Genomic DNA, 57,671 nt, shown 5'->3' with positions numbered 1-57,671 from the left:
GGGCGAATTCCTTCACGCCGCGCACGGTACGTTCGAACTTCAGTCCGCCGTCGGCCGCAACCGCACCGGTCCAGCCGCGCTCGGTCTCCTCGGCGATCAGGTCGAGCCGGCGCGCGACCTCCTCGGCCATCTCGGCATAGGCCTCGCGGTTGTGGCTGAGCTCGAGGTTGAGCGCACCGCAGATCGCTGCCTGCTCGACGATGGCACGGCTGTAGCGCGAATGCAGGCCATCCAGCAGCGAGCGCAGGCGCAGTGCGTCCTGGATCACCTCGCGCATGTCCTGTCCGGCGCGGACCTCGCCGGAGCCGAGCTCCAGCGTCGCCTCGTCGAGGCCGGCGTTGATCAGGTAGTCGTCAAGCGCCTTCTCATCCTTGAGATACTGTCCCGACTTGCCGCGTGCGACCTTATAGAGCGGCGGTTGGGCGATGTAGAGGTGGCCACGCTCGATCAGTTCCGGCATCTGGCGGAAGAAGAAGGTCAGAAGCAGCGTGCGAATGTGGGCGCCGTCGACGTCGGCGTCCGTCATGATGATGATCTTGTGGTAGCGCAGCTTCTCGGGATTGAACTCGTCCTTGCCGATCGAGGTGCCGAGTGCGGTGATCAACGTGCCGATCTCCTGGCTCGACAGCATCTTGTCGAAACGGGCCCGTTCGACGTTGAGGATCTTGCCGCGCAACGGCAGGATCGCCTGGTTCTCGCGCGAACGGCCCTGCTTGGCCGATCCGCCGGCCGAGTCGCCCTCGACCAGGAACAACTCGGACTTGGCCGGATCGCGCTCGGAGCAGTCGGCCAGCTTGCCGGGCAGCGACGAGATATCGAGCGCGCCCTTGCGACGAGTGAGCTCGCGCGCCTTGCGGGCCGCTTCGCGCGCCGCTGCCGCTTCGACCACCTTGCCGACCAGCACCTTGGCATCGGAGGGATGCTCCTCGAGCCAGTGGCTCAGCGCCTCGTTGACGAGGCTTTCGACCACAGGCCGAACCTCGGACGATACGAGCTTGTCCTTGGTCTGCGAGGAGAATTTCGGATCGGGCACCTTCACCGAGAGAACGGCGGTCAGGCCCTCACGGCAGTCGTCGCCGGTGAGCGACACTTTTTCCTTTTTCAGGATACCGGAACTCTCCGCATAGGAGACGACCTGGCGGGTCAGCGCGCCGCGGAAGCCGGCGAGGTGCGTGCCGCCGTCGCGCTGGGGGATGTTGTTGGTGAAGCAGAGGACGTTCTCGTGGTAGCTGTCGTTCCACCACATCGCCACCTCGACCGTGATGCCGTCGCGTTCGCCCCGAATGGACACCGGCTTGGCGACGAGCGGCTTCTTGGCGCGGTCGAGATAGGTGACGAAGGCCTCGAGGCCGCCGTCATACATCATCTCGTCCTGCTTGACGTCGGAATGGCGGCGGTCGGTCAAGAGGATGCGGACGCCCGAATTCAGGAAGGCGAGCTCGCGCAGGCGATGTTCGAGCGTCGCGTAGACGAACTCGATATTGGTGAAGGTCTCCGGGCTCGGCAGGAACGTCACTTCGGTGCCGGTCTCGCTGCCGCATTCGCCGGTAACGGTCAACGGACCGTCAGCAACGCCATGGGTGAAGGTCATCTCGTGGATGTGCCCGCCCCGGCGGATCTTCAGCTTGAGCATCACCGACAGCGCGTTGACGACCGAAACGCCGACACCGTGGAGGCCGCCGGAAACCTTGTAGGAATTCTGGTCGAACTTACCGCCGGCGTGCAACTGGGTCATGATGACCTCAGCGGCGGAAACGCCTTCCTCCTTGTGGATGTCGGTCGGAATGCCGCGGCCGTTGTCGGTCACGGTCACCGAGCCGTCGGCATTGAGCGTGACGGTGACGATATCCGCGTGCCCGGCCAGCGCCTCGTCGATGGCGTTGTCCACGACCTCGTAGATCATGTGGTGCAGACCCGAGCCGTCATCGGTGTCACCGATATACATGCCCGGGCGCTTGCGCACCGCATCAAGGCCCTTGAGCACCTTGATGGAATCTGCGCCATACTCGGCCGGGCCGTTTTCGGTCTCGGGTGTATCAGTCATGGGGGATGTCTTTCCAGCGTACCTGAGGACATGGGAAACGGCGAATCACCGACCTTCCAGACCCATGAATATAGGGATTCAGGCCCGGTTTTCCAAACGATGTGGCCGCCAATAGCGGCAGAAATCGGGGGATCACGTCGATTTAGCCCGCGAATTGCAAGCCTTTTCCAGAATGCCCGCCAGGCGCCTGATCGTTGCCGGCGGCAGATTGCGAATCTCGACGGAAAGCCGGTTGGCGAAAGCGGTATATTCGGGCGGCAGGCCGGCGGTATCGACGGTGATGCGGGGGTCGGAAATCCGCGCGATCCGGAACAGCTCCTCCGCCTCGTCCCAGATGATGTTGAAGTAGCCCGCAACCCTCTGCAGGAAGTCGAAACTCGGCGTGCCGCGCCGGCCGTGCTCCAAAGCCGAGAGATAAGCTGGCGAGACGCCCAAGGCCGCCGCCATCTCCTTTTGCGAAACGCCCTTCCTCGACCGAAGGTGGCGTACCGCCATGCCGAAGGGTGTGGTCATTCGCGCTCTCCCTTCACCCGCGCCAGCCGCACATAGAGCGCGCCTTCGCCACCGTGGTTGCGGGCAGCCGTCTCGTAGGACGAGATCAGCGGACGAAATTCCGGCAGCGAGAACCACAGCGGCACCGCCCGCTTCAGAGCGCCGTCGCTGCCGATGGAGGCACCCTTTCCGGTAATCACCAGCACATGGCGCAGGCCGCGCATGTGCGCCTGCATCAGGAAACTCAACAGGAACCCGTGCGCCTCGCTCTGGATCATACCGTGCAGGTCAACGCGTGCCTCGAGCGCCAGGTGCCCCTTTGCCAGCTTGCGCTTGACCGGCCGTTCGAGGGGATAGTGCCTCTTCTCGCTCTCACGGGCGTTCGTTATCCGGATTCCCGCCTCCTCGGCCAGAGCCTTCCTCGAGGCCGGCCGTTCGCCAGCCGGCGAAGCCGTGTCCAGAGCGGGCAGGAAGGTCGCCTCCAGCATTTCGAGATCCCGCATGCGGCCGGGAAGCGGTTTCGCGCTCCTGGCGACCTTGCCCCAGAGGATCCGGTCCTCGCTGCTGAGAGGCTTATCCTTCGCCATGGCCAAATCTCGCGGCGATCGACCTGGGAACGAAAATGTAGAAATCCGCCGCGTTGCGGACATTGCCGGCAAGCGAGCCGGCGACATCGCCCGAACCGGTGAAGATGTCGCCGCGCGCGGGGCCGACGATCGCCGACCCGGTGTCGAGCGCCAGCATGGTCCGGGCGAGCGGCCTGCCGCCGTCCAGATGCGTCAGGCTTTCGCTGCGGATGAAGAACGGCGTGGCGAAGGTGTGGATTAGACGGTCGACCGCCAGCGAACGCCCGGCGACGATCGGCACCTTGGCGGCGGCAACCGGGCCGAAATGCAGGTCCTCGACCGGCGCATCGCGGAAGAAGATGAAGGAGCGGTTGTGCCAGAGCACATCGTCCACCTGCTCCGGGTGCCGGGCGAGCCAGTCCCTGATCGAGGCCATGGACACGGTCGCCGCATCGATTTCGCCACGCTCGATCAGAAGCTTGCCGATCGGCGAGAAGCGGTGCCCGGTCTTGGCCGCATAGGTGATGCGCCGGCTCGTTCCGTCCGGATAGAGCAGGCGGGCTGCGCCTTGCACGTGAATGAAAAAGACATCCACCCTGGAGCGCGCATAGGCGATCTCGAGCCCGCGACCTTCGAGCAGGCCCTGCTCGATCGCCTTGCGATCCGGATATTCCTCGACCCTCCCCTCCCGCAGGCGCGCAAAGGCGAAATAGGGATCGAGCCCGGGCGGGCGATTGCCGTCGTCGACCTCGACGAGGTCATCCGGGCGCAGATAGAAGGGAAACCGGAACGCCTCGTCCGGCTCGGCCTGCACCTCGACCTCCGGCTCGTAGTAGGCGGTGACGAAGCCCTGCTGGCCGTCCGTCCTCTCGATCAGGAACGGCTGGAACCACTGCTCGAAATAGGCACGCGCCTGCCCGGCGTCCGCCGGGGCCGCCTCGGCCGCTGCCGCGAGCGCCGGCAACAGCTCCGCCGCAGCGATACCCAGCGAACCGGTGCGATAGGGCTTTTTTCCCGCGATATGGTCGCGACAGCTCGCCATTGCCCCGAGAATCGCCGTCGGGTCGTCTTCCGTCCATCCGGGCAGGGCAGAGAAGGCGACCGGTTTCAGACGGAATTCCATGGCTCAGCCGATCAGCCTTCGGATTCGGTGGCGATCAGCTTCCAGTTCGGATCGCGCGAGCGGATGTCTCGGGCGAAGGTCCAGAGGTCGTTGACCTCGGCGACCGTGTCCGCATCGCCATCGGTCAGCTTGCCCGCCTTGTCGTAGGTCGCCGAGATCAGCTGGCTGATGATGCGCACCGTGACATTGACCTCGTTGTCCTTGACTTCGGCTGATACGATGTCCGCCTTCTCGATGCCGACGAAATTGGATTTGACGACCTCGCCCTTGGCCTCGCGATCGGCGATGGCAGCGTCGAAGCCTTCATAGACCTCGCGGGAGAGGAGGTTCTTCAGTGTCTTGCGGTCGCCATCGGCAAAGGCCACGACGATCATCTCGTAAGCGAGCTTGGCGCCGTTGATGAATTCCTTCGGGTTGAAGGACGGATCTCCGTCCACCACGCGGCGAAGCGATTCGTTGAGAGGCGTTCCGGCGGCGGCGAAGGCATCGACGCTGGCATAGGTTCCCTCTTCGCCTTCGGTTCCATCCCGGCGCGGCAGCGTGACCACCTTGCCGCGCTCGGGAGCGGCGGCGGGGTCGGCAGAATCGCGGCGTGAGTAGGGATCGAACGGCGGTTTTTCATTCCCCGTACGCCGGCCGAGTACATTGCGCAGTTGCAGGAATATCACCACCGCCGCCACGAGGAAGAAAATTGTCACAAAGTCGAATGAGCCCATATCGATCCGGAACCGCCGTTCATCTTTTCTGAGTTGACCCCCATATAATCCGCAAAAGCTCATTCTTCAAATCGAAGCGAACGGCGATTGTACGAATAAGCATCACTTAACCTTGACCGCGACCTGCCGTACGGGGACAAAGGCTGCCGAATATCCCCGACGCAGGAGACCAGGCCAGAGAAGATGACCCGATCGATCATAGCCATCCTGCTGCTTTTGCTTCCACTTCTCGAGATTGCGGGCTTCGTCTTCGTCGGGCGGCATATCGGCATCGGCTATACGCTGCTGCTGGTCGTCGCTTCCATGGTCGTCGGCATGATCGTGCTGCGCCGGCAGGGGTTCAAGGCACTCAGCAGGCTCAGACGGCGCGATCTGCCACGCGACATGCCCGCCGAACGCTTCTTCGGGACCGCCCTGGTCCTGCTCGCAGGGTTGCTTCTCATCATTCCCGGGTTCGTTACCGACGTGATCGGCCTCTTCCTGCTGGTACCGTTCTGCCGCCGCCTCATCGCCGGGCACCTCGCCTCCCGCGTCGTCGTCGTCAACGTGGATGGCGCCGCGCAGCCGCACGACCCTGGACCAGAACCACGGCCCGCAAAACCGAGAACGATCGACCTCGATTCGGATGACTACAGGCGCGACGAGCCGCATTGAGCCCTTCGGCGGCGCTCGGGCCGCAGGGTTGTGCGCCCCCCGGCGAAATGCTAGATGGCTGCCACGATTTTATGTCCCCGAGGAAAGACCCATGGCAACCGACAATGCATCCGCCAACAGCGCGGCCAGCCCGTCCATCAATATCCTGGCGCAGTATGTGAAGGACCTTTCCTTTGAAAACCCGGGCGCTCCGCGCTCGCTGCAGGCGCGCGACAAGGCTCCCTCGATCAACATCAACGTCAATGTGAACGCGAACCCCCTGTCGGAGACCGAGTTCGACGTGGTGCTGTCGCTCACCGCCGAAGCCAAGGACGACAGCAAGGTCCTGTTCAACGCCGAACTCGCCTATGGCGGCGTGTTCCGGATCGTGGGCTTCCCGCAGGAGCACATGCTGCCGGTCCTCTTCATCGAGTGCCCGCGCCTGCTGTTCCCCTTCGCCCGCCAGATCATTGCCGATGCCACCCGCAATGGCGGTTTCCCGCCGCTGATGATCGACCCGATCGATTTTGCGCAGATGTTCCAGCAGCGCATGGCCGAAGAACAGCTCAAGGCCAAGGTCGCAAGCAACACGAACTGATCGATCCGTTCGATCCAGTCGAGAACGCCCGGCATCGCCGGGCGTTTTGCGTTCGGGGTTATTCCTCGTCGCCCGAAGGCTTCGGGTATTTCAGCCAGATCGCCTTGTCGCCCATCTTTTCCACCATCGCCGCATGCGCCGCCAGATCGACGTCGCTCAGGCGGCTAGGCAGAGGACGCGGACGTTCGGCGATCGGCAGGACGATCTCTTCGCCGTCCGCCTGGTCCAGCCGCTCCCGCCGTTCGGCCACCGCAAGGCCGAGCGCGGCCTGGCGGCCGCCGATCATCTCGATATAGACCTCGGCGAGAAGCTCGGAGTCGAGAAGCGCGCCGTGCTTGGAGCGATGGGAATTGTCGATGCCGTAGCGCCGGCAGAGCGCGTCCAGCGAGTTCGGCCCCATCGGATGCTTGCGACGCGCCAAAGCCAGCGTGTCGGTCACGCGATCGCCCGGCACCGGCGGAATGCCGAGGCGCTCGAACTCGGCATTGATGAAGCCCATGTCGAAGGTCGCATTGTGCGCGACCCAGCGGGCATCGCCGAAGAAGTCCTGCAATTCCGCGACGATGCCGGAGAAGAGCGGCTTGTCCTTCAGGAAATCGTCGGTGATACCGTGGATCGCGAGCGCGTCCGGGTGGACCTTTCTGTCGCCCGGATTGACATAGACATGGAAGGTCCGGCCGGTGGGAAAGTGATTGTCGAGTTCGACGCCGCCGATTTCGATGATCCGATCGGCGCGGTTGTCCAGGCCGGTCGTTTCCGTATCGAAGATGATTTCACGCATGGGCGCCGCTTTCCCCCTTCAGGATGTCGACGATGAGTTTCACCTGTTTGCGTGCGTCTTCAAGACCGTTGTCGGTCTTGACCACAAAATCCGCACGCTGCCGCTTCTGCACGTCCGGCATCTGCCTTGCCATCAGCATCGCGAACTTCTCCTCCGTCATCCCTGGCCGGGCGAGTACGCGCCGGCGCTGCGTTTCCGGTTCGCAGGTCACGACCAGCACCTTGTCGACACGCTCGTCGGCGCCGGTTTCGAACAGCAACGGGATATCGAGTACGACAAGGAGCGCCCCGGCCGTCCTCTGCTTTAGGAGGAATTCCGCTTCCTTGAGGCGAACCAGTGGGTGAATGATGGCCTCCAGCCGGGAAAAGCCGTCCGGCCGGGCCGCAAGCTCTGCCGCGAGGGCCTTTCGGTCTACGACGCCGTCGCTGACGACGGCCGGGAACGCCTCGCCGACGGGGCCGACGGCCTCGCCCCCATAGAGCGCATGGACCGTCGCATCGGAATCATGCACCGGCACGCCGAGTTCGCGGAACATGCCGGCGGTCGTCGACTTTCCGGTTCCGATCGAGCCGGTAAGGCCGAGGATGATCATTCATGCGCCTCCATATCGGCGATGATGCGATTGCGAAGGTCTTCATCGACCTTGGGCCACGCGCCGAACCATTTTTCGAAACCGGGTGCGGCCTGATGCAGAAGCATGCCGAGCCCGTCGACCGTCTTCAGGCCATGGCGTTCCGCCTGCGCCAGGAAGGGCGTCTTCAGCGGGACATAGACGATGTCGGTCACAATCGCGCCGTTCGCCAGGCGATCGAAGGCGAGCTCCGGTGCCGGCATTCCGTCCATTCCGAGCGAGGTCGTGTTGACGAAGAGCGCGGCTCCGCTCATCACTTCGTCGAGGGCCTCGCCGGGATGGGCATGCACCCTGTCGCCGAACCGATCGGCCAGTTCGCGGGCACGGCCGACGGTGCGATTGACGACATGGATCTCCTCGATGCCGCGCTCGCGCAACGCCTGGAGCACGGCCCGGCTCGCACCGCCCGCGCCCAGCACCACGGCACGATCGATGCGATCCCAACCGGGTGCGCGTTCGTCGAGATTGGCGACGAAGCCATAGCCGTCGGTGTTAGTGGCATGGACCAGGCCGTCTTCCAGCCATACGGTGTTGCAGGCGCCGAGTTCCCGGCTGCGCTCGTCCGGCCGATCCGCCAGGCGAAAGGCCGTCTCCTTGTGCGGGATCGTCACGTTGCCGCCGACGAAGCGGCCATTCTTCAGGTCCGAGAAGAATGCGGCGAATGCCTCCGGAGCGACGTCGAGCCGCGTGTAGCTCCCGGCAATGCCGAGCTTGTCCAGCCAGTATCCGTGGATCAGCGGCGAGCGCGAATGGTTGATCGGATGGCCGACGACGAAGGCGCTGTTAACCAATGTTTCACGTGAATCACGCATCGACCGCTCCCATCGCTCTCAGTTGCGCGAGGAGCGGCAGCATCGGCAGGCCGATGATCGTGAAATAGTCGCCGTCGATCGCTTCGAACAACTGGATCCCCTCGCCTTCCAGCTGATAGGCGCCGACGCTTCCCAGCACCCTGTCACCGACACGCGCCAGATGCCGGTCCATGAAGGCTTCGCTGAGGGGTCGCATGGTCAGTCGCGCCGTGGACACATGCCGCCATTTGACCTCGCCGTCCGCGACGATCACCACGCCGCTGTTCAGCGCATGCGTCTTGCCCGAAAGGGCTGTGAGATGTTCCTTTGCGCCCGCGAGGTCGGCGGGCTTGTGAAATACCCGGTCTCCCAGAGACAGGGTCTGGTCGGATCCGATGACGAGGCAGTCTGGATTGGTCGCACCGACCGCCATGGCCTTCGCCTCGGCAAGATGAAGCGCGACATCGGATGGGGACGGCGACAGCCGTTCCAGTTCGGCCTCGATCGCGCGCTCGTCGATCTCTGCGGCAATGGCCTTGAAGGCGAGGCCGGCGTTCTCCATCAACGCGCGACGGAACGGGCTTTGGGATGCGAGAATCAGAGGCTGGGTCATGGGCTCATTGTCGGCTCGATCACGGGCGGTCCCGGCTTTCACTCTGCGGAACTAGCGAAGTCTGGGCCTGAGAGCAACAATTGCCGCAGCCGTCTCCTCGATCGACCGACGCGTGACATCGATCAGCGGCCAGTTGTTGCGGGCACAGAGCGAGCGGGCATACTTCAACTCTTCGGCAATCTGGGCCCGGTCGGTATAGTCCTCTCCCTTGAAATCCCTGGCTGATCCGAGCACCCGGTTCTGTCTGACCTGGGCGACGCGATCGGTCGTGGCGATCAGCCCCACCACGAGCGGCCTGTCGACCTGCGACAATCGCTCCGGCAGCGGCACGCCGAGCACGATCGGAATGTTGGCCGTCTTGATGCCGCGATTGGCGAGATAGATGCTCGTCGGCGTCTTCGACGTGCGGCTGATGCCGACGAGGATGACGTCCGCCTCCTCGAGGTCGGCGGGCAGCTGTCCGTCATCATGGTCCATGGTGAAGTTGAGTGCCTCGATGCGGGCGAAATATTCCGCATCCATCACATGCTGGGCACCGACGCGCCGACGCGAAGTCGCGCCGAGGTAGGACTGGAACACATCGATGATGGGTTCCAGCACGGAGACGCAAGGCAGGCCCATTTCGCGACAGCGCTGGTCGATGATGGCCGAGAGCTCGCTGTCGACAATCGTATAGAGGACGATGCCGGGGGCGGCATCGATCGCGTCGAGCACCGGCGTCAGCTGCTTCCGGTTGCGAACGAGCGGATAGACATGCTCCAGCGCCTGTGAAGCCTGAAACTGAGCCGCAGCGGCACGCCCGGCCGCAATCAGCGTTTCGCCGGTCGAATCGGAGATCAGGTGAAGGTGAAAGTAGTTTTTCGGGTTCTCCACATGATCCTCCGTGGGCTGTTGACAGACCGGGACACGAGCGCCGGTTCGGCGGCCTCGGGCGGCGCCTCGTGGAAAACTGCCGACTTTTCCACAAAACGGATTTCGCCGGAAACCGGATCGGACCCGGTGTGGACAAATCGCGGCGAGTGACATTGTGTCACGCGACTGCCGATCCTGTCCACAGGATGTTCCGGCAACGCATCTCATTAAGGCACTGAATCCTTGACCTTTTCTTGGCTGTCCCTTTTGGCCATGATTTGGCGCAAGATCTTTCCGGATCCAAAGTTGACCGGGGAAATTCCATGGTTTCGTGTGGAGGGGATTTAATCCTTGATAGTCACCGACTCTAAGAAATAGAAACCTCTTCAATATAGATTTCTTTGTTTAGAGGGAGCGCGCAAAGGCCATGACCGGAACGCGAAAAATCGTCGAAGTCCTGAACGGGAAAACGATCTTTCCTCCTCCCGTGTGGCTGATGAGGCAGGCAGGACGCTATCTGCCGGAATACAGACAAACGCGGGCGAAGGCCGGAAGTTTCCTCGATCTCTGTTATTCGCCGGATCATGCTGTGGAGGTCACACTGCAACCGATCCGGCGCTACGCTTTCGATGCGGCAATCCTGTTTTCCGACATCCTGGTCATTCCCGATGCGCTGAAGCGCGAGGTCCGCTTCGAAGAAGGCTCCGGACCGCGCCTGAGGCCGCTGGAGATCGACGAGATTCGTCCGCTGGCGTCGATGCCGGTGATGGAGCACCTTTCTCCGGTGATTGAGATCGTCGGCCGTCTGCGCAGCGAGCTTCCGCACGAGACGGCGCTGCTCGGCTTCTGCGGCGCGCCGTGGACTGTGGCGACCTACATGATCGCCGGGCACGGGACGCCGGACCAGGCGCCGACGCGGCTTTTCGCCTACAGGGAACCGAAGGCCTTTGCCGCCCTGCTCGACATCCTGGCCGAGAAATCCGCGGAATATCTGGTCGCCCAGCTCGACGCCGGCGCGGATGCCGTGCAGATCTTCGATTCCTGGGCGGGCGTTCTCGGCGAGGCCGAGTTTGCCGCCTATGCGGTGAAGCCGGTCCGGCGCATCGTCGATCTCGTGCGGGCGCAGCGACCGCAGGCGAAGATCATCGCCTTTGCCAAGGGAGCGGGGCTGTTTCAGAAGGACTATCGCCAGGGCACCGGGGCAGATGCGATCGGGCTCGACTGGACGATCCCGCTGTCACTGGCAGCCGAACTCCAGAAGGACGGTCCGGTGCAGGGTAACCTCGATCCGCAGCGGGTGGTTGCCGGCGGCGCTGCGCTGACCGAAGGCATTGACGCCATCCTGGAGGTCCTCGGCAACGGCCCGCTGATCTTCAATCTCGGCCATGGCATAACGCCGCAGGCGGACCCAGAACATGTGACGGAACTGGTCCGGCGGGTGCGGGGTCAGGTCTGATGGGCGAGCGGCAGACGGGCCCGTTGGTCGGCCGACATGCCCGGATCCGCGCGGCGGTCGTTATGGTCCTGTTCGTGCTCGGGATTGCGGCGCTTGTTCTGCATCCGCCCGAAAATCTCTATCTCTGGCTGAAGGCGCTGCACATCGTTGCGGTGATCTCCTGGATGGCGGGGCTGCTCTACCTGCCACGCCTGTTCATCTATCACAGCGATGTCGCCCGCGGTTCTGAGGCCTCCGAGACGTTCAAGGTGATGGAACGACGGCTCTACCGGGTCATCATGAACCCGGCGATGATGCTGACCTGGCTGCTGGGCCTCTTTCTCGCCTGGTCGATCTACGGCTTCCACGGCGGCTGGCTGCACGCAAAGCTGACGCTTGTGCTGCTCCTGACCGGTGTGCACGTCTTTTTCGGCCGGTCGGTGAAGGCTTTTGCGCGGGACGAAAACCGGATCACCGCGCGGCAATGGCGGTTCCTCAACGAAATGCCGGCGCTTCTGATGATTGCGATCGTGATCCTCGCTGTGGTAAAGCCGTTCTAACGGCACGGGACGATCGGCTCGGGTGCATCCTCGGGAAAATTTACGAGGCCCTTGCAGGCTATGCCCTGAATCGCTATTTTCGCTTCATCTCATCTTTCGTGGCATGTGTTTCCCGCATCGTGAACTGCCTCCCTGCAGCTCAGTCTTGACCCGCACGCCAATCCCCAATCCTGAAATCACGCATGGTCCCCCTGCATGGCTGAAATGAAGCTACAAGAACTGAAAAACAAGACGCCGACCGATCTCCTGGCGTTTGCGGAGTCGCTCGAGGTCGAGAACGCCAGCACGATGCGCAAGCAGGAGCTGATGTTTGCGATCCTCAAGATGCTGGCGGCGCAGGACACGGAGATCATCGGCGAAGGCGTGGTCGAAGTTCTCCAGGACGGGTTCGGCTTTCTGCGTTCGGCGAATGCGAACTATCTCCCCGGTCCCGACGACATTTACATATCCCCCTCGCAGATCCGTCGCTTTTCGCTGAAGACCGGCGATACGGTCGAAGGGCCGATCCGCGGGCCGAAGGAAGGCGAGCGTTACTTCGCGCTCCTGAAGGTCAACACGATCAACTTCGACGACCCCGAGAAGATCCGCCACAAGGTCCATTTCGACAACCTGACGCCGCTCTATCCCAATGAGCGCTTCAAGATGGAGCTGGACGTCCCGACGTCCAAGGATCTTTCCCCGCGCGTGATCGATCTCGTCGCCCCGCTCGGCAAAGGCCAGCGCGGGCTGATCGTCGCGCCGCCGCGCACCGGTAAGACCGTTCTCCTCCAGAACATCGCGCATTCGATCACCGCCAATCATCCCGAGTGCTATCTGATCGTTCTTCTGATCGACGAACGGCCGGAAGAAGTGACCGACATGCAGCGCTCGGTGAAGGGCGAAGTCGTCTCGTCGACATTCGATGAGCCGGCGACGCGCCACGTGCAGGTTGCCGAGATGGTAATCGAAAAGGCCAAGCGCCTGGTCGAGCATGGCCGCGACGTGGTCATCCTGCTTGATTCGATCACCCGCCTCGGACGCGCCTACAACACGGTCGTTCCGTCTTCCGGAAAGGTCCTGACCGGTGGTGTCGACGCCAACGCACTGCAGCGGCCGAAGCGGTTCTTCGGTGCGGCCCGCAATATCGAGGAAGGTGGCTCGCTGACGATCATCGCAACGGCGCTGATCGATACCGGAAGCCGCATGGACGAGGTGATCTTCGAAGAGTTCAAGGGTACGGGCAATTCCGAAATCGTGCTCGACCGCAAGGTCGCGGACAAGCGCATCTTCCCGGCCATGGATATCCTCAAGTCCGGCACCCGCAAGGAGGATCTGCTGGTACCGCGTCAGGACCTGCAGAAGATCTTCGTGCTTCGCCGCATCCTGGCCCCGATGGGAACGACCGATGCCATCGAGTTCCTGATCGACAAGCTCAAGCAGACGAAGAACAACGGCGACTTCTTCGATTCCATGAACACTTAAATAGTAAGCCGGATTCTTCTCCGGATTCTGCAATTGAGAGGCGGGACCTTCCAAGGTTCCGCCTCTTTGACGTGTCAGGTCGCTACACACGACCACGCTTCCATGCTGGACGCCGCGACTGCATTCGTGTATTGCGTGCGCGAACTGGTCGATCGCCTAGTGAGAGCGTGATCGAGACCAAAATTCTCCGTATCCCCGGGTGACACATGGTCGGCAACGACACCATCTTCGCGCTTTCGAGCGGCGGACTCCCTTCGGGCGTTGCCGTCATCCGCGTCAGCGGCCCGGAGAGTGCAGCCGTCGTCTGCGTGATGACCGGATCGTTGCCAGCCCCCAGACAGGCGGCACTGCGGTCGATTCGATCCCGGAACAATATCTTTCTGGACAAGGGCCTTGTCATTTACTTCCCAGGCCCGGCTTCCTTCACCGGAGAGGATTCGGCCGAACTGCATGTTCACGGCGGTCGTGCCACCGTCCGAGCCGTCCTCGACGCCCTCCGGGAGTTTCCGGGACTCAGGGCTGCGGATGCCGGGGAGTTCAGTCGTCGTGCCTTCCACAATGGCAAGCTCGATCTTGTCGAGATCGAGGGACTTGCGGATATCGTCGCGGCACAAACCGAGATGCAACGCCGGCTGGCACTGGAGCACGCATCCGGAGGCGTTTCCCGTCTCTATGACGACTGGGCCCGGCGGCTCACCCACGCACGCGCGATGATCGAGGCGGAGCTCGACTTCGCCGATGAGGAGGACGTCCCTGGCGCGGTCGGACAAACGGTTCGTGACGATCTTGTCGCGCTCGGTGCCGAGGTCCGCACCCACCTGGCGGGCAGCCGTACCGGTGAGATCATTCGCGATGGATTGACGGTAGTGATAGCCGGCCCCCCCAATGTCGGCAAATCGAGCCTCATCAACTATCTGGCGAAGCGCGACGTGGCCATCGTCACCGACATTCCGGGGACAACACGCGATATCGTTTCGGTCGATCTCGACCTCGACGGTTTCGCGGTCCGCCTGCTGGACACGGCGGGAATACGGGAAACCGACGAAGTGGTCGAACGGGAGGGTATTCGCCGCGCCAGGTCCGCGATGGCGCAGGCTGACCTGATCCTCCGGCTCCTCGACGAGGATGAGGTGCCCAGCGATCAGGACGCGGTGGAGACCGTCGCCACGATCTATGTCGCGTCTAAGGCCGACATTCATCCGCGAGCCGATGTCGCTCCATCCGTCATTGCAGTGTCGACTCGGACCGGTGGCGGCATCGATGTCTTGTTGGAGCGGATCCGCGGACACCTGCCGCAACTGGGGCAGGCAGGCGCCTTCGCCGTTCCCTCGCGTGATCGCCACAACGAGGCATTGAGGCTGACGCTTCAGGCGCTGGAGGAAGCACTGGCGGCACCGTCGAACGAGCTCGAACTTCAGGCGGAGTATCTCCGCCTGGCCGCAAACGAGATCGGGCGGATCACCGGTCGCGTGGATGTCGAGAATTTGCTAGATGTGATCTTTGCGGAATTCTGCATTGGCAAATGATTCACGTGAAACACGGCTACACCCTATACGAGTCCGATCTCGTGTTTCACGTGAAACGGGACCGGTAAACCTGAGGATATCATTGTGAATTATGATGTCATTGTCATTGGCGGCGGACACGCCGGCTGCGAAGCTGCCTCGGCGGCCGCGCGCGCCGGGGCCCGCACGGCCCTACTGACCCATTCCCGGGACACGATCGGCATCATGTCCTGCAATCCTGCCATCGGTGGATTGGGCAAGGGGCACCTGGTTCGTGAGGTCGACGCTCTCGATGGCCTGATGGGCCGTGTGGCAGATAGGGCCGGCATTCAGTTCCGCTTGCTCAATCGCCGCAAGGGCCCCGCCGTCCGTGGTCCGCGCACGCAGGCAGATCGTCGGCTCTATCGCGAGGCAATGCAGGCGGAAATCGTGGAGATCGAAAATCTCGACGTGATAGAAGGCGACGCCTTCGACATCGAATTGTCCGGCAATCAGCAGATCGCTGCAGTCTTCACGGGCGACGGGCGTCGCCTGGGCTGCGGTGCCGCGGTGCTCACGACAGGAACGTTTCTTCGCGGCCTGATTCATCTTGGCTCCGAAACGACTCCGGCCGGTCGCATGGGCGAGCGGCCCTCGCTTGGCCTCTCCGCAACGTTGGCGCGCTTCGGCCTGCGCCTTGGTCGCCTGAAGACGGGGACGCCAGCCCGGTTGTCGGGGAAGACCATCGCCTGGGACCAGGTCGGCCGGCAGGCGGCCGATAGCGATCCGGTCCCCTTCTCGTTCATGACGGATGCCATCACCAATCCGCAAGTGGAGTGCGGCGTGACGCGGACGACAGCGGCCACGCACCGGATCATCGAGGACAATATCGGCCAGTCGGCCATGTATTCGGGTCAGATCAAAGGCGTGGGGCCGCGCTACTGCCCGTCGATCGAGGACAAGATCGTTCGTTTCGGTGAACGTGACGGGCATCAGATATTCCTGGAGCCCGAGGGTCTGGACGACGACACGGTCTATCCGAATGGCATCTCTACGTCGCTGCCGGCTGCCGTGCAGGCTGCGTTCATCCGGACCATTCCAGGTCTGGAGCGTGTCGACATCCTGCAGCCCGGTTACGCAATCGAGTATGATCATGTCGATCCGCGTGAACTCACGCCGGGACTGGAAGTGGTGAAGCTTCCCGGATTGTTTCTGGCGGGGCAGATCAACGGCACGACCGGCTATGAGGAGGCGGCAGCCCAGGGGCTGGTCGCCGGGCTCAATGCGGCTCGCAAAGTCGGTGGGCTGCCGCCGCACCATTTCAGCCGTACGGACAGCTATATCGGGGTGATGATCGACGACCTGACTTCGCGCGGCGTCGCCGAGCCTTATCGGATGTTTACCTCGCGCGCTGAGTATCGTTTGTCGCTCCGTGCCGACAATGCCGATCTCAGGCTGACGCCTGTGGCAATCGAGCTGGGCATTGCGGGTCACGCACGTCGTCAGCGTTTCCTGACATGGCGGGCAGAGCTCGATCGGTGTCGCGACTATGTAAAGTCGATACAACTGACGCCCAATCAGGCGTTGAATTGTGGCATACGGATCAATCAGGACGGTCAGAGACGAAGCGCCTACGAGCTACTGTCCTATAGCGAGCACTCGATCCAGTCACTGGCGCGGGTGTGGCCGGAGTTGCAAGGGATGGACCCGCGGACAAGGGAGGCGCTCGAGATAGAGGCGGCCTACGCGGTATACATGGACCGGCAGGCAGCGGATATTGCCGATGTGCGCCGAGAGGAAGAACGTACGATCCCCTCTGATTTCAGCTTTGACGATCTACCCGGTCTATCGAACGAATTGCGGCTGAAACTGACGCGCGACCGACCGGCGAATGTCGCGCAGGCGGCCCGTATCGACGGGATGACACCGGCCGCGATTTCATTGTTGCTGACCGCTCTCCGCCGCAGCGGCGGCGAGGCCGATTCCCGGAGCCTTGCGGGATGAAAGCTGAGGATATCTCCCTTTCGGACTTGAATGTTTCACGTGAAACGGAACAGCGCCTTCGCAAGTTCATTGCGCTTTTCGACAAGTGGGCCAGGACCATCAACCTGGTCGCGCCTTCCACTCTGGACGACTTTGGTGCTCGGCATATTCGAGACAGCGCCCAGATCTATTCGCTCTGCCCCACCCCGCTGACCTGGATCGATCTCGGGAGTGGTGGGGGGTTCCCCGGGATCATCACCGCGATCCTGCTCCACGAGGCAGCCGGTGGATGGGTTCACCTGGTCGAAAGCAACAACAAGAAGGCGGCCTTTCTCCGGCAGGCGATCGCGGAAACCGGTGCACGGGCGAGCGTCCACCCGGTCCGGATCGAGGTAGCATCGGGAATCATCCCGGATTGCGACGCCATATCGGCGCGTGCGCTGGCTGAGCTGCCTCTGCTGATGAACTTCATCGAGCCGTGGATGAGCAGAAATGCAGATTGCCGGGCGTTCTTTCACAAAGGGCGGGATTATCGAGCCGAAGTCGACAAAGCGCGTGGTCGTTGGCATTTCGATCTGATAAAACACGAAAGCGTCGTTGAGCATGATTCTGTCGTGCTGGAGATAACGGGGCTCTCGCGCATCAGTCAGTGACGGCGGATCCAACATGGCAAGCCTATCGAACCGCATTATCACCATAGCGAACCAGAAGGGCGGCGTGGGCAAGACCACGACGGCGATCAATCTGGCGACAGCGCTGGCTGCGATCGGCGAGCGCGTGCTGATTGTTGACCTGGACCCCCAGGGCAATGCCAGTACGGGCCTGGGAATCGATCGACGTGATCGCAAGCTCTCCTCCTACGACCTCTTGATGGGAACCCACGGGATCGCTGAGATTGCCCAGCAGACGGCCGTGCCGAACCTGTCAATCTTGCCTTCGACGATGGATCTTCTCGGGATCGAAATGGAGATTGCGGGCGCGAGCGATCGGGTATTCCGGCTGCGGCGCGCGCTGTTCGCAGACGATGCGGCGGAGTATTCCTATATCCTCGTCGATTGCCCGCCGTCCTTCAACTTGCTGACGATGAATGCGATGACGGCCGCCCATTCGGTGCTGGTTCCGTTGCAATGCGAGTTCTTCGCGCTGGAGGGGCTCAGCCAGTTGCTGGAGACGGTCGATCAGATCCGGCGGACGGTGAACCCCTCCCTCGATATTCAGGGCATCGTGCTTACCATGTATGATGCGCGCAACAATCTTGCGCTGCAGGTGGTGAACGATGTTCGCACCCATCTCGGCGAGAAGGTGTATCATACGCTCATTCCCCGAAATGTTCGGGTATCTGAGGCTCCATCCTATGGTAAGCCGGCGATCCTTTATGACCTGAAATGTGCCGGCAGCCAGGCCTATCTTCAGCTTGCCTCGGAAGTTATCCAGCGGGAACGGCAGCGGAAGGCCGCCTAAACTCTATCGGAAGTAGTGCATATGAGCGACGACAACTCAAAGCGGAGACTGGGCCGCGGCCTTGCCGCCCTGATCGGGGAAATGGACCAGCCGGTGGCGATGGGAACGACGCAGTCGGCGCCCGTCAACCCGGACCGTCTGGTGCCGATCGAGTTTGTTGGGCGCAACCCCCGTAACCCGCGCCGTTACTTCGATGAGGCCGAGTTGCAGGATCTCGCGGCGTCGATCCGGCAGCACGGCATCGTCCAGCCCGTGGTGGCCCGTACGATCGCCCCGGAGCGCTACGAAATCATCGCCGGTGAACGGCGTTGGCGGGCGGCCCAGCTTGCCGGTTTCGTGGAGATCCCGGTCATCGTCCGTGACGTCGATGATCGGACTGCGCTCGAGATCGCCATTGTCGAAAACGTCCAGCGTTCCGACCTGAACCCGCTGGAAGAGGCGCTGGGCTATGACCAGCTGATCGCCGAGCATGGCTATACGCAGAACGATCTCGGTGAGATCATCGGCAAGAGCCGGAGCCATGTCGCCAACAGCCTGCGTCTCCTGAAGCTGCCCGATCCGGTTCGCGACATGCTGGCGTCCGGTGCCCTCTCTGCGGGCCATGCGCGCGCGCTGGTGCCGACGTCCGATCCTGTTGCCCTGGCCAAGACGATCGTTGCCAAGGGGATGTCGGTACGCGATGCCGAGAGGCTCGCCCAGAACGACATCAAGGCGCAGTCCGATCCCGATCATGGCCGCAAGGATGTGGCTAGGGACGAGAAGGACGCCGATACGCTGGCGCTGGAGCGGACCCTTTCCGACAGCCTCGGACTGGATGTGACCGTCAGCCACAAGGCGAACGGTGGCTATCTACGAATCAATTACAAGACCCTCGAACAGCTCGAAGAAATCTGCAGGCTGCTCGAGCGGCGCTGAGGCTCAACACGCATCAGCCTTCCGGTAGCTACGGGCTCGGTACCACCCTCTGTGAAGGACGGATTGCGTCACTCTCCCGCGCGAAGGGTCGACGCAAACACTTCTGCCGACAATACGCGGCTCCACGCCGATTTAGTTTCGAGCCGATTGAAGCACTGTGGAGAGCAATGTCTGCAAGGCGATCGTGCCCTCGAGGGACGAGCGCTGGCGCGATTGCAGGATGGCGGATTGCAGGCGGCCGGCCTCGCGGCGTATGGCCGGCAGAGACCATTTCTTCAGTGCCTGTTCGACGACCGGCTTGCGGCGAAAGTGAAGCTGCCGGCCCATCGTGGCGATGACCTGCGAAGCGTTGGTCCGCTTCTCATCCATCTCGGCACGCATCAGTTCGAGCAACTGGAACTGCCGGAGGCAGGCCTGCAGGACGAGGAAGACCGGCGTCTTCGATGACATGATCTTCTGCATGGCGTTGAGAAAAGCGCCGTTGTCGCCCTTCAGGATGGCGTCGACGGCGTCATCGACGGAGATGGCGCTGGCGTCGCCGATCGCAGCCATTACGTCCTCTTCCTCAACGACGTTGCGGTCGTGACAATAGAGGGCGAGCTTGCGCACCTCGTTGCGCGAGGCAAGCCGGTCGCCGCCGATCGATTCCATGAGCCGCTGCCGGGCCGCGGGAACGATGCGAAGGCCAGCGGCCTCCAGCTCCGTGTCTATGAGCGTGCTGAGCGCACGGGTGTCGTCGGCATAGCACGGTATGGCAATGGCGGATCTCGATCCCTCGACCGCCTTTCGCAGGCCTGCCCCCTTCTTCAGGTCGCCGGCCTCGATGACCAGGCTGCAGCCCCGGGGTGGTTCCTTGTCGAGAATGCCGATCGCTTCGATGAGCGGCTTCTCGTTACCGGCGTCCTTCAGCCAGACGAGCCGGTCCCCACCGAACAGTCCGATCGCATTCATCTCATCGAGCAGGCGTCCGGGTTGGCCGACAAGGTCCGAGGCGGTTATGCGAAGCACGGAGAAGGCGTCGTCGAGCGACACGCCGGTGAGCCGCGCCAGTTGGCCGGCGCGCTCGGAAACAAGGCCGCGGTCGGGGCCGTAGATCAGAAATATCCCGCCGGATCGCGGTGCCCGCTGCAGAAAGCCTTCGAATTCGTGAGACTTGATCTCCGACATAGCGGGCTATCGCTTGGCAAGGGCCGCCGAAAGATCTGCGCGAATCAACTCAGCCATTTCCCGTGATGCCCGGTTCTCGGCGTCACGAACGGCCCGAAGCTTGGCGAACTCCTGGACCGGAAAATCGACAAGCGCAACGACCTGCCGACGCCCGGAGCGAATTGTTTCGCCGGATTCAACAAGCGTCAGATTGTAGTCCGCCGTCAGTACGAGCCGGCCGGCCCGCGCGACATCGTCGTCCTGTGACAGGAGAACGCCGACATCGCGGGAGTTGACGCTCATCTCGAGATGATAGGTCGGATTGGCGGGCTCGCCCTTCCCGCCTGCGAGAAGGAAGATCAGCTCGTTGCGGACGCGTTGTTCGACACGGTCTTCCGCTTCGGAAATGGAAATCGACGCCGCCGACTGGGCAACGGTCGATCCGTTCGAATAGAGCGGCTTGACCTGGCAACCGGACAACAGGACAAGTCCGATCAGGCCGGCCGCGGATGCAAGCAGCCCTCTCCTGCGTGACGCCTCAGACAACAACATTCACGATCCTCTGCGGAACCACGATTATCTTCTTGGGTGTCTTGCCGCCGAGCGCGGCCTGAACCGATTCGAGGGCCAGAACGGCCGATTCAATGGCCATCTGATCCGCATCGCGGGCAATTGTCAAATCATCCCGCTTCTTGCCGTTGATCTGCACCGGCAGCGTGATTTCATTCTCGGCGACGAGCGCCTCGTCGTAAGCCGGCCACTCGGTCCGTGCGACGAGGTCGTGGCCGCCGATGGCTTTCCAGCATTCTTCCGCGAGGTGCGGCATCATCGGCGCGATGATGGCGATGAGGATCTCCACCGCATTGCGCAGCGCCGCGTTCATCTCTGCATCGGAACGGCCTTCAGCCGCCGTAGCCAGCGGCGGCGAGAGCGCGTTGGCAAACTCGTAGATCCGGGCGACCGCCTTGTTGAAGGCAAGCTTGTCATAGTCCGCCTGCACCGCTTTCAAGGTCTTGTGTGCGGTTTTCGACAGCGCCAGCGCATCACCGGCGCCTCCAGCTCTGGAGGGGGCAGCGGAGAGCGCGGCTGATGCTTCGGAGACCAGCCGCCAGAGGCGCTGGACGAACCGGTGGGCGCCTTCGACGCCGGCCTCGGACCAGATCACATCACGATCCGGCGGCGAATCGGAGAGGACGAAGAAGCGCGCGGTATCGGCGCCATAGGAGGCGATGATGTCGTCGGGGTCGACGACGTTCTTCTTCGACTTCGACATCTTCTCGATGGAGCCGATCGCGATCGCTTCGCCGGATTCGACGTGTACGGCGCGGCGGGCACCGTCGAGTTCCTCGATGCGGACCTCCGCGGGCGTCACCCATTCGCGCCTGGCGCCCTCGCCGCGGCTATAGGTCTCGTGAACGACCATGCCTTGTGTGAAGAGGCCCTTGAAGGGCTCCTTCAGGTCCACATGACCGGCCACCTGCATGGCGCGCGTGAAGAAGCGGGAATAGAGAAGGTGCAGGATCGCATGCTCGATACCGCCGATATACTGGTCGACCGGCAGCCAGGCGTCGGCGGCGGCAGGATCGGTCGGTCGGCTTTCCCACGGGGCGGTGAAGCGGGTGAAATACCAGGACGAATCGACGAAGGTGTCCATGGTGTCGGTCTCGCGGCGGGCGTCCTTGCCGCAATGCGGGCAGGCGACGTGGCGCCAGGTCGGATGCCGGTCCAGCGGATTACCGGGGCTGTCGAAGGTGACGTCTTCCGGCAGCTTCACCGGCAAGTACTTCTTCGGCACCGGCACGACGCCGCAATCCTCGCAATGGATGATTGGGATCGGGCAGCCCCAGTAGCGCTGGCGCGAGATGCCCCAGTCGCGCAGACGGAAGTTTACCTTGCGCTCGCCTTGCGGCGCATTGCCGATCGTGGTCGTCGCCAGCCTGTCGGCGACACTTTCGAAGGCGGCCTCGGTGGACAAGCCGTCGAGGAAGCGGGAATTGATCATCACGCCATCGCCGACATAGGCCTCGTCACCGATGGAGAAGGTTGCCGCGTCACCGCCTTGCGGCATGACGACGGGAACGACGGGCAGGTCGTACTTGCGGGCGAAATCGAGATCGCGCTGGTCGCCGGAGGGGCAACCGAAGATCGCGCCGGTGCCATAGTCCATCAGCACGAAATTCGCCACGTAGACCGGCAGCTCCCAGCCCGCGTCGAAGGGATGGCGGACACGGATGCCGGTGTCCATGCCCTTCTTCTCGGCGGACTCGAGCGCGGCCAGCGAGGTGCCGGCGCGGCGGCACTCCTCGCAGAAAGCGGCGATGTCGGCATTGTGGGCGGCGGCATCCCTGGCCAGCGGATGGTCAGCCGAAATCGCGATGAAGGACGCGCCGAAGAGCGTATCGGGGCGCGTCGTATAGACCGTGACCTCGTTTTCGTCCGTCAGTCCGGCGCGTTCGCTGATCTCCCAGCGGATCGAGAGACCCTCGGAGCGGCCGATCCAGTTCTTCTGCATCAGCCGGACCTTCTCCGGCCATTGGTCCAGATGTTCCAGGGAGTCCAGCAGGTCCTCGGAGAAGTCAGTGATCTTGAAGAACCACTGGGTCAGCTCACGCTGTTCCACCAGCGCGCCCGAACGCCAGCCGCGCCCGTCGATCACCTGCTCGTTGGCAAGGACGGTGTTGTCGACCGGGTCCCAGTTGACCTTGGACTGCTTGCGGTAGACGAGGCCCTTGTCCAGGAAATCGAGGAACAGGTGCTGCTGGTGCTGGTAGTATTCGACGTCGCAGGTGGCGAACTCGCGCGACCAGTCCAGCGAAAGGCCCATCGCCTTCAACTGTGCCTTCATGGAGGCGATGTTCTGGTAGGTCCAGGAGGCCGGATGGACGCCGCGCTCCATCGCCGCGTTCTCGGCCGGCATGCCGAAGGCGTCCCAGCCCATCGGATGCAGCACGTTGAAACCGCGGGCGCGCTTGTAGCGGGCGACGACATCACCCATCGCGTAGTTGCGCACATGGCCCATGTGGATGCGCCCGGACGGATAGGGGAACATCTCGAGGACGTAGTACTTTTCCCGCGGATCCTCGTTCTTCGTCAGGAAGACGTTCTCGTCGTTCCATTTTGCCTGCCAGCGGGGCTCGGCGTCGCGCGGGTTGTAACGTTCGGTGGCCATGTCGTCGAAATTCCGGAAAGATTGAAGGGCAAAGCCCATGCGAATATGTGGCGAGACCTTCACCATGAAACCGCCGTAGCGTCAAGTTTTCACGGCCTTCCCGGCGCCGAGACCGGGGTGTCCGGCCCGGGTATCCGGACTTGGCAAGAGGAGGCGATTTGGTTAGGTGCGGGGCATAGATAGGTATCGGAGGCAAAAATGGAACTGGAAGAGCGCCTGGACGAGGTTCGCGATCGCATCCGCAAGGCCTCTGCGAGTGCTGGGCGCGCCCCGGGCGCGGTCACGCTGGTGGCGGTATCGAAGACGTTCGACGCGGACGCTGTCCGTCCCGTAATCGCGGCCGGCCAGCGCGTCTTCGGCGAGAACCGGGTGCAGGAGGCGCACGGCAAGTGGCCGGCCCTGCGCGCCGAGACGACCGGGATCGAGCTGCATCTGATCGGACCCTTGCAATCCAACAAAGCCGCCGAAGCGGTGGCGCTCTTCGACGTGATCGAAACGGTCGATCGTGAAAAGATCGCGCGGGCCATCGCATCCGAAATGAACCGGCAGTCCCGGAGCGTGCGTCTCTACGTTCAGGTCAATACCGGTCTCGAGCCGCAAAAGGCTGGGATCGCGCCGGACGAGGTGGTCGCCTTCGTCACCTTCTGTCGCGACGAACTCGGACTCGCGATCGAAGGGCTGATGTGTATTCCGCCGGCGGATGAAAATCCGGGACCGCATTTTGCGTTGCTTGCCAAGCTCGCGCACAAGGCCGGCGTTAAGCGGCTGTCGATGGGAATGTCCGGAGACTACGAGACGGCGATCGCCTTCGGCGCGACGAGCGTGCGGGTGGGTTCGGCGATCTTCGGCACGCGCTGAGGCGCCGCCAGGGGCTGGCGGCCGAGCCGGCCGTGTGATTGCGCGACAAAAGCCTTAGCCCTTTGGTCTGGCTTCCCGCTCGCCGTCCTGTCTCCTATTCTCTTTCCCGGAGGTGCCGTCATCGATGGCGGCGAGACTACGGGAGGAGATGACCATGGCGAGCAGCTATGCAGCCACTTATGCGCAATGGAAGGGCGACCCTTCGGGCTTCTGGGCAGAGGCCGCGGGCGGGATCGACTGGTCCGTCACGCCTTCAGTCGCGTTCGACGGGAACCGCGGCGTCTACGGTCACTGGTTCCCCGACGGGGAGACAAATGCCTGCTACAATTGCGTCGATCGGCACGTCGAGGCCGGGCGCGGGGAGCAGGCGGCGCTGATCTACGACAGCCCGGTCACCGGACAGGTCGGATCGTTCACCTATCGCGACATGCTGGCGGAGGTTCAGGCGATCGCGGCGGTGCTGACGAAGCTCGGCGTTTCACGCGGCGACCGCGTCATCCTCTACATGCCGATGGTGCCGGAGGCGGTGTTCAGCATGCTGGCCTGCGCACGCATCGGCGCCGTTCATTCGGTCGTCTTCGGTGGCTTTGCGGCAAACGAGCTTGCGACCCGCATCGACGACTGCAGGGCCAGGGTGGTAATCTCCGCCAGTTGCGGTATCGAACCCGGGCGCGTGGTCGCCTACAAGCCGTTGCTCGACGTGGCGATCGAGATCGCCAGCCACAAGCCGGACCATTGTCTCATCCTGCAGCGGCCGGAGCTGACGGCGTCGATGGTGGCGGGGCGTGACGTCGATTTCACGTCTGAGGTCGGCGCGGCGAAAGCCGATGGCGCGGTGGTGCCATGCGTTTCACTGCGCGCCACCGATCCGCTCTATATCCTCTACACGTCGGGGACGACCGGCCAGCCGAAGGGCGTGCTGCGCGACAACGGCGGTTATCTGGTCGCGCTGGCGTGGAGCATGAAGTATTTCTATGGGACTGAGGCCGGGGAGGTCTTCTGGGCCGCATCCGACATCGGCTGGGTGGTGGGGCATTCCTATATCGTCTACGGCCCGCTCCTGATCGGCGGCACGACGGTGCTCTACGAGGGCAAGCCGATCGGCACCCCCAACGCCGGCGCCTACTGGCGGGTGATCGAGGAGCATGGGGTCCGGACTTTGTTCACGGCGCCGACAGCCTTTCGCGCCATTCGCAAGGAGGATCCCGAGGGGCGGCTCATCGCCGGCTACGACCTGTCGTCGCTGCGGGCGCTGTTTCTCGCAGGCGAGCGGGCGGATCCCGATACGCTCCAATGGGCGGAGCGGGTGTTGCAGGTTCCGGTGATCGATCACTGGTGGCAGACGGAGACGGGCTGGCCGATGGCGGGCAATCCCCTGGGGCTCGGGCTGCTTCCCGTGAAACACGGGTCGCCCACGGTCCCCCTGCCCGGCTACGAGATCGAGGTGCTGGACGATGCCGGCCATCCGGTCGCGGCCGGCACGCTGGGCAACATCGTCGTCAGACTGCCATTGCCCCCGGGGTGCCTGCCCACCTTCTGGAACGCTGACGCGCGCTTCCATGCGGCGTGCCTTTCCGAGTTTCCGGGATACTACAAGACCTCCGACGCCGGCTATCTCGACGAGGACGGCTATGTCTTCATCATGTCGCGGACCGACGACATCATCAACGTCGCGGGCCATCGCCTGTCGACCGGCGCGATGGAGGAGATCTGCGCCTGCCATCCGGACGTGGCGGAGTGCGCGGTGATCGGCGTTGCCGATCCGGTGAAGGGGCAGGTTCCGGCCGGCTTCCTGGTCCTCAACAGCGGTGTTTCACGTGAATCATCGACGATCGAGACGGAGGTCGTGGCGCTGGTGCGCGAGCGCATCGGTCCCGTCGCCGCCTTCAAGATGGCGATCTGCGTGAAGCGCCTGCCGAAGACGCGGTCCGGCAAGATCCTGCGAGGCACGATGCAGAAGATCGCCGACCGGGAGGCGTGGAAGATGCCGGCGACGATCGACGATCCGGCAATCCTCGACGAGATCGCCGCCGCCCTGGCAGCACGGCACATCGGCGCCTGAGCCGAGCGGGCTGTCACCTGCCGGCACAAAAAAACCGGCCGTCTTTGGCGGCCGGTTTCAGCATATACCCGATGGTGGCCTAGAAGCGGTTGTCGTCTTCCTCGTCCTCGTTGTCGGACGACTTGAGCGACTTGAGCTTGGCGAAGACGGCGTCGGCGTCGATCTCCTTCTCCTCTTCGCGGTCGCTGCCGCCATAGGGGAGCTTCTCCGTCTCGCGGGCCGATTCGAGCGTGGCGCCGAGTTCGGCGGCGGTCGGCAGGGGGCGACCCTTGGAGGCACGTTCGACCTCGAGGTCGAGATCGATCTGCGAGCAGAGGCCGAGGGTAACCGGATCCATCGGCGCCAGGTTGGCCGAGTTCCAGTGGGTCCGTTCGCGGATCTGCTCGATGGTCGACTTGGTGGTGCCGACGAGGCGCGAGATCTGCGCGTCTTTCAGTTCGGGATGGTTGCGCACCAGCCAGAGAATGGCGTTCGGGCGATCCTGGCGCTTGGACACCGGCGTATAACGCGGGCCCTTGCGCTTGGATTCGGGCACGCGAACTTTCGGCTCGGAGAGCTTCAGCTTGTGATTCGGATTTGCCTCGGCGCGGGCGATCTCCTCGCGGGACAACTGGCCCGTCGCGATCGGATCGAGACCCTTGATGCCCTGCGCGGACTCGCCATCGGCAATCGCCTTCACTTCGAGTGGGTGCAGCTTGCAGAACTGGGCAATCTGGTCAAACGACAGTGCCGTATTGTCAACGAGCCATACCGCGGTCGCCTTGGGCATGAGCAGCTGTTGAGCCATGGATACAATCCTTCTGTCCGTCCGCGCCGGTGTCGCGGGCCGTGGGGGTAAACCACTGATTTCCGGGAATTGGGCACCTCTATAACGCCACTGTCGCAGAAATGCAATTCTTCAAGAGACAAATGACCTTTGTCTAATTGCCGGAAGACTTTGACCTGATATGAATGGCTCAGACCGTTCGGGCCGGAGGAGCATGGCCCGCCATGCGCATGAGGAGGAATGCATGTCTACCAAGACCTATCCGGTGCTGAAGTCCGCCAAGAGCCGCGCACTGATCGACAACGACACCTATCAGAAATGGTATCGCGAGAGCGTCGAGAATCCGGAGCGCTTCTGGGACAAGCACGGCATGCGGATCGACTGGTTCAAGCCCTACACGAAGGTGAAGAACACCTCGTTTACGGGCAAGGTCTCGATCAAATGGTACGAGGACGGGATCACCAACGTCTCCTACAACTGCATCGACCGGCACCTGAAGACGCATGGCGACCAGGTGGCGATCATCTGGGAAGGCGACAATCCCTATATCGACAAGAAGATCACCTATAACGAACTGCACGAGCACGTCTGCCGGCTTGCTAATGTGATGAAGAAGCACGGCGTCAAGAAGGGCGACCGGGTGACCATCTACATGCCGATGATCCCGGAGGCGACCTATGCGATGCTCGCCTGCGCCCGCATCGGGGCGATCCATTCCGTCGTCTTTGGCGGCTTCTCGCCGGATGCTCTGGCGGGTCGCATCGTCGATTGCGAATCGACCTTCGTGATTACCTGCGACGAGGGCGTGCGCGGCGGCAAGCCGATCCCGCTGAAGGAAAACACCGATACGGCGATCGACATCGCCGCCAAGCAGCACGTGATCGTCAACAAGGTGCTCGTCGTGCGCCGCACCGGCGGCAAGACCGGCTGGGCGCCGGGCCGCGATCTCTGGTATCACCAGGAAGCAGCCAGCGTCCCGCGCGACTGCCCGCCCGCCCGGATGAAGGCGGAAGATCCCCTCTTCATCCTCTATACGTCGGGGTCTACCGGCAAGCCGAAGGGCGTGCTGCACACGACCGGCGGCTATCTCGTCTATGCGTCGATGACGCATAAATACGTGTTCGACTATCACGAGGGTGACATCTACTGGTGCACGGCCGATGTCGGCTGGGTCACCGGGCACTCCTATATCGTCTACGGGCCGCTTGCGAACCGGGCGACCACGCTGATGTTCGAGGGCGTTCCCAATTTCCCCGATGCCGGCCGCTTCTGGGAGGTGATCGACAAGCACAAGGTCAACATCTTCTACACGGCGCCGACGGCGATCCGCGCGCTGATGGGCGCCGGCGATGCCTTCGTCAAGCGCTCCTCGCGTTCCTCGCTGCGCCTTCTCGGCTCGGTCGGCGAGCCGATCAACCCGGAAGCCTGGGAATGGTACTACCATGTCGTCGGGGAGGATCGCTGCCCGGTCGTCGATACATGGTGGCAGACGGAGACCGGCGGCATCCTGATCACCCCCCTGCCCGGCGCAACCGACCTGAAGCCCGGATCGGCGACGCGGCCCTTCTTCGGCATCAAGCCGGAGCTCGTCGACGGCGAAGGCAAGGTCCTGGAGGGCGCCGCCGATGGCAATCTCTGCATCACCGACAGTTGGCCGGGGCAGATGCGCACGGTCTATGGCGACCACCATCGCTTCGTGCAGACCTATTTTTCCACCTACAAGGGCAAGTACTTCACCGGCGACGGCTGCCGCCGCGACGAGGACGGCTATTACTGGATTACCGGCCGCGTCGATGACGTGCTGAACGTCTCCGGCCATCGTCTCGGCACCGCCGAGGTGGAATCGGCGCTGGTCTCGCACCATCTCGTCTCGGAAGCCGCGGTCGTCGGCTATCCGCACAACCTTAAAGGCCAGGGCATCTATTGCTATGTGTCGCTGATGGCCGGTGAGGACGGCACGGATACGCTGCGCCAGGACCTGATCAAGCATGTGCGCAAGGAGATCGGGCCGATCGCGACGCCGGACAAGATCCAGTTCGCCTCCGGCCTGCCAAAGACCCGCTCCGGCAAGATCATGCGCCGCATCCTGCGCAAGATCGCGGAGGACGACTTCGGATCGCTGGGGGACACCTCGACACTCGCCGATCCCGCCGTCGTCGACGACCTGATCGCCAACCGGCAGAACAAGGCCGCCGGCTGACGGGGGCGATTTCACACGTCGAAGCGGCCACAGGATTGTGGCCGCGCCTCCACAATGCAGATACCTGTTCAGCCGCCGGCATGACAACCTGCCATGGCTTTACGGCCGCCGTCGTAGGGCAGTGCCAGGCCGGCCGCGATCATTTCCTGAGCCGGATTCGATCCATCTTCGAGAAGCACGTCCGCGACGACCCGGCCAAAATACTTGTCGCCGGAGACGTTGGTCAGGAAGACCGTACCGCTTGCAGGAAGCAGTTGCGCCAGATGCGCTCTGGCCGCCCCGGCGGCTGCGCGGATGGGTGCACATCGGGCTCTGATCTCGGGCGCGTCGATCCCGCGAATACGGACCAGGACTTCCACCGTCTGTTGCGGCCAGGGTCGGGCCTGGACCAGGATCGTATCGCCATCGACGATGCGCAGGATGTCGGCGGCAACCGGCCCGGCAATGCCATGCCGATCTGATGCGAATGCCTCCGGCATGGCACAGAGTGCGAATTGGCAGATGGCGGCCAGAGTCAAAGGACGGAATCGTTCCATTCAAGGAATATATTCCGTCAACCACTGCCAATCAATAGGAAATATAGCCTAGAAGTCGATGGCGCGACCGTTGATCTCCCAGTCGCCGAAGCGGGCCGGATCGAGGCCGCCGCGTCCGCCGATCTCGGGCGGCAGGGGCACATCCTTCTCCGCCGCGCGCCGTTCCTCGGCTTCCTTCAGCGCGCGGAGTGCTGCCGGAGGAAGAACGCGGCCGCCGCCGCTGACGTTGTCATTGTCACCCTGCATCACATCGTCCTGATCGTCGGGATATTGAAAAAGATCGAACCTTCACCATCATATAGGAACATTCTCATTGGCGGCAAAGCCTTGATTCACGTGAAACATCGCGGCACCGCCTCTCATCGGGGAGACACCTCATGAATCTCGTCCGCACGGCAATGCTGCTGGCCTTCCTGACGGCCCTGTTCATGGCCGTCGGCTTTCTCATCGGCGGCAAGGGCGGCATGATGATCGCGCTCGTCGTCGCAGCTGCCACCAACCTCTTTTCCTACTGGAACGCCGACAAGATGGTGCTGTCGATGTATGGCGCCAAGGAGGTCGACGAGCGCAGTGCGCCGGAATACTACGGCATTGTCCGTGATCTGGCCGCGCGCGCGGGCCTGCCGATGCCGCGGGTCTACGTCATCAATAGCGATCAGCCGAATGCGTTCGCCACCGGCCGCAATCCGCAGAACGCCGCCGTCGCCGCTTCGACCGGCCTCCTGCATGCGCTTTCCTATGAGGAAGTCGCCGGCGTCATGGCTCACGAGCTCGCCCATGTCCAGAACCGCGACACGCTGACCATGACGATCACCGCAACGATTGCCGGTGCGATCTCGATGCTGGCGAATTTCGCCATGTTCTTCGGCGGCAACCGCGAGAACAACAACAATCCGCTCGGCTTCATCGGGGTTCTGATCGCGATGATTGTCGCGCCGTTTGCGGCGATGCTGGTGCAGATGGCGATCAGCCGTACCCGCGAGTACTCGGCGGACCGGCGCGGCGCCGAGATCTGTGGCAACCCGTTGTGGCTGTCGTCGGCGCTCCGGAAGATCGCGGTGGCGGCAGGCCGCATTCCGAACGAGGAGGCCGAACACAACCCGGCGACCGCCCATATGTTCATCATCAATCCGCTCTCGGGCGCGCGCATGGACAACCTGTTTTCGACCCATCCGGATACGGGAAACCGGATTGCGGCACTTGAAGCGATGGCCGCCGATATGCGCCAGACCGCGCAGCCCCAGCCCTCGACGCGCCCGGCCGAGGCTGCTAAGGCGGGGCGAAAATCGCGTTCCGTTCCACCGACTGGCTGGGGACGCGGTGGTTCCGAACCACCAAAGGGTCCCTGGTCTTGACATCTGACGGCAACGATTCGCATCCGAAACAGAAATCCCGACCGCGTCCGGCGTCCCGCAAGGGCAGTCCCCGGGAAGCACCGGAGAAGACCGGCATCGCGCCCCGGCAGGTCGCCGCCCGGTTGCTGGCCGCCGTCGTCGATCGGCGGGTGTCGCTGGATGGAATGCTGGACGCCGAGAACGGCAACCCGGGATACCGCGCCCTCAGGGAGGCCGACCGCGCACTGGTGCGCGCCGTCCTCAACACGTCGCTGCGCCATCTGCCGCGGATCCAGGCGATCATCGATTCGCTGGTGGAAACGCCGCTGCCGGAGGGTGCCCGCTCGCTTTATCATATTCTCGTGGTTGCCGCTGCCCAGATCCTCTATCTGGACGTGCCGGATCACTCGGCCGTCGACCTCGCCGTGGAGCAGGCTCGGTCGGATCCGCGCAGCCGCCGCTTTGCCGGTCTGGTCAATGCCGTTCTGCGCCGCCTTGCCCGCGAGAAGGCGTCGCACCTGACGGCCACCCATGCCGTTCCCGTTACGCCGCCGTGGTTTTTCGATCGGCTCTCCGAGGTTTACGGTCCCGAGCGGGCGGCGCAGATTTCCGATTCGCAACTCGAGCCTGTCGCGATCGACCTGACCGTCAAGGGTGACCCGCAAGGCTGGGCAAGCCGGCTCGGCGGCCGCCTGCTGCCGACCGGATCGGTGCGCCTGCCGGCATTTGCCGGTCGCGTTCCGGATCTGGAAGGTTTTGCCGCCGGAGAGTGGTGGGTGCAGGACGCAGCCGCCTCGATCCCCGCCCGGCTTTTTCCCGACCTTGCCGGTTGCCGGGTCGCCGACCTCTGCGCCGCGCCCGGGGGCAAGACCGCACAGTTGGCGCAGGCCGGCGCCGTGGTGACCGCATTGGACCAGTCGACCAACAGGCTGAAGCGGCTCGAAGGCAATCTTGCCCGGTTGGGGTTGTCTGCGGAGACGACCGCGACCAACCTGCTCGAATTCAGGCCCGCGGAACCGTTCGATGCCGTGCTGCTCGACGCGCCCTGCTCGTCGACGGGGACGATCAGGCGCCATCCGGACGTCCTCTGGACGAAGGGACCAGCCGATATCGAAAAGCTCGCCCGGTTGCAGGAGCGGTTGCTGCTTCATGCGATGGGCCTTGTGCGGTCCGGCGGCCATCTGGTGTTTTCGAACTGCTCGCTCGATCCGATCGAGGGCGAGGAGATGGTCGCGCGTGTCCTGGCCGGCGCGTCGGGCTGGTCTCGGGTGCCGCTGGACCCTGCGGACTGGCCCGGGCTGGAAGAGGCCATATCGCCGCTTGGCGAATTTCGTACCACGCCCGACATGCTGAAAGGCGAAGAGGGCTTTCCGGGCGGGCTGGACGGCTTCTATGCGGTCCTGCTCCAGAGACATTGATTGCGGATCGCCGCGCCGCGCGTCGGCGCCTTCATCAACAATCGATTTCTAATGTGCGAATTGACGCATGGAATGCCTGCGCCTAGTTATGGGCGGGGGAAGAGTTAATTGGCGATGCGGCTTTCAGACCGGCAACGACTGGCATACCTCTATGGACACGAGACGTGGAGACGCTTTTCCCGGCGGCTTGCCGTCGGACGCGTGTCGGCGCTGCGCTTCGCCGGCCGCACGCCCGAGCGGCTCGTGGTGGCGCCGACCGACCTCAGGCCTGCCGATGCCTTTACCGCCGAAGAGATCATCGGCGGGCGGTTTCCGCTCGCCGGGCGCCTGCTCGATTGCGAGGGCGAATCGCCCTTCGCGCTGGAGCTGCCTTCCGAGGAATTCGCCAACCGGCTGCATGCCTTTGCCTGGCTCCGCCACATGCGGGTGGCGGAAAAGGACGCGGGCTCTTTCGTGGTCCGGCGGATCATCGACGACTGGATCGCGGGCCATGGCAGGAGCATCGCCGGGGTCGCCTGGCGGCCGGAGATCATCGCCCAGCGCATCGTCGCCTGGCTTTCGCACTCTCCGGTCGTGCTTCGCGACGCGGACTATGCCTTCTACCGCCGGTTCCTGAAAAGCCTCGCCTTCCAGGTTCGCTACCTCCGCCATATCGCCGACGCGACCCCGGACGGCGAGCCGCGGCTCAAGGTCAGGATCGCGCTCGCCATGGCGTCCATCGCGATGCCGAGTTCGGCGACGAAGATCCGCCGCGCCGCGCGCGATCTCGACCGCGAACTGGACCGCCAGATCCTCTCCGACGGCGGCCACGTCTCGCGCAATCCGCGCGTCGGGCTCGATCTGCTGTTCGACCTCCTGCCGCTGCGCCAGACCTACGTCAATCTCGGCCACGACGTGCCGCAGCAACTCATCCCCTGTATCGACCGCATCTATCCCGCCTTGCGCTTTTTCAGGCACCAGGGCGGGGAACTGGCGCTGTTCAACGGCGCCACCTATACGCTCGCGAACGAGCTTCTGTCGGTGCTGCGCTACGACGAAACCTCCGGCGCGCCGTTCAGGGGCCTGCCACAGACAGGCTACGAGCGGCTGGAAGCCGGCGAGACGACGATCATCGTCGATACGGGCAAGCCCCATTCCGTGGCGCTGTCGACGACTGCGACGGCCGGCTGCCTGTCGCTCGAGATGTCGTCCGGCAGGCATCGCTACTTCGTGAATTCGGGGCGCCCGCGCTTTGCCGGTGAAGCCATCCGGCAGCTTTCGCGGGCGACGGCGGCCCAGTCGGTCGCGACCCTGAACGACACTTCGTCAGCGCGCATTTCCGGCTCGGGCTTCCTCGGGCCGGTGATCTTCGGCGGCGTCTCCAGGATCGATGTGGCCCGCTATGACAAGGCGGACGGAGCCGACGGGCTGGTTGCCAGCCACGACGGCTACGTGGCGAATTTCGGCCTGATCTACGAACGGGACCTCTATCTCGGCCGCAACGGCACCGACATTCGCGGCCGCGAGCGCTTCTTCAAGCCGGACTGCACGGCGCCCGACGGCGGCGCCAATGTCGCCGTCGTCAGGTTCCATGTCCATCCGGCCATCCGGATCGTCGCGGTCGATCCGCACGAGGTGCGTTTGGTCGCCCATGACGGCGAGACGTGGGCGTTCTCCTGCCGCGACGTCGCTGTCTCCGAGAAGGAAGACGTCTTCTTCGCAGATCCCTCCGGCGTTCGCCCGGCGCACCAGCTGACGCTGACCATGCCGCTCGGCAGCATTCCCGAGGTGCAGTGGCACATGCGGCGCGAGCGCCGCTGAGAGCGGCGGAAAGGGAAAATTTGCCGGTTTCCTCGCGTCTGCTCGTGTGTTAACGGGGCGCATGTTTCCGCCGGCGGCCCGCCCGGACGTCGGCCCCATTTCCGGAGATTACCCCCATGGCCGTCGCTTCGAAGAAAATCCCTGCTCCCGATCGCGTCGCGGTGAAGACCGCGCTGCTGTCCGTTTCCGACAAGTCGGGGATCGTCGAGCTGGCGGAGGCGCTGTCGAAGAAGGGGATCCGCCTTCTTTCCACCGGCGGCACGCACAAGGCGCTGAGCGAGGCCGGCCTCGCGGTCACGGACGTGTCTGAGGTCACCGGCTTTCCCGAAATCATGGACGGTCGCGTCAAGACACTCCATCCGAACGTGCATGGCGGCCTGCTGGCGATCCGCGACGATGCCGAGCATGTCGAGGCGATGACGGCACACGGGATCGGCGCGATCGACCTGACCGTGATCAATCTCTATCCGTTCGAGGAGGTTCGCGCCAAGGGCGGCGACTACCCGACGACGGTGGAGAACATCGACATCGGCGGTCCGGCGATGATCCGCGCCTCGGCCAAGAACCACGCCTATGTGACGATCGTCACCGATCCGTCCGACTATGCGGCGCTGCTCGAGGAACTGGCCGACGGGACGACGTCCTATGCCTTCCGGCAGAAGCTCGCCGCCAAGGCCTATGCCCGCACGGCGGCCTATGACACGGCGATCTCGAACTGGTTTGCCGAGGCGCTGGAGATTGCGACGCCGGCCTACAGGACGATTGGCGGCGCGCTGAAGGAAGAGATGCGCTACGGCGAGAACCCGCACCAGAAGGCCGCATTCTACGTCACCGGCGAGAACCGGCCCGGCGTCGCCACGGCCACGCTGCTGCAGGGCAAGCAGCTTTCCTACAACAACATCAACGACACGGATGCCGCCTTCGAGCTCGTCGCCGAGTTCCTGCCGGAGAAGGGGCCGGCCTGCGCCATCATCAAGCATGCCAATCCCTGCGGCGTGGCGACGGGTCCCAGCCTGAAGGAAGCTTACAAGCGCGCGCTCGCCTGTGATCCGGTCTCCGCGTTCGGCGGCATCATCGCCTTGAACAGCCGGCTCGATGGTGAGACGGCCGAGGAGATCGTCAAGCTGTTCACCGAGGTCATCATCGCGCCGGATGCCGACGAGGCCGCCCGCGCGATCATTGCGACCAAGCCGAACGTGCGTCTGCTCGTCACCGGCGCTCTGCCCGACCCGCGCACGCCCGGCATCGCCGCGAAGACCGTCTCCGGCGGCCTGCTCGTGCAGAGCCGCGACAACGGCATGGTGGAAGATCTCCAGCTGAAGGTCGTGACCCGGCGGGCGCCGACAGCGCAGGAGCTCGAGGACATGAAGTTCGCCTTCAAGGTCGCCAAGCACGTCAAGTCCAATGCGGTCGTCTATGCGAAGGACGGCCAGACGGCGGGCATCGGCGCCGGCCAGATGAGCCGCGTCGATTCGGCCCGGATCGCGGCCCTGAAGGCCGAGGACGCGGCCAAGGCGAAGGGGCTTGCCGAGCCGCTGACGCGCGGCTCGGCCGTCGCTTCCGAGGCCTTCCTGCCTTTTGCGGACGGATTGCTTTCCGCCATCGCAGCCGGCGCCACCGCCGTCATCCAGCCGGGCGGCTCGATGCGTGACGCCGAGGTGATCGCGGCAGCCGACGAAGCCGGAGTCGCAATGGTCTTTACCGGGATGCGGCACTTCCGCCACTGAACCGGCTCAGGGAGACCGGGTAGGATTGCCGCGCGGGGTTACGCGCGGCCGATCCTGCTCGCGTCAATCGCACGCCGGTTGCCGTAGTCTCGCAGGTAGGAGAGCTGGCCGCGGCGTTGCTGCGATAGGTGCCTCCGTTCGGCTTCCGAGATCTGAAACGCACCATCGGCGAAGGTGCCGGTGTCGGACGCCTCGTGGCGATCGTTGCGCAGAACGTTCAGCAGGGTTGCGAGCATTGTCTGTCCTCCAGGTCGGCGCGTAAACGGCGGTCGGCCGCTTCTGTTCCCTGACTACCTGGAAAATCACAACGGAACGTTAACCATAATTTCCGTGTCGCCGGGGGTCTGCGGATTCGTGCAGGCTCGCTCCGGTCGCCGCGCAGTCATCGTCCACGGCAGGAGCATCTTCGCCGGCGTCCATGCCAGGTCCGCTGGTGCGTCTTGGCTATGCCATCAAAATGCATTCAATCGCTTGCAAGACGGCGCCGTACAGCGTCGATGAGAAAGCGGCCATATCCCGATTCAGAATGATTGTAAGTGACAGTCGCATCTCGCAACAATATACAGTCAATCAGACAGCGCGCCGGATACGGAATGATATGAAGACCTGGGACCCTGACCTCAGCCGCAGCAACGGACCCCGCTACATGGCGATCGCCGACGTGATCGAGATGGACCTGCGCAGTGGCCATCTGGTTGCAGGCGACCGTCTGCCGCCGCAGCGCGAACTCGCAAAGCGGCTCGGCATCGATTTCACCACCGTGGCGCGCGGCTATCTCGAGGCGCAGAAGCGGGGCCTCGTCGGGTCGCATGTCGGGCGCGGGACGTTCGTGACCGGCGGCACCGACAAAGAGCGCCGCGGTTTCGTATCCGATGCGACCCCGGATCTGCGCCGCGCCTCCGTCGTAGACTTCTCGATGAACATGCCGCCGGAGCCGGACGATCCGGACCTCCTCGCCCGCATGCGCGAGGGGCTCTCGGCGGTCGCCACCAACCTCGTGCCGCTGCTACGCTACCAGAGCTTCGGCGGCGCCGGCATGGACAAGGATGCCGCCTCCGCCTGGCTCGGTCGCCGTGGGCTCGTTGCCTCGCAGGAGCGCATCTTCGTCACGCCCGGCGCCCATCCGGCCCTGCTGGCGATCTTCGGCATGCTGGCGAAGCCCGGCGAGACCGTGCTTTCGGAAAACATCACCTACCCCGGGATGCGCTCGATCGCTGCCCAATTGCGGCTGACGCTCGCCGGCCTGCCCATGGACGCGGACGGCATCATACCCGCGGCATTCGCGCAAGCCTGCGAGGCCAGGAGGCCGAAGGCGCTCTATCTCAACCCGACCCTGCAGAACCCGCTGACCCTGACGATTCCGGAGCGGCGGCGGGAGGAGATCTGCGCGGTGGCGCGCCGCTATCACGTGCCGATCGTCGAGGACGACGCCTACGGTTTCATCCCGCTCCACGGCCCGCCGCCGCTGGCGGCGATGGCGCCCGACCTGACCTGGCATATCGGCGGACTTGCGAAATGCATCGGCGCGGGATTGCGGCTCGCCTATGTCGTCGCGCCGGATACCAAGGCGGCATGGCCGTTTGCGAGCGCCATGCGGGCGAACAACGTCATGGCTTCGCCCCTGACCGTGGCGCTCGCGACCCGCTGGATCGAGGACGGCACCGCCGACAGTATCCTGCGCTTCGTTCGCGAGGAGGCCGCGGCGCGACAGGCGCTCGTCGCGGACGTGCTGCCCGCCGGCAGCTATCGCAGCGATCCGATCAGCTTCAACATCTGGCTGCCGCTGACAGGCGGCTGGACGCGGTCGACGTTCGGCAGTCACATGCGTTCGGCCGGGATCGGCGTGGTGGCCAGCGATGCCTTCACCGTCGACGGGCCCGCCCCCGAGGCGGTCCGCGTCTGCATCGGCGGCCCCATTGGCCGGCAGACCCTCAAGGGCGCCCTCGAGTTCATGGGGCATGCCCTCGAAGGTTCGCCGGAAATGGCCGGCTCCTTCTTCTGATTGCATCCAGCGCGATGCCGCGCCCTATCGCCGGGAGCGGCACCTGTGCCCCGGGGAACACCGCGTAGCAGGCGGGCGGGGCATAAGTCGGCTGCGAGCCCATGGTTCGCAGCCATGGCGCCGCGATTGCGGCGCTGGCCATGCAACAGAGAACCGGAGACCCAGCATGAGCAAGTTTTCGCGCGCGGCGGTATCACCCGCCGGACACGGAACGTCGGCGATGGCGTTCGGCAGGCATGTCATCCGCATGATGGCCGCCAATACCGGCGGGACGTTCGGAATGTTCGAGGCCTTCGTCGCGCCCGGCGAAGGGCCGCCGCTTCACGTCCACGAGCGTGAGGACGAGTTCTTCCGGGTGTTGAAAGGCCACTTCGGCTTCTGGTGCGCCGGCGACTATCTCGAACTGACAGCGGGCGGATGCATCGCCCTTCCCCGCGGCATTCCCCACCGGTTCGAGAACATCGGCAGCGAGGAAGGCGCGCTGATGGTGGTCGTCACGCCGGGCGGTTTCGAGTCCTTCTTCCTGATGATCGAACTCTGCAAGCCGGAAACGCCCGAGCAGATCGCTACCGTGGCAGGCGAATTCGGTCTCACCATCATTGCCGGCGAAGGTCGGCAGGCTGCCTGAACGGGAATCGCAGCTGCCGGAGATCGGGGGCCGCCCGGCCTCCTCCAAAAAGCCCCCGGGCGCGCGCGTCGGCATGACTCGCCGCAGGTTCGGGCAATCCGGCGTGCACTATGCGTCGGCGTTGTCGACAAGGCTTGACACTCAACCTACTAGTAGGTAGGTATTGGTCATGAGCAACGTGTCCACCACCTCCGACGACATCCTGGCCTGCGCACGGTCCCTGATCGTCGCCGGCGGCTACAACGGCTTCAGCTATGCCGACATCGCCGAAGTGGTCGGAATCCGCAAGGCGAGCATCCATCACCACTTCCCCGGCAAGGTCGATCTGGTTCGAACGCTGGTAGCACGGTATCGGCAGGAGGCCGAGGCGGGATTGGCGAATCTCGAGCGTCAGGTGTCCGATCCGCTCGAACAGCTTCGCGCCTATACCGGGTACTGGCAAGCCTGTATTGCGGATGCGAGCGCACCGTTCTGCGTCTGCGCGCTGCTGGCAAGCCAGCTCCCGGTTCTGCCCGAGGAGGTCGGCCTCGAAGTCCGGGCGCATTTCCGCTCCCTGTCCGCCTGGCTCGCATCCGTGCTGGAGCGCGGCGCGCGCCATGGCCAACTCCAACTGGCGAGTACCCCTCGCGCCGAGGCGGAAGCGTTCATGGCGACGGTTCACGGGGCGATGCTCTCCGCGCGCGCCTATGGCGATCCGCAGATGTTCGGTGCCGTGACAGGCCCTCTCGTGGAGCGCCTCGCTTCGCGCGATCAAAATCGGGACGAAGGGAGGTGAACGTGAGTACACTTGGTTCAACCGATCTGGAGCGCAGGCTCCGCACAATCGAGGACAAGCTTGCGATCTACGAACTGATCGCATCGCACCCGCCGAGCGCCGATACGGGGCATGCCGCCTACACAACGTCGGTCTACTGCGAGAACGGCGTCTTCGATCGCGGTCCGGCGCTGGACGGCGCGGAGGGTGCGAAGGCCATTGCCGCGTTCATCCAGAGGCCGGAGCATGACGAGGCCATTCGCGGCGGGCTCGCTCATTTTTCCGGCCTGCCTCTCGTCGACCTGCGGGGCGACACCGCGATCGTGACCTCCTATCTGATGATCATCCACCTGGATCATGACGGCCGGCCACGCGACCTGCCAAATCACGGCGTATCGAGGGGATACCGGATACACCGCGCCGTCGTGAACCGCTGGGAGCTCGAACGGCGTGATGGCCGCTGGATGATCGCGAGACGGACCCTCCTTCCCGTCGACGGATCGCAGATACAGCAGGAACTGCTGCGTACGGGATTGAACGAGTTGCATTTTTCATAGCCAGGAAAGCCGAAATCGGCTGTGTCCGGATCCTGTGGAGCGGTCGAGGCAGGATGCCGTTCGGGGCCCGGCGCCGACGCAATACTGAAGAAAGTCGGCGGAACTTGCCTTCTCTATCTACCTACTAGTTGAGAGAATTACTCGCGGTCATCGGGATCGCAAAGGAGACGACATGTTTGGAATTTCACCGCTCGGCTGGGTGCATACGCTTGGCAGCCTGCCCGCCATTCCGCTGGCGGCCTATATGTTCGCCCGCCACGGGCGGATCGTGCCTCGCTCGGGCCCCGGCGTCGCCTATTTCGTCTCGATGCTGATCGGGGCGGCCACGGTGTTTCTCGTCGGGCATCAGCCGGTGAGCTACGTCGTCGGTGTCGTGACGATCGTGCTGCTGGTCGTGGGCTACGGCGTCGGCCGCCTTGCGGGGTTCGGACGGGCCGGGAGATACATCGAGACGGTCTGTCTGAGCCTCACCGCATTTCTCCTGATGGTGCCGACCGTCAGCGAGATCCTGCGCCGCGTTCCGGACGGCCATCCCTTCGTCACCGACCTGCATTCGCCCCTCCTTCTCGGGGCCCAGGCCGGCCTTCTCGTTCTTCTCGTCGTCGGCCTGACGGCGCAGATCCTGTACCTCCGCAGGCAGGGGAGGGTCGCGGCGCACCTGTCGATGCGATAACCGATCGCAGACGTGCACGTGGTCTCTCTGTCAGACCCTGTCCCCGGCCCCGCCAGGCCTGGGACAGGGTCGAGGGATATCGGATGGCGGAGCAGGTACCTTCCCGCAAGCATTGTATTTTTCCCTCGATCGGACGAGAGTTGGGCGGCCGGACATCTCGTCAACAGCAAATCGAGGCGCTTATGTTTCCACTTTCGCACATGATGAAGTCGTTCATACGCAAGGGTTGCCTGACTGTCATCGATGCAGAGGGAAAACGCCATGTCTTCAAGGGCACGCCCGGCCCGCAGGTGACGATGCGGCTGACCGACAGAAAGCTCTACCGGACGTTGGTGTTCAATGCCGAGCTTGCGGCCGGCGAAGCCTATATGGATGGAACGATGCGGTTCGAGGAGGGCTCGACGCTACGGGATTTCCTGACGCTCTTCTCGGTCAACCGGCTCTCGCTCGGTTCCTATCCGATCCAGAAGGTGTTGCGCGCCATCAAGATGCGCTTCCGCAAGCGCCAGCAGTCGAACCGCAAGGGGCAGGCGCAGCAGAACGTCGCCCATCACTACGATCTCGGCAACGATTTCTACAAGCTGTTCCTCGACGAGAACATGCTCTATTCCTGCGCCTATTTCCGCGAACCGGGCGAAACCCTCGAACAGGCCCAGCGCAATAAGCTCCGGCTTCTCGCCAGCAAGCTCGGACTGAAGCCCGGCATGAAGGTGCTCGATATCGGTTGTGGCTGGGGCGACCTTGCGCTCTATCTCGCGGCACTGGAGAATGTGGACGTTCTCGGCGTGACGCTTTCGAAGGAGCAACAGGCACTTGCCTCGCAGCGGGCGGAAAAAGCCGGGCTCGCCGGCCGCGTCCGGTTCGAACTGAAGGATTACCGCGACGTCGAAGGATCCTTCGACCGCATCGTCTCCGTCGGCATGTTCGAACATGTCGGCGTCCATCACTATGACGAGTTCTTCAAGAAATTGAACGCTTTGATGCCGGATGACGGCGTGGCGCTCCTGCATTCGATCGGGCACATGAGCCCGCCCGGCATGGCAAGCCCGTGGTTGCGGAAATACATCTTCCCCGGAGCCTACTCGCCGGCCCTCTCCGAGGTGTTCGAGGTTGTCGAGCAGAACAGCCTCTGGGTCACGGATCTGGAATTTCTGCGCGTCCACTACGCGACGACGCTCGCCCATTGGACAGAACGCTTCGAGGCGAACCGCGACAAGGTGATCGCGCTCTACGACGAGCGCTTCGCCCGCATGTGGGAGTTCTACCTGATCAGCGCGGAGATGATGTTCCGCACCGGCAGCCAGCTCGTCTTCCACATGCAGCTGTCGCGCTCCCGCGACGCCGCGCCGATCGTGCGCGACTACATCACCGATACGCAGCGCGACTATATCGAACGCGAGAAGACGCTCAGCCTGTCCGTGTGAAGGACGGCTCGACCTTGCAGGCATCCGGCGGGCTTGCCGAGCGACCGGCGCCGGGCTGGCCGGAAATCGTCCGTGCTGCCGTCGCCCCGTTCACCAGTTGCCGGGGTCGGCTGTGTGATCGATCACGGCATATTCGTCCGCCTTCTCTCGATCGAGCACGACCGTCGTCGTCCCTGACTGGCCCGTGACAAGGTAGTCGATCGGCACCGAGCCCCGGCTCAGTGCGCGATACATCAGGAGAGCAGCCTCCTCGGCGGTCTCTGCTTCCGTCTTGAGAGTGGTCGTGACTGTGAAGGTCGGCATGGTGCGGCCTCGCTGTGTGGACATCTCGTGCGACGGGAAATGTAGATCCTGCGACGCCTGAGGGCCAGATCCAGGTGGCCGCTGTGATCTCCGACATTTTTCGCGACAAGGCCATGGCGGTCGGGGCGCCAGGATGAAGGGTGGCTCTCGGCTGATCCGCGCCGCGAGACACCGGACGATCATTGCACCACTGCGGGTGCCGTGAACGTATAGCCGACGCCGTAGACGACCTTTATCGGCACGTGCAGGTTGGTCTGTTCGCCGATCTTGCGGCGAAGGCGGCTGACGACGGCATCGAGATGGCGGTTGTCGAAGTGGGCTCTGGGGCGAGCGATCGTTTCCGCCAGCTTCTCGCGTGCGCAGATCCCGCCGCCATCGCTGCAGAGGGCGCTTACGAGTGCGAACTCGGTCGCCGTCAGCTTGAGCGAGCGCTGGTTGGGCGCGGTGAGGGTCCAGTTCCGGCTGTCCAGGACCCATCTGTCGCCGGTGCCGTCGGCCGCCTCGGCCTGATCGCCCGTTCGCCGCAGCAGGCTGCGGATCGCGGCTTCGATCTCCCGCAAGGTACTGTGCTTGACGAGATAGATATCGGCGCCGCTTTCAAAGCCCCGGACACGGTCGTCGCTGTCGCCTAAGGCCGTGAGCATGATGATGCCGCAGCGATAGGCCTTGCGGATTTCGCTGGCCAGTTCGAATCCGTCGCCATCGGGCAGTCCGACATCGAGGACGATGACGTCCGGCGGTCCCTGTTCGCCCAGAAGCCGGCGCAGGGCTTCCGCCGTCGCAACGCCCTCGGCGGTGAAGCCGCAGAGCCCCAGGAAGTCAACCAGATCCTTGCGCAGCCGCTGCTCGTCCTCGACGATCAAAACGCGCGTCAATTGGCAATCTCCTCTAGCTGTGCCGGCTCCGCCGCCTCCCGGAGCAACGGCACGCGTGCCACGGCCGTCGTTCCCCCTCCTTCATTGGCGAGCAGGTCCAACGTGCCGCCATGGTAGGCGAGAAGCTGGCGGGACGAATAAAGGCCGAGCCCTGTTCCGTTGCGGGCCTTGGTGTTGGAAGCGCGGAAGAACCGGCGCCCGATCTTGTGCATCTCGGCCTTCGGGATGCCGATGCCGCGATCACGGACCTGGATGATCACGAGGCCGAATTCGGACCGGCCTTCAATGTGAATGAGCTGATCCTCGGGTGAATATTTGAGCGCGTTGTCGATGAGATTGATGACGACGGTCGCCAGCATATCGGGATCGGCAATCGTCGAGATCGCTTCCCCCTCCGTGCTGAAACGCAAGCGATGACCGCGCCCGGTCATCTCGAAGTGCAGTTGCACGTCGGCGATGAGCGATGCGATCTGCATCGGTTCCGGTCGAAAATGATTGTCGCCGTCATTCGTCATGAAACGTTCGATCAGGGAGAACAGCCGGTCGAGCGCCTCGCCGATGCCGGCGAGCCGTTCCCTCGTCGCGTCCCGCGATTTGTCGCCGACAAGCCCGATCATGTCGACGGCGTTGCGAATGACCGCCAGCGGAGTGCGGAACTCGTGGCCGACAATGCGCATGAAGTCGGCCTGCTCTTCACGAAGGGCGCGTTCGGCCTCGAGGCTGGCACTCAGCTGGTTTTCCAGCCTGCGGCGTTCCAGCACTTCCCGCGACAAGGCTTCGTTCTTCTCGTGCACGGCCGCGGAAAGGCGTGAACTGACCATGAAGAGCAGGCAGGCGAACAGCGCGATCAGGAACAGGGTTCCCTGCAACAGATACCAGGCATTGCGGTTGTCGAGCACCGCGATGTCCTGGGGGCTCGCCGGAAACCAGAATTCGAACGCACTGTGGACGATGCTGGCTGCGATGTACTCGGCCAGCACTGCCATCGTGATCCAGCGCAAGAGCCGGGGCTGCGTCCGGTCCCGCAGGAGCGCCACGCACATCACCGACATCATGATCACCGTAAAGAGGGTCGATGTGTGGATGCGGATGGCAAGATTGCCCGGATCGAACGTCACGGCGAGGCCCCAGGCCACGCCCTGAAAGACAAGCAGCGAGACCCCGATCCAGGTATAGCGCGGCTGGCCCAGGAAGCGTGCCAGACCTTCGGCGAGCAGGACCAGGCCGAGCTTGATGATCGTGTTGTGCAGCACGATGGACCATGCCGTGGGCTGGTCGCTTCTCAGGATCATCAGGAGAAGCCCGATCGCGATGGCGGTATATCCCGCTGCGAGAAACTTCAGTTCGTAGAGATGGCGCCAGGCCAGCCAGACGAAAATCCAGGCGACCGCCTGCAAACTGGCGGTTGCCAGATCGACGACCAGCACTGTCTTGAGGTCCAGCATCCTTCAGAAGTTGCACAGGGACATCGCGGGCGCAAGTCATCCGTTCACGACGCGCAGTCTGCAACAAGCGCGCGAGCCGCAGCCACGATGGAAAGGGCCGGCAGAATCCGGATGAATTCAAAAGAATTGGTCGGACAACGGGGCAGGGGATCCACGATCGGCACTCTTTCCCGGTGTCCTGGGGCACCCCGCGCCGGGCAGCGCCGTGCAGGTTTTCGTCAGAATTGAACAGTTTTGTTCGGTAGATTTTCCGACATCTTTTGCCCTACCGTCTGCATTGTCGTGACCTGACATTTTTTTGGTTGTTTTTTGGTTGGAGGGGAGCCCTTCGCGCGCCGATCATGCATGCGAGGAACCTGGGCCCACCTGCTTCGATATTTTAGGGACTCATCGCATGAAGCATTCATCCGTGGGCCTTGGCCAGGAAGCATTCGTTCCCAAGCGAAACGTACCGCATGCACTGATCGTCTTAGCCGTTGGCCTCGGCGGCGCCACCGTCGCCGGCGACGCCTATGCAAGCTGTAACGGGTCGGCGACGCAGACCCTCGATGCAGCTTCCTACGGCTATAGCTGGTCGCTTTGCCAAGGCGACGATGGCGTCGACAAAAGCGATGAGAAGAACGGCGCGCAGGGGGACAATATAAATTTCAATGCCATCAATGCGGGGACATATACAGGCGACACATCGCTCCCTTACGGTTCGGAAGGTGCCGACCAGAACGCTCTCATGATCGGACGCACACGCGGCGGCGACGGCGTCGACGAGGGTGCGGCGGGCGCGGGCGGCACCGTGACGATCACCAATGGCGGCGATATGACGCTGACCAGTTCCGGCGATCCAGGCTCGATCGGCAACCTGATTTCAGGATTGAGTTTCGGCGGCGATGGCGATTCGGACAACGACAACTACAAGTCCAGCGGCGGCCATGGCGGGGCCGGAAATACGGTCACGATCACCAATTCCGGGGTGCTGAACGTCGAATCGATGAACTCGAATACGGCCAGGGGCATGACCGGCATCCTCGGCTGGAGCCAGGGCGGTGTCGGCGGCGAACAGAACAGCGGCGCAGCGGGCGACCAGGTGGGTGGCAACGGCGGCAACGGCGGGGCCATCAACATCACCAACACCGGCCAGATATTTCTCGGCGGCGTGGCGGTCCCCCTGAACGGACTGGACAATGCCTGGGGCATTGCCGCCAAGTCCATCGGCGGTGCCGGCGGCAACGACAACGGCGCTGGCGGCGCTGGCGGCTTCGTCACCGTCACCAACGGTTCGAACGGCGGCGGTGCCTCGATCGGCGCGATCAGCATCTATGCGAACGACACCGACAGCGTTCGCGGCATCTATGCGCTGACCCAGGGCAGCCACGGCACGGCCTCCTTCGATTCCTCCGACAATGGCGGCAATGGTGCGGCTGGCGGGGGGATGAACATAGTCACCTACGGCGACATCACCGTCGTCAGTGGCGGCGAGGTGAGCGGCGTGTCGGGAGGCCTTGTCGGCATCGGACAAGGCGGCGATGGCGGAACCGGCTATAGTTCATCCGACGGAGGCGCCGGAGGCTCCGGGAGCGCCGATGTCCTGACCCTGACGGTCGAGGGGGGCGCCACTGTCTCGACCCAGGGCGATGATATCGCCGGCATGGTCGGACTGAGCCAGGGCGGACGCGGCGGCGACGGCGATTCGGGTGAGAAGGACAGCTCGGGCGGCAACGGCGGTACCGGCGGCCAGATCCAGATGAACAACTACGGCGTCATCAAGACGGATGGCAGCCATTCCTACGGCCTGCTGGGCCAGAGCATCGGCGGCCAGGGCGGCAACGGTGGTGACGATACGGCCCTCCTGGGCACAAGCGGTGGCGGCGGCTACGGCGGCAATGCCGGTGGCGTTGGCGCCTACATGACCGGCGGTGCCAGCATCACGACGACGGGAGATTTCTCGGCTGCGGTCACCCTGCATTCGATCGGGGGCGGGGGCGGCACCGGCGGCGACTTCACGGACGTGCTGGGCGGTGGCGCCGGCAATGGCGGCAATGGCGGCAATGGCGAGGTGGCCACCGTCAACAATGCCGGCGGGACGATCACGACCTATGGCGAGCATTCCTACGGCATCCTGGTGCAATCGATCGGCGGCAGCGGCGGCACCGGCGGCATCGCCGACGGGTTGACGCTCGAACTGGGTGGCGACGGCGGTTCCGGCGGTTCTTCCGGGACGGCCAGTGTCCAGAACGCCGGCAAGATCACCACCTCGGGCTATTCGGGACACGGTATCGTCGCGCAGTCGATCACCGGCGGCGGCGGCGCTGCCGGCACGGCCGGCGGCGTGCTGTCGATCGGCGGTTCCGGCGGTTCCGGCAACACCGCCGGCAACGCCGAGGTCCAGAACTCGGGTGTCATCAGCACGGCCGGCGACGCGGCGATCGGCATCATATCGCAATCGATCGGCGGCGGCGGCGGCACCGGCGGCGGCGCGGCAGGCATCGCAACCGTCGGCGGCCAGGGCGGTGCCGGCGGCAACGGCGCGCATGCCGACGTGCTGCTGAACGGTGGCTCGGTCACCACCCAGGGCGAGATGGCGCATGGCATCATGGCGCAATCGATCGGCGGCGGCGGCGGCAATGGCGGCAACGTGATCGACCTGTCGGTCGGCGTTCCCGCGCTCGGCGTCGGCGGCACCGCCTCTGGCGGCGGCAGCGGCGGATGGGCTTGCGTTACGAATCTGGATGCCAGCGACGATTGTTCCGCCGGCACCGGAACGCCGCAGGCCGTCAGCATCGCGACCGGAGGTTCCGGGGCGCTCGGCATCCTTGCGCAGTCGATCGGCGGCGGCGGCGGCAATGGCGGCAACGCCACGGGCGACGATGCCGGGCTCGGCAGCTTCCAGATCGGCGGCGGCGGCGGCGGCGGCGGCTACGCCAACACCGTGACCGTCGGCTTCGACGGCCTGACCCTGACGACCCAGGGCTCGCACGCTGCGGGCATCGTGGCCCAATCGATCGGCGGCGGCGGCGGCACCGGCGGATCCGCCAGTTCCTATTCCGAAGACATCGGCTTCACGGCGTCGGTAGCCGTGGGCGGCACCGGCGGTTCCGGCGGCGCGGGCGGTGCCGTTGTCGTGGACCTGACCGACAGCACCATTTACACCGGCCAGGGCGGCGGCGACGTGACCGACGCGATCGGCGTACTGGCGCAATCGATCAGCGGTGGCGGCGGCAGCGGCGGCTCCTCGATTGCCGACGCGCTCACCGTGGCGGTCCCGACCGGCGAAGACGTCTCGCTGGCGATGAGCGTTTCCACGGCCGTCGGTGGCAGCGGTGGATCGTCTCATGACGCCAACTCCGTGTCGCTGACGCTGGACGGCACCGCGGTCTCCACGAAAGGCGTCTCGTCGCACGGCCTCGTGGCGCAATCGATCGGCGGCGGCGGCGGCAATGGCGGCAGCGCGTCGTCGATGTCCGCGACCGCCGGCACGGTCGACACCATCAGCGCCGACATCGGCGTCTCCATCGGCGGTTCGGGCAGTGGCGGCGGCAATGGCAGCGCCGTCAATGTCGATCTCAAGAACGGCGCCTCGGTGACGACGGCCGACGACTATGCCAATGCGATCGTGGCGCAGTCGATCGGTGGCGGCGGCGGCAATGGCGGCATTGGCTCGGTCAACAGCAAACAGATCGGCAGCGGCTTCAATCTGGCGGCAAATGTCGGACTCGGCGGCTCCGGCAGCGGCGGCGCCAGCGGCGGGAACGCGACTGTGGATCTCGAGAGCGGCACCCTGCTGCAGACCAGCGGATCGGGGGCACGCGGTGTGATCGCCCAGTCGATCGGCGGCGGCGGCGGTACGTCACAGGGCGCCAGCGTCGGGCTGTCTGCCAGCGCGGATCTGCCCGGCGGAGAAGCCGAGGAATCCGAAGGCAGCAGCGCTTTCACCGCGTCCGTCGGCGTATCCCTTGGCCGCACCGGCGGCAGCGGCGGCACAGCCGGAACGGCTACCGTCACCAGCAGGGGCGGGATCATCACCTCCGGTGCGGATGCGGACGGAGTGCTTGCCCAGTCCATCGGCGGCGGCGGCGGCTTGGGCGGCTCGGCGGGGCAGGCCTCTTCCGACGATTCCGAGCCGCTCGACGATGAGGGCGAGAGCGATTGCTCGAGCGAGGACGGCGACGGTGAATCCGGCTACTGCTTCAATGTCAGCGTCGGCGCCACCATCGACGACGGCGGCACCGGCGGAGCCGCCGCCAATGGCAACACGGTCACGCTGACCCATGGCGGCCAGATCACCACCACGGGTGACTGGGCCGACGGTATCGTCGCGCAGTCGATCGGCGGCGGCGGCGGCGCCGGTGGCACCTCCACCGCATCCGGCAGCCAGGCGACCGCCAATATCACCGTCGGTGTCGGCGGCAGCGGCGGCGCCGGCGGCAATGGCGGCGCGATCAATGTCACCTTCGACAGCGACGACGGCACCGCCAGCATCGATACCTCCGGCTATAGCGCCTATGGCGTGCTGCTACAGTCGATCGGCGGTGGCGGCGGCCAGGGCGGCGACGGCTCCGACAAGGCGGCGGGCAAGATCACCGTCGGTGGCGGCTTCGGCGGCAGCGGCGGCGGCGGCGGCAACGGCGGCACGGTCACGGTCGCTGCGGGAAGCTGGCTCAGCCTGCAGACCAGCGGTGACGATTCGATCGGCCTCCTGGCCCAATCGATCGGCGGCGGTGGCGGCGTCGGCGGCGCCGGCAGCAGCGAGGCGGCCGAAGACGATGATAGCCATGCAATCGACCTGGTCGTCGGCGGCGCCGGCGGCAGTGGCGGCAGCGGCGGCGAAGTCGACCTGAACTATGGCGGTGGCGTGGACACCCATGGCGACCGCGCCCATGGCATCGTCGCCCAGTCGATCGGTGGCGGCGGCGGCATCGGCGGCGCGGGCGAGGCCGACAGCATCGGCTCGCTCGTCGTCGGCGGCGCGGGCGGCGGAACGGTGAACGGCAATGCCGTCACGGTCAACCTGACCAGTGACAGCTCGATCCATACGCGGGGCGTGGCCGCCCACGGCATCGTCGCGCAATCGATCGGCGGCGGCGGCGGTATCGGCGGTACCGCATCGGGCGCGCCGCTTTCCTTCAAGGGCAACAGCCCGGGCAGCTACGGCGATGGCGACGACGTCTCCGTCACCGTCAACGGCGGCATCGTCGCGGATGGCGACCATTCCTTCGGCGTGCTTGCCCAGTCGATCGGCGGCGGCGGCGGTTTCGGCGGTAACGCGACCAGCGCTTTCATCGGTTCCAACGGAAATCTCTCGTCGGACGGCAAGAGCGGCGACGTGACCGTCACCCTCGACGCAGGCAGGAACATCCAGGCGACCGGAGAAGGCTCGATCGGCATATTCGCGCAAAGCGACGCCGGGACGGACAATAACGGCACCGTCAACGTCACCGTCAATGGATCCGTCACCGGTGGCTCCGGCGACAGCGGCGCCGGCATTTGGGTGTCGGCCGGGAAAAACAACGAGGTGACCGTCAATGCCGGCGGCAGTGTCTCGGCGGCATCGGGCGTTGCAGTCCAATATACCGAGGGGGTGAACGCACCCTCGGGCAGCGCGCTGACGGTGTACAATACCGGTGTCATCAACGGCAGTGTCAAAGGGGCAGCCACCCCTGATGCCAAATTGGCGAAGACGGCCCGCATCGACCGCTACATGGCTGTCTCCGTCGTGAACAGGACGGGTGGCCTGTTGACGGATGCGGAGGTCTATGAAGCTGACGTCGTCAATCATGGCCGGCTGGTAGTCGGGGGCTCAGGCGCCGTCGACGTCGCCAGGGTCACCGGAGACCTCGCACAGGGCCGGAACGGCGTTCTGGCGATCAACGCCGATTTCGCCGGCTTCCGCATGGATCGCCTGGTCGTCGATGGCGACGCGGCACTTGCCGGCGGGTTCACGGTGAGTGCCGAAAGCGTCCTGCCCGGCATCAGCCTGCCTTTCCTCACTGCGGGGGGCAGCCTGGACCATTCGCTGATCGGCCAGTCGGCGATCTTCGACTACGCGATGACCCAGACCGGAAACAGGCTGTCGCTTTCGGCGGATGGGGCGCACTTCGCCGATCCCGGCTTTGCGCTGAGCAAGGACCAGGACAACGTCGCCGACCACCTGCAGGAGATCTGGGACGCCGGCGGCGGCCCCTACGGTACGCTGTTCGGCACCCTCGGCACCCTTGCCGACGGCGATTCCGGTGGCTACGGGGCGGCCCTGTCCGATATGTCGCCGGGCGTCGCGGGCGCGGCCGCGGCCGGCAGCATCGTCACGACGCAGCAGCATCTCGACCTGCTGCTGAGCTGCCCGATGTTTGCCGGTGACAGCGCATTCCTGACCGAGACGGAATGCGTATGGAGCCAGGCGGGTGTGCAGCGGCTCGACCAGGAGTCCAGTGGCGGCGTCTCGGGCTTCGGCACCACGACCTATTCGATGCAGGCCGGTACCCAGATCGAGGTGTCGCCCAACTGGTTCGTCGGCTTTGCCGGCGGCTATGACCGCAGCGTCATTCGCGGTGACGACGGCCGTGTCAACGCCGACGGCGACATCCTCTATGCCGGCGCTTCGTTGAAGCATGAGACCGGTCCCTGGCTTCTATCGGGCGCCGTTGCCGGCAGCTATGGCTGGTACGACAACACGCGCACGATCCGGATCCCGGGCTTTTCCGGCCAGGCGGAGGGCGATCCGGAGGTCTACAATGTCAGCGCCCGGCTGCGTGCCGCCTACACCTTTGCGCAGGACGCCTACTATGTGCGGCCGCTGGTGGATTTCGATCTGATCTATTCGCATGCGGGTGGCTATCGCGAATCGGGCGCCGGCATGCTGGATCTAGTGGTCGACGACACCGGCCAATGGAGCTTCCACGTCACCCCGGCGATCGAGGTCGGCACGCGCGTGGACCTGAACGAGACGACGGTCATGCGGGCCTTTGCGGCCACCGGGGTAAGCTTCAGCAGCGCTGACAGCTGGGAGACGTCCGCCCGGCTGGCCGGTGCGCCGTCAGGGGTCGGCGTATTCGACAGCGAGGTGCCTCTGGCCGAGGTGGTCGGCCGGCTGAATGCAGGCGTCGATATCGCCAACGACAACGGCTTCAGCCTGCGCCTCAACTACCAGGGCTCGTTCTCCGACACCTACACTAGCCACGGCGGCGCCGTGCGTGTCGGTTACAAGTTCTGAGGGAGGGGAGTGGGATAGCGGGACTGCGTGCTCACCGGCCTCCTGCCGGGCCTGTCGCATAGTGTTCCGACAGCAGTGTAGCCGTGCCGGTCACTGTCCGCCACGGTGATGTGCCGCCGGTCAGGTCTGCCCTGCCGTCAGAATATGTCGGGCTCGCCGGCCGTCGGCCCGAAACCAGCCTCGAGGTAGTCGAAGTCGCAGCCCTTGTCGGCCTGCATCACGTGCCGAGAGAACATCCAGCCATAGCCTCGCCCAAACTTCGGCGCGGGTGAAGGAAGCGAGGCACGACGCGCCTGAAGCTCCTCGTCCGGCACCAGCATGTCTAGCCGGCGGTTCGGAAGATCCATCCGCACGATGTCGCCGGATCTCAGCAGGGCAAGCGGACCGCCGACATGGCTCTCCGGCGCGACATGCAGCACGCAGGCGCCATAGGATGTGCCGGACATGCGCGCATCCGAAATGCGGAGCATGTCGCGGTGGCCTTGGTTGATGAGCACTTTCGGGATCGGCAGCATGCCCCATTCCGGCATGCCCGGCCCTCCTCTCGGGCCGGCATTGCGCAGCACGAGCACGGTGTCGGGCGTGACATCGAGCGTTTCGTCATCGATGGCCGCCTTCATCTCGGGATAGCTGTCGAAAACGAGCGCCGGACCCTGGTGCCGCCAGAATTTCGGATCGCAGGCGGCGGGCTTGATGACCGCGCCGTCCGGACAGAGATTGCCCCTGAGTACGGCGAGCGATCCTTCCGGATAGACGGGATTGGAGAGCGGCCGGATGACATCGTCGTTATAGACGGCAGCACCCTCCAGGGTTTCGCCGAGGGGTCGGCCTGTCACCGTCAGCGCGGAAAGATCGAGCCGATCCGCAAGCTGCACCATCAGCGCGCGAAGTCCACCGGCATAGAAGAAGTCTTCCATGAGGTAGTCCTTGCCGGAAGGGCGGATGTTGGCAATCAGCGGCGTCGTCCGCCCCAGTGCATCGAGATCGTCGAGCGTCAGTGAGACCCCGGCGCGTCTTGCGATCGCCAGGAGGTGGATGACGGCATTGGTGGAGCAACCTGTCGCCATCGCGACGATCGCAGCGTTACGGATCGAAGCATCGGTGACGATCCGACCCGGCCCCAGATCCTCCCACACCATCTCCACGATACGGCGCCCGCATTCCGAGGACATGCGGATGTGGCCAGAATCGGCGGCCGGGATGGAGGACGCCCCGGGGAGCGTCAGCCCCATGGCATCGGCGATCGCCGTCATGGTCGAGGCGGTGCCCATCGTCATGCAGGTACCATAGGAGCGCGCAATGCCGCCCTCGATGCCAAGCCATTCGCGATCCGAAATGTTGCCGGCCCGCCGCTCGTCCCAGTACTTCCAGGCATCCGAACCGGAGCCGAGAATCTTGCCGGCGTAGTGCCCGCGCAGCATGGGCCCGGCCGGCAGGTAGATCATCGGCAAGCCGGCCGAAAGCGCCCCCATGATCAATGCCGGCGTGGACTTGTCGCAACCACCCATCAGCACCACGCCGTCGAGCGGATGGCAGCGGATCTGCTCCTCCGTCTCCATGGCCAGCATGTTGCGATAGAGCATGGAGGTCGGCTTGGTGAAGGTTTCGTCGACCGAAAGCGCAGGCAGTTCGACGGCAAATCCGCCGCCCTGGGCGATGCCGCGTTTCACGTCCTGGACGCGGTCCCTGAAATGCGCATGGCATGGGTTGAGGTCGGACCAGGTGTTCAAAATGCCGATGATGGGCTTTCCGAGATAGTCCTCCGCGGCATAGCCCATCTGCATCATGCGCGAACGATGCCCGAAGCTGCGCAGGTCGTCCGGCCCGAACCACCTGGCGCTTCGCAACTGATCGGCTGTCCTTCTCATTGCTTTTTTCATCCTGTTCATTCCGTGAATGCTTCGTCCCGCTTCCGGCTGATGCTGGGCGAGAGCACGAGGACGAGGACGACGATGGCGCCGAGCAGCAGCGACAGACTGAGAGGGCTGCGCACGAAGATCGAAGGATCGCCCTGGCTGATCAGCATGGCGCGGCGCAGGTTCTCTTCCAGCATGGGGCCGAGGATGAAGCCGAGCAGGAGCGGCGCCGGCTCGAAACGCAGCTTGCTGAGCGCGAAGCCGATCACGCTGAATATGGCCATGATGAAGACATCGAACACACTGTTGTTGATGCTGTAGGCGCCGATGCAGCAAAAACCGATGATCGCGGGAAACAGCAGGTGATAGGGGATCGTCAGCATGCGAACCCAAAGGCCGATCAGCGGCAGGTTCAGGATCACCAGCATCAGATTGCCGGACCACATCGACACGATCATGCCCCAGAACATCGCAGGCTCGTCAGAGATGACGTTGGGGCCGGGCGTGATGCCCTGAATGATCATCGCGCCGACCATCAGTGCCATGACGGGATTGCCGGGAATTCCGAGCGTCAGCATCGGGATGAAGGAAGTCTGCGCGCCGGCATTGTTCGCCGATTCCGGTGCGGCGACCCCTTCGATCGCGCCCTTGCCGAACTCAGCGCGGTTGGGCGACATGCGCTTTTCCATGGCATAGGCGGCAAAGGATGCGAGCATGGCGCCGCCGCCCGGCAAAACGCCGAGCAGCGAACCAAGGGCCGTGCCGCGCAGGACGGGGCCGCGAATGCGCCTGAAATCATCGCGGTTCAGCATCAGGCCGGTGACCTTCTTCACCCCGACAGAGCGCTCGTGCTCGCTTTCGAGATTGCGCAGGATCTCGCAGATTCCGAATATGCCCATGCTGACGGCGACGAAGTTGAGGCCGTCATAAAGCTGCGGAACGTCGAAGACATAGCGCGGCGTCCCGCTTTCCACATCGGTTCCGATCGAACCGAGAAGCAGGCCGAAGACGATCATGGCAATGGCTTTCAGCAACGAACCGCTGGCGAGCGCCACGGAAGCCACCAGACCGAGAACCATCAGGGAGAAGTATTCGGCCGGCCCAAACTTCAGCGCGATCGCGGCCAGCGGTGGGGCGGCGGCGGCGAGCAGAACCGTGGCGACTGTGCCGGCGAAGAACGAGCCGAGCGCCGCGGTTGCCAAGGCTGCGCCGGCGCGGCCGTTTCGTGCCATCTGGTACCCGTCGATGGCGGTCACCACCGACGAACTCTCGCCCGGCAGATTGATCAGGATCGCCGTCGTCGAGCCGCCGTACTGGGCACCGTAGAAGATGCCTGCGAGCATGATCAGTGCCGATTCCGCCGGGAGGCCGAAGGTGATCGGCAGCAGCATGGCGATTGTCGCCGTCGGCCCGAGCCCCGGCAGGACGCCGATCGCGGTGCCGAGAAGGCAACCGATGAAGCAGTAGACGAGATTGATAGGCAGGAACGCGGTGGTGGCGCCAAGCCACAGATCGGACAGGAGGTCCATCACAATCCTCTTCGAGATCGCCAGTGCGGGTTAGAAAGCATGGAGGAAGGGAATCCACGATCCGAACGCACTGACGGGGAGAGACAGCAACCGCGTGAACAGCAAGACCGAGCAGACCGCCATGAAGGTGGCCAAGAGGATCGATTGGCGCCAATTGGCATACTTGCTGGCGAAGCCGACTGCGACGATCATCGCGAACATGGTCGGGGCAAGTCCCAGTCCGGAAAGGGCCAGGCCGAAGAACACCGGCGCCACGATCACAAGACCATAGGCTTTCCAGTTTGCGGGTTCCGGGTCCCCGTCCTCTGCTGCGACGAACAACGACTGGACGATGATCGACGCGCCGATCACGATCAGCAGCAGACTGAGCATCATGGGGAAATAGCCCGGCCCCATCCGGAACGAGTTTCCGACCTCGAGCCCACGGCCGAACCAGATGAACAGCAGGCTGATGGCGATCATTGCCGCGCCGCCGGCAAAGTCGCGGGCATTACGAATCTTCAACATGGCTTCAAGTCCACGGAACAAATGATGCGCCGGCCAGGCGTCCACCTGGCCGGCGGGCAGAGTTTACTGCAGCGGAAGATTCGCGGCTTTGATGACCTCGGCCCACTTCGCCGTTTCACCGTCGATGAACTGAGCGAACTCCTCGGAGGTGTTGCCCACCGGCGTTGCGCCCATGCCTTCGATCTTCGCCTTCATCGCCGGATCGTGAAGAATGGCCTGAACTTCCTTGCTCAGCTTGTCGACGATTTCCGGAGGTGTGCCGGGCGGTGCGAAAATGCCGTGCCATGAGGTGGCCTCGAACTCCGGGATGACACTGGCCATGGTCGGCACATCCGGAAGAAGCGAGGCCTGGTCGAGGCTGGTGACGGCAAGGGCGCGCAGCTTTCCGGCCTTGACCTGCTGGGCGGCCGTCGGGATGTTGTCGAACATGAAATCGACGTGGCCGGCGACGACATCCATGATCGCCTGGCTGCTGCCCTTGTAGGGCACATGGGTCATCGTCACGCCGGCCTTGTTGGCCAGAAGCTCGCCGGCAAGGTGGATCGAGGTGCCGACGCCCGAGGAAGCATAGGTATGCTTGCCCGGCTCCTTCTTGAGAAGCTCGATCAGTTCCTGAACGGAATTGACCGGCAACTTGTCGGCATTGACCACCAGTACGTTCGGCATCGTCGCGATCAGCGACAGGGGCACGAAGCCCTTTTCCTTGTCATAGGGCAGCGTCTTGTAGAGCGTCTGGTTGATCGCGTTCGAGCTGACCGTGCCCATGCCGATCGTGTAGCCATCGGGTTCGGCCCGGGCAAGATCGCCAAGCCCGATGTTGCCGCCGGCGCCCGGCTTGTTCTCAACGATGAAACGCTGGCCGAGGCGCTTGTCCAGCTCCTCCGCGACAAGCCGGCCGAGGGCGTCCGTATTGCCGCCGGCGGCAAAGGGTACGATGACGGTCACACTCTTCGAGGGATACTCGTCGGCCCGGCCCGCATGGCTCGTGGCCGCCAGGATCGAAGCGGCGAACGCCGCCAGTGTAAAGAATCGCTTCATGCGCATGAATTCCTCCTCCCTTGGCGCCTGTCGCGCCAAACTCCAATACCCAATCCGGTTCCTCCTCCGGAAATGAAAGCGCTTTCATTTTAGCGCCGAATCGTTCCGCCGCAAGCGGAAATTGAAATGCGTTAATTTGTTGAATTTCGATCATTTTACCGGAGATATTAGTTCTCTTGCAGAAATTCACTTGCACTACTTCAGAATGAAAGCGTAAATCATTTTGGAGAATTCATGATGACAAAACGCGAGAAGAATACGCAGCAGCCACCCCTCTCGGGGCCTGCCACCCTGGCCGACATCGCCAGGCTGGCCGGGGTATCACCGGTGACCGTGTCTAGGGCGATCAATACGCCCAAGCTCGTCAAGCCTCGGACGCTGGAAGCAATCGAGCGTGTCATCGCGAAGACGGGCTACGTCCCGAACCTCCTCGCAGGTGGCCTGGCATCACGCAGGACGCGCCTGATCGCAGCCATCGTACCTTCCGTCGCGAGCACGATCTTTGCCGAAACCATCGAGGGTCTCAACGCCGAACTCGTTTCCGCCGGGTACCAGCTACTCCTCGGCCTTTCCGGCTATGATCTCAACCGGGAGCTGGAGCTGACCCGGGCGATCCTCGCTCGCCGACCGGACGGTATCATTCTCACGGGCATCACGCACATGAAGGAGACGCGGGCGATGCTGACCGGCGCGGGACTGCCGATCGTCGAGATATGGGATTCGA

At 64.1% G+C, this 57,671-nt stretch carries 49 protein-coding genes (2 of these 49 only partly in view); 25 read left to right on the top strand and 24 right to left on the bottom strand.

All coding sequences use genetic code 11. The annotated features are described in order from the left end of the window. The 5 genes from gyrB to LQK81_RS11775 all read right to left on the bottom strand — a co-directional run. A protein-coding gene (gyrB, locus tag LQK81_RS11795) for a DNA topoisomerase (ATP-hydrolyzing) subunit B (protein ID WP_230806468.1) crosses the window boundary here: on the bottom strand, positions 1 to 2,044 show its 5' portion. 389 nt of this gene lie to the left of the window's left edge; the window shows 2,044 of its 2,433 coding nt (coding positions 1-2,044); its start codon is at positions 2,042 to 2,044; its stop codon lies off the left edge, out of view. Between the two features lie 132 nt (positions 2,045 to 2,176). Further along, positions 2,177 to 2,557, bottom strand: coding sequence for a helix-turn-helix domain-containing protein (locus LQK81_RS11790; RefSeq protein WP_230806467.1), 381 nt, complete (start codon positions 2,555 to 2,557; stop codon positions 2,177 to 2,179). Continuing rightward, complete coding sequence (locus LQK81_RS11785) at positions 2,554 to 3,123, bottom strand: Smr/MutS family protein (protein ID WP_230806466.1); 570 nt, start codon at positions 3,121 to 3,123, stop codon at positions 2,554 to 2,556. The genes LQK81_RS11790 and LQK81_RS11785 overlap by 4 nt, the downstream gene beginning before the upstream one ends. After that, on the bottom strand, positions 3,110 to 4,225 hold the full coding sequence (mltA, locus tag LQK81_RS11780) for a murein transglycosylase A (RefSeq protein ID WP_230806465.1): 1,116 nt from the start codon (positions 4,223 to 4,225) through the stop codon (positions 3,110 to 3,112). The genes LQK81_RS11785 and mltA overlap by 14 nt, the downstream gene beginning before the upstream one ends. An 11-nt stretch (positions 4,226 to 4,236) precedes the next feature. After that, positions 4,237 to 4,941: a Tim44/TimA family putative adaptor protein gene (locus LQK81_RS11775; RefSeq protein ID WP_230806464.1), complete on the bottom strand. Its 705-nt coding sequence runs from the start codon at positions 4,939 to 4,941 to the stop codon at positions 4,237 to 4,239. Positions 4,942 to 5,124: 183 nt separating this feature from the next. On the opposite strand from LQK81_RS11775, the gene LQK81_RS11770 reads away from it, so the two are divergent. Next, positions 5,125 to 5,595, top strand: coding sequence for an FxsA family protein (locus tag LQK81_RS11770; RefSeq protein ID WP_230806463.1), 471 nt, complete (start codon positions 5,125 to 5,127; stop codon positions 5,593 to 5,595). A 91-nt stretch (positions 5,596 to 5,686) separates the two neighbouring features. After that, a complete protein-coding gene (gene secB, locus LQK81_RS11765; RefSeq protein WP_230806462.1) occupies positions 5,687 to 6,172 on the top strand; it encodes a protein-export chaperone SecB in 486 nt (161 codons plus the stop codon). Positions 6,173 to 6,230: 58 nt separating this feature from the next. Here secB and dnaQ read toward each other — a convergent pair whose 3' ends face one another. Genes dnaQ through LQK81_RS11740 form a run of 5 tightly spaced genes read right to left on the bottom strand, consistent with a single transcriptional unit; the run spans position 6,231 to position 9,861 of the window. Beyond that, a complete protein-coding gene (dnaQ, locus tag LQK81_RS11760) occupies positions 6,231 to 6,953 on the bottom strand; it encodes a DNA polymerase III subunit epsilon (protein WP_230806461.1) in 723 nt (240 codons plus the stop codon). Continuing rightward, positions 6,946 to 7,545, bottom strand: a complete 600-nt coding sequence (gene coaE, locus LQK81_RS11755) for a dephospho-CoA kinase (protein ID WP_230806460.1) — start codon at positions 7,543 to 7,545, stop codon at positions 6,946 to 6,948. The genes dnaQ and coaE overlap by 8 nt, the downstream gene beginning before the upstream one ends. Beyond that, positions 7,542 to 8,396, bottom strand: a complete 855-nt coding sequence (locus LQK81_RS11750) for a shikimate dehydrogenase (protein ID WP_230806459.1) — start codon at positions 8,394 to 8,396, stop codon at positions 7,542 to 7,544. Before LQK81_RS11750 ends, coaE begins: the two co-directional genes overlap by 4 nt. Next, positions 8,389 to 8,988: a Maf-like protein gene (locus LQK81_RS11745; protein WP_230806458.1), complete on the bottom strand. Its 600-nt coding sequence runs from the start codon at positions 8,986 to 8,988 to the stop codon at positions 8,389 to 8,391. The genes LQK81_RS11750 and LQK81_RS11745 overlap by 8 nt, the downstream gene beginning before the upstream one ends. A gap of 51 nt (positions 8,989 to 9,039) precedes the next feature. After that, positions 9,040 to 9,861 (bottom strand): pyruvate, water dikinase regulatory protein, encoded by an 822-nt coding sequence (locus LQK81_RS11740; RefSeq protein WP_230806457.1) that lies wholly within the window; start codon positions 9,859 to 9,861, stop codon positions 9,040 to 9,042. Between the two features lie 406 nt (positions 9,862 to 10,267). Between LQK81_RS11740 and hemE the strand changes: the two genes are divergently transcribed. The 8 genes from hemE (at position 10,268) to LQK81_RS11700 (ending at position 19,139) form a co-directional block, all read left to right on the top strand. Then, a complete protein-coding gene (gene hemE / locus LQK81_RS11735) occupies positions 10,268 to 11,296 on the top strand; it encodes a uroporphyrinogen decarboxylase (protein WP_230806456.1) in 1,029 nt (342 codons plus the stop codon). After that, positions 11,293 to 11,835, top strand: a complete 543-nt coding sequence (gene hemJ, locus LQK81_RS11730; protein ID WP_230806547.1) for a protoporphyrinogen oxidase HemJ — start codon at positions 11,293 to 11,295, stop codon at positions 11,833 to 11,835. Before hemE ends, hemJ begins: the two co-directional genes overlap by 4 nt. 195 nt (positions 11,836 to 12,030) lie before the next feature. Beyond that, positions 12,031 to 13,296 carry a transcription termination factor Rho gene (gene rho, locus LQK81_RS11725; protein WP_112596861.1) on the top strand — a complete coding sequence of 422 codons (1,266 nt, stop codon included), beginning with the start codon at positions 12,031 to 12,033 and terminating at the stop codon, positions 13,294 to 13,296. Between the two features lie 206 nt (positions 13,297 to 13,502). Beyond that, the gene (gene mnmE / locus LQK81_RS11720) at positions 13,503 to 14,822 is read left to right on the top strand and encodes a tRNA uridine-5-carboxymethylaminomethyl(34) synthesis GTPase MnmE (RefSeq protein WP_230806455.1); all 1,320 of its coding nucleotides are present in this window, start codon (positions 13,503 to 13,505) and stop codon (positions 14,820 to 14,822) included. Between the two features lie 81 nt (positions 14,823 to 14,903). Next, on the top strand, positions 14,904 to 16,784 hold the full coding sequence (mnmG, locus tag LQK81_RS11715) for a tRNA uridine-5-carboxymethylaminomethyl(34) synthesis enzyme MnmG (RefSeq protein WP_230806546.1): 1,881 nt from the start codon (positions 14,904 to 14,906) through the stop codon (positions 16,782 to 16,784). An 11-nt stretch (positions 16,785 to 16,795) separates the two neighbouring features. Continuing rightward, complete coding sequence (locus LQK81_RS11710) at positions 16,796 to 17,416, top strand: 16S rRNA (guanine(527)-N(7))-methyltransferase RsmG (protein WP_442967118.1); 621 nt, start codon at positions 16,796 to 16,798, stop codon at positions 17,414 to 17,416. A 13-nt stretch (positions 17,417 to 17,429) separates the two neighbouring features. Then, entirely contained in the window at positions 17,430 to 18,224 is a 795-nt protein-coding gene (locus tag LQK81_RS11705) for a ParA family protein (protein WP_230806453.1), read from the top strand. 21 nt (positions 18,225 to 18,245) lie between these two features. Continuing rightward, positions 18,246 to 19,139 carry a ParB/RepB/Spo0J family partition protein gene (locus tag LQK81_RS11700; protein WP_230806452.1) on the top strand — a complete coding sequence of 298 codons (894 nt, stop codon included), beginning with the start codon at positions 18,246 to 18,248 and terminating at the stop codon, positions 19,137 to 19,139. A gap of 132 nt (positions 19,140 to 19,271) precedes the next feature. On the opposite strand, the gene holA is transcribed toward LQK81_RS11700, so the two are convergent. Genes holA through leuS form a run of 3 tightly spaced genes read right to left on the bottom strand, consistent with a single transcriptional unit; the run spans position 19,272 to position 23,454 of the window. Continuing rightward, a complete protein-coding gene (holA, locus tag LQK81_RS11695) occupies positions 19,272 to 20,306 on the bottom strand; it encodes a DNA polymerase III subunit delta (RefSeq protein WP_230806451.1) in 1,035 nt (344 codons plus the stop codon). A 6-nt stretch (positions 20,307 to 20,312) separates the two neighbouring features. Beyond that, positions 20,313 to 20,837, bottom strand: coding sequence for an LPS assembly lipoprotein LptE (gene lptE / locus LQK81_RS11690; protein ID WP_230806450.1), 525 nt, complete (start codon positions 20,835 to 20,837; stop codon positions 20,313 to 20,315). Next, positions 20,824 to 23,454, bottom strand: a complete 2,631-nt coding sequence (gene leuS / locus LQK81_RS11685; RefSeq protein ID WP_230806449.1) for a leucine--tRNA ligase — start codon at positions 23,452 to 23,454, stop codon at positions 20,824 to 20,826. Before leuS ends, lptE begins: the two co-directional genes overlap by 14 nt. A gap of 198 nt (positions 23,455 to 23,652) precedes the next feature. Here leuS and LQK81_RS11680 point away from each other — a divergent pair, with 198 nt between their 5' ends. Next, entirely contained in the window at positions 23,653 to 24,312 is a 660-nt protein-coding gene (locus LQK81_RS11680) for a YggS family pyridoxal phosphate-dependent enzyme (protein ID WP_230806448.1), read from the top strand. 154 nt (positions 24,313 to 24,466) lie between these two features. Then, on the top strand, positions 24,467 to 26,374 hold the full coding sequence (locus tag LQK81_RS11675) for a propionyl-CoA synthetase (protein ID WP_230806447.1): 1,908 nt from the start codon (positions 24,467 to 24,469) through the stop codon (positions 26,372 to 26,374). A gap of 79 nt (positions 26,375 to 26,453) precedes the next feature. Here LQK81_RS11675 and LQK81_RS11670 read toward each other — a convergent pair whose 3' ends face one another. Next, entirely contained in the window at positions 26,454 to 27,161 is a 708-nt protein-coding gene (locus LQK81_RS11670) for a DUF1013 domain-containing protein (RefSeq protein ID WP_230806446.1), read from the bottom strand. Between the two features lie 223 nt (positions 27,162 to 27,384). Here LQK81_RS11670 and acs point away from each other — a divergent pair, with 223 nt between their 5' ends. Beyond that, positions 27,385 to 29,340 (top strand): acetate--CoA ligase, encoded by a 1,956-nt coding sequence (acs, locus tag LQK81_RS11665; protein ID WP_230806445.1) that lies wholly within the window; start codon positions 27,385 to 27,387, stop codon positions 29,338 to 29,340. Between the two features lie 68 nt (positions 29,341 to 29,408). Here the strand turns inward: acs and LQK81_RS11660 are convergent, their stop codons facing one another. Together LQK81_RS11660 and LQK81_RS11655 are read right to left on the bottom strand one after the other, a co-directional pair. After that, positions 29,409 to 29,876 (bottom strand): thermonuclease family protein, encoded by a 468-nt coding sequence (locus LQK81_RS11660; RefSeq protein ID WP_230806444.1) that lies wholly within the window; start codon positions 29,874 to 29,876, stop codon positions 29,409 to 29,411. A 48-nt stretch (positions 29,877 to 29,924) separates the two neighbouring features. Further along, positions 29,925 to 30,122, bottom strand: a complete 198-nt coding sequence (locus tag LQK81_RS11655; protein ID WP_230806443.1) for a DUF1674 domain-containing protein — start codon at positions 30,120 to 30,122, stop codon at positions 29,925 to 29,927. 131 nt (positions 30,123 to 30,253) lie between these two features. Between LQK81_RS11655 and htpX the strand changes: the two genes are divergently transcribed. The 4 genes from htpX to purH all read left to right on the top strand — a co-directional run bounded on the left by htpX (position 30,254) and on the right by purH (position 36,155). Continuing rightward, positions 30,254 to 31,231, top strand: coding sequence for a zinc metalloprotease HtpX (htpX, locus tag LQK81_RS11650; protein ID WP_230806442.1), 978 nt, complete (start codon positions 30,254 to 30,256; stop codon positions 31,229 to 31,231). Continuing rightward, on the top strand, positions 31,222 to 32,628 hold the full coding sequence (locus tag LQK81_RS11645) for an RsmB/NOP family class I SAM-dependent RNA methyltransferase (protein ID WP_442967117.1): 1,407 nt from the start codon (positions 31,222 to 31,224) through the stop codon (positions 32,626 to 32,628). Before htpX ends, LQK81_RS11645 begins: the two co-directional genes overlap by 10 nt. A 114-nt stretch (positions 32,629 to 32,742) precedes the next feature. After that, the gene (locus LQK81_RS11640) at positions 32,743 to 34,428 is read left to right on the top strand and encodes a heparinase II/III family protein (RefSeq protein ID WP_230806441.1); all 1,686 of its coding nucleotides are present in this window, start codon (positions 32,743 to 32,745) and stop codon (positions 34,426 to 34,428) included. Between the two features lie 116 nt (positions 34,429 to 34,544). Beyond that, entirely contained in the window at positions 34,545 to 36,155 is a 1,611-nt protein-coding gene (gene purH, locus LQK81_RS11635; RefSeq protein WP_230806440.1) for a bifunctional phosphoribosylaminoimidazolecarboxamide formyltransferase/IMP cyclohydrolase, read from the top strand. A gap of 38 nt (positions 36,156 to 36,193) precedes the next feature. Here the strand turns inward: purH and LQK81_RS11630 are convergent, their stop codons facing one another. Next, on the bottom strand, positions 36,194 to 36,391 hold the full coding sequence (locus LQK81_RS11630) for a hypothetical protein (protein WP_230806439.1): 198 nt from the start codon (positions 36,389 to 36,391) through the stop codon (positions 36,194 to 36,196). Positions 36,392 to 36,753: 362 nt separating this feature from the next. Between LQK81_RS11630 and LQK81_RS11625 the strand changes: the two genes are divergently transcribed. From LQK81_RS11625 to LQK81_RS11600, 6 genes are all read left to right on the top strand, one after another. Then, complete coding sequence (locus LQK81_RS11625) at positions 36,754 to 38,157, top strand: aminotransferase-like domain-containing protein (protein ID WP_230806438.1); 1,404 nt, start codon at positions 36,754 to 36,756, stop codon at positions 38,155 to 38,157. 166 nt (positions 38,158 to 38,323) lie between these two features. After that, entirely contained in the window at positions 38,324 to 38,785 is a 462-nt protein-coding gene (locus tag LQK81_RS11620) for a cupin domain-containing protein (RefSeq protein ID WP_230806437.1), read from the top strand. 169 nt (positions 38,786 to 38,954) lie between these two features. Continuing rightward, complete coding sequence (locus LQK81_RS11615) at positions 38,955 to 39,560, top strand: TetR/AcrR family transcriptional regulator (RefSeq protein WP_230806436.1); 606 nt, start codon at positions 38,955 to 38,957, stop codon at positions 39,558 to 39,560. 2 nt (positions 39,561 to 39,562) lie between these two features. After that, entirely contained in the window at positions 39,563 to 40,096 is a 534-nt protein-coding gene (locus LQK81_RS11610; RefSeq protein WP_230806435.1) for a nuclear transport factor 2 family protein, read from the top strand. A gap of 172 nt (positions 40,097 to 40,268) precedes the next feature. Continuing rightward, on the top strand, positions 40,269 to 40,769 hold the full coding sequence (locus LQK81_RS11605; RefSeq protein ID WP_230806434.1) for a hypothetical protein: 501 nt from the start codon (positions 40,269 to 40,271) through the stop codon (positions 40,767 to 40,769). A 182-nt stretch (positions 40,770 to 40,951) separates the two neighbouring features. Beyond that, positions 40,952 to 42,193 carry an SAM-dependent methyltransferase gene (locus LQK81_RS11600; protein WP_230806433.1) on the top strand — a complete coding sequence of 414 codons (1,242 nt, stop codon included), beginning with the start codon at positions 40,952 to 40,954 and terminating at the stop codon, positions 42,191 to 42,193. Positions 42,194 to 42,283: 90 nt separating this feature from the next. On the opposite strand, the gene LQK81_RS11595 is transcribed toward LQK81_RS11600, so the two are convergent. From LQK81_RS11595 to LQK81_RS11585, 3 genes are all read right to left on the bottom strand, one after another. Continuing rightward, positions 42,284 to 42,496, bottom strand: a complete 213-nt coding sequence (locus tag LQK81_RS11595) for a hypothetical protein (protein ID WP_230806432.1) — start codon at positions 42,494 to 42,496, stop codon at positions 42,284 to 42,286. A 179-nt stretch (positions 42,497 to 42,675) separates the two neighbouring features. Then, positions 42,676 to 43,371, bottom strand: coding sequence for a response regulator transcription factor (locus tag LQK81_RS11590; protein WP_230806431.1), 696 nt, complete (start codon positions 43,369 to 43,371; stop codon positions 42,676 to 42,678). Next, a complete protein-coding gene (locus LQK81_RS11585; protein WP_230806430.1) occupies positions 43,368 to 44,816 on the bottom strand; it encodes a sensor histidine kinase in 1,449 nt (482 codons plus the stop codon). The genes LQK81_RS11590 and LQK81_RS11585 overlap by 4 nt, the downstream gene beginning before the upstream one ends. 394 nt (positions 44,817 to 45,210) lie before the next feature. On the opposite strand from LQK81_RS11585, the gene LQK81_RS11580 reads away from it, so the two are divergent. Then, positions 45,211 to 52,017 (top strand): autotransporter outer membrane beta-barrel domain-containing protein, encoded by a 6,807-nt coding sequence (locus LQK81_RS11580; protein ID WP_230806429.1) that lies wholly within the window; start codon positions 45,211 to 45,213, stop codon positions 52,015 to 52,017. A 137-nt stretch (positions 52,018 to 52,154) separates the two neighbouring features. Here the strand turns inward: LQK81_RS11580 and araD are convergent, their stop codons facing one another. From araD to LQK81_RS11560, 4 genes are read right to left on the bottom strand one after another with little or no spacing between them, the layout of a single operon-like run. Continuing rightward, positions 52,155 to 53,885, bottom strand: coding sequence for an L-arabinonate dehydratase (araD, locus tag LQK81_RS11575; protein ID WP_442967112.1), 1,731 nt, complete (start codon positions 53,883 to 53,885; stop codon positions 52,155 to 52,157). Positions 53,886 to 53,902: 17 nt separating this feature from the next. Next, positions 53,903 to 55,402 carry a tripartite tricarboxylate transporter permease gene (locus LQK81_RS11570; RefSeq protein ID WP_230806427.1) on the bottom strand — a complete coding sequence of 500 codons (1,500 nt, stop codon included), beginning with the start codon at positions 55,400 to 55,402 and terminating at the stop codon, positions 53,903 to 53,905. 30 nt (positions 55,403 to 55,432) lie between these two features. Next, entirely contained in the window at positions 55,433 to 55,954 is a 522-nt protein-coding gene (locus LQK81_RS11565) for a tripartite tricarboxylate transporter TctB family protein (protein ID WP_230806426.1), read from the bottom strand. Positions 55,955 to 55,972: 18 nt separating this feature from the next. Beyond that, positions 55,973 to 56,953, bottom strand: coding sequence for a Bug family tripartite tricarboxylate transporter substrate binding protein (locus LQK81_RS11560; RefSeq protein ID WP_230806425.1), 981 nt, complete (start codon positions 56,951 to 56,953; stop codon positions 55,973 to 55,975). A gap of 231 nt (positions 56,954 to 57,184) precedes the next feature. On the opposite strand from LQK81_RS11560, the gene LQK81_RS11555 reads away from it, so the two are divergent. Next, positions 57,185 to 57,671, top strand: partial view of a LacI family DNA-binding transcriptional regulator gene (locus tag LQK81_RS11555; protein WP_230806424.1) — the start only. It continues 539 nt past the right edge of the window; the window shows 487 of its 1,026 coding nt (coding positions 1-487); it begins with the start codon at positions 57,185 to 57,187; the stop codon falls past the right edge of the window.

Origin of the sequence: Rhizobium sp. GN54 (assembly GCF_021026345.1) — a bacterium.
Classification (GTDB): Bacteria; Pseudomonadota; Alphaproteobacteria; order Rhizobiales; family Rhizobiaceae; genus Mycoplana.
The sequence above is the reverse complement of the archived record's forward strand: the minus strand, read 5'-3'. Positions and strand labels throughout refer to the sequence as shown.

Coding starts and splice junctions, on each gene's coding strand:
- LQK81_RS11790 (WP_230806467.1), bottom strand. CDS start 2,557: ATGACCACACCCTTCGGCATGGCGGTACGCCACCTTCGGTCGAGGAAG.
- LQK81_RS11785 (WP_230806466.1), bottom strand. CDS start 3,123: ATGGCGAAGGATAAGCCTCTCAGCAGCGAGGACCGGATCCTCTGGGGC.
- mltA (WP_230806465.1), bottom strand. CDS start 4,225: ATGGAATTCCGTCTGAAACCGGTCGCCTTCTCTGCCCTGCCCGGATGG.
- LQK81_RS11775 (WP_230806464.1), bottom strand. CDS start 4,941: ATGGGCTCATTCGACTTTGTGACAATTTTCTTCCTCGTGGCGGCGGTG.
- LQK81_RS11770 (WP_230806463.1), top strand. CDS start 5,125: ATGACCCGATCGATCATAGCCATCCTGCTGCTTTTGCTTCCACTTCTC.
- secB (WP_230806462.1), top strand. CDS start 5,687: ATGGCAACCGACAATGCATCCGCCAACAGCGCGGCCAGCCCGTCCATC.
- dnaQ (WP_230806461.1), bottom strand. CDS start 6,953: ATGCGTGAAATCATCTTCGATACGGAAACGACCGGCCTGGACAACCGC.
- coaE (WP_230806460.1), bottom strand. CDS start 7,545: ATGATCATCCTCGGCCTTACCGGCTCGATCGGAACCGGAAAGTCGACG.
- LQK81_RS11750 (WP_230806459.1), bottom strand. CDS start 8,396: ATGCGTGATTCACGTGAAACATTGGTTAACAGCGCCTTCGTCGTCGGC.
- LQK81_RS11745 (WP_230806458.1), bottom strand. CDS start 8,988: ATGACCCAGCCTCTGATTCTCGCATCCCAAAGCCCGTTCCGTCGCGCG.
- hemE (WP_230806456.1), top strand. CDS start 10,268: ATGACCGGAACGCGAAAAATCGTCGAAGTCCTGAACGGGAAAACGATC.
- rho (WP_112596861.1), top strand. CDS start 12,031: ATGGCTGAAATGAAGCTACAAGAACTGAAAAACAAGACGCCGACCGAT.
- mnmE (WP_230806455.1), top strand. CDS start 13,503: ATGGTCGGCAACGACACCATCTTCGCGCTTTCGAGCGGCGGACTCCCT.
- LQK81_RS11705 (WP_230806453.1), top strand. CDS start 17,430: ATGGCAAGCCTATCGAACCGCATTATCACCATAGCGAACCAGAAGGGC.
- LQK81_RS11700 (WP_230806452.1), top strand. CDS start 18,246: ATGAGCGACGACAACTCAAAGCGGAGACTGGGCCGCGGCCTTGCCGCC.
- holA (WP_230806451.1), bottom strand. CDS start 20,306: ATGTCGGAGATCAAGTCTCACGAATTCGAAGGCTTTCTGCAGCGGGCA.
- lptE (WP_230806450.1), bottom strand. CDS start 20,837: ATGTTGTTGTCTGAGGCGTCACGCAGGAGAGGGCTGCTTGCATCCGCG.
- leuS (WP_230806449.1), bottom strand. CDS start 23,454: ATGGCCACCGAACGTTACAACCCGCGCGACGCCGAGCCCCGCTGGCAG.
- LQK81_RS11680 (WP_230806448.1), top strand. CDS start 23,653: ATGGAACTGGAAGAGCGCCTGGACGAGGTTCGCGATCGCATCCGCAAG.
- LQK81_RS11675 (WP_230806447.1), top strand. CDS start 24,467: ATGGCGAGCAGCTATGCAGCCACTTATGCGCAATGGAAGGGCGACCCT.
- LQK81_RS11670 (WP_230806446.1), bottom strand. CDS start 27,161: ATGGCTCAACAGCTGCTCATGCCCAAGGCGACCGCGGTATGGCTCGTT.
- acs (WP_230806445.1), top strand. CDS start 27,385: ATGTCTACCAAGACCTATCCGGTGCTGAAGTCCGCCAAGAGCCGCGCA.
- LQK81_RS11660 (WP_230806444.1), bottom strand. CDS start 29,876: ATGGAACGATTCCGTCCTTTGACTCTGGCCGCCATCTGCCAATTCGCA.
- LQK81_RS11655 (WP_230806443.1), bottom strand. CDS start 30,122: ATGCAGGGTGACAATGACAACGTCAGCGGCGGCGGCCGCGTTCTTCCT.
- htpX (WP_230806442.1), top strand. CDS start 30,254: ATGAATCTCGTCCGCACGGCAATGCTGCTGGCCTTCCTGACGGCCCTG.
- LQK81_RS11640 (WP_230806441.1), top strand. CDS start 32,743: ATGCGGCTTTCAGACCGGCAACGACTGGCATACCTCTATGGACACGAG.
- purH (WP_230806440.1), top strand. CDS start 34,545: ATGGCCGTCGCTTCGAAGAAAATCCCTGCTCCCGATCGCGTCGCGGTG.
- LQK81_RS11630 (WP_230806439.1), bottom strand. CDS start 36,391: ATGCTCGCAACCCTGCTGAACGTTCTGCGCAACGATCGCCACGAGGCG.
- LQK81_RS11625 (WP_230806438.1), top strand. CDS start 36,754: ATGAAGACCTGGGACCCTGACCTCAGCCGCAGCAACGGACCCCGCTAC.
- LQK81_RS11620 (WP_230806437.1), top strand. CDS start 38,324: ATGAGCAAGTTTTCGCGCGCGGCGGTATCACCCGCCGGACACGGAACG.
- LQK81_RS11615 (WP_230806436.1), top strand. CDS start 38,955: ATGAGCAACGTGTCCACCACCTCCGACGACATCCTGGCCTGCGCACGG.
- LQK81_RS11605 (WP_230806434.1), top strand. CDS start 40,269: ATGTTTGGAATTTCACCGCTCGGCTGGGTGCATACGCTTGGCAGCCTG.
- LQK81_RS11600 (WP_230806433.1), top strand. CDS start 40,952: ATGTTTCCACTTTCGCACATGATGAAGTCGTTCATACGCAAGGGTTGC.
- LQK81_RS11595 (WP_230806432.1), bottom strand. CDS start 42,496: ATGCCGACCTTCACAGTCACGACCACTCTCAAGACGGAAGCAGAGACC.
- LQK81_RS11585 (WP_230806430.1), bottom strand. CDS start 44,816: ATGCTGGACCTCAAGACAGTGCTGGTCGTCGATCTGGCAACCGCCAGT.
- LQK81_RS11580 (WP_230806429.1), top strand. CDS start 45,211: ATGAAGCATTCATCCGTGGGCCTTGGCCAGGAAGCATTCGTTCCCAAG.
- araD (WP_442967112.1), bottom strand. CDS start 53,885: ATGAGAAGGACAGCCGATCAGTTGCGAAGCGCCAGGTGGTTCGGGCCG.
- LQK81_RS11570 (WP_230806427.1), bottom strand. CDS start 55,402: ATGGACCTCCTGTCCGATCTGTGGCTTGGCGCCACCACCGCGTTCCTG.
- LQK81_RS11560 (WP_230806425.1), bottom strand. CDS start 56,953: ATGCGCATGAAGCGATTCTTTACACTGGCGGCGTTCGCCGCTTCGATC.